Raw genomic sequence first — 42,310 nt, forward strand, 5'->3', positions numbered from 1 at the left:
GAAGTGACAGGGGTACCTGGTCGTAACGCGAAATCAGTAGCATCGCGCCTATGCAGTATCGCCAGGAGTACGCGGAGCCCGAGACGGAGTTCATCGCGGCGCAGTCACCATCGGAACCCACGACGGAGGCGCCGCCGAAGCGCCGTCGCCGGTGGCGAAAGGTCGTTCTGATCACCTTCGTGGTCCTGGCGTTGCTCGCCGGCAGCGGCATGGTCGCCGGAGGGCTCTACTTCCGTTCCATCAATTCGGGGATCGAGCGTGTCGACGCGTTCGGCAACGTGCCCGAGGCCGAACGCCCGCAGGTGGCCGAGAAGGCCAAGGGCGCGATGAACATCCTCATCCTCGGCAGTGACACGCGTGACCCGGAGAACACCGGTGGTTCCCGCACCGACACCATCATCCTCGCGCACCTGCCGAAAGACCGGTCCAGCGCGCAACTCATCTCGATTCCCCGGGACACGTGGGTGCCGGTGCCGCGCTCGAAGGAGGGCCGGGGCGGCCGGGACGCGAAGATCAACGCATCGTTCGCGTGGGGTGGCGTTCCGTTGATGGTGCAGACGGTGGAGAAGTTCACAGGCGTCCGCATCGACCACGTGACGATGGTGGACTTCTCCGGTTTCAAGGAGATCGTCGACGCGCTCGGTGGCATCGACATCACCGTGGAGAAGGGGTTCACCTCGACGCACTCGCTGAACCCGGACAGCCGACGGACGTTCAAGGCCGGCACCCAGACGTTCGACGGGGCCGCCGCGCTCGACTACGCCCGCGAGCGGTACGCCTTCGCGGACGGCGACTTCAGCCGGATCAAGCACCAGCAGCAGGTCATCAAGGCGATCCTCGACAAGGCCGCCTCCGGTGGCACCCTTGCCAACCCCGGCAAGTTGAACTCGTTCGTCCGGGCCACCGCCAACGCCGTCGCGGTGGACGAGTCGATGTCACTGGTGGATCTGGCGATGGAATTGCGGCACCTGCGCAGCGGCCAGCTCGGCTTCTACACCTGCCCCACAAAGGGCACCGGCATGATGGGCACCGAGAGCGTGGTGCTCGCCGATGTCGCGAAGGCCCGCACGCTCTTCGACGCGGTACGACGCGACTCGGTCGACGAGATCACCGCAAACCAGCCCAGTTCCTGACCGACAGGGCGCAGTTGGATTCATCCAAACGGCCCTGTTGACTGATGCGATGTGGTCATATTCTGCCTTCGCCCCGGCAGACATTCGTGTCGCCGTGGCACCACGGGGAGGGACACACATTGATGTCGAGCGAATCGACATCGACAAAGCTCGCTGAGAACGCGCCTGAACGCGCGCTCTCGGCGGACCACGTCGACAAACATCAGGGCCCGACGGCCGTCGACCAGCAACCAGATCTCGACACCACGACGGTCCTGCCGTACGCCAGTTCGCGTACGTCGAAACGCACGAACCCGCTGCGCGCGTGGATGCTGGCAGTGCCGGTCGACCTGGCCGCTCTCCTGGCGCCACTGCTGGTGAACGACCAGCGCTACTGGCGCGGCACCCTGGCCATGGCCTGCGTGACAGTGGTGATCTTCGCGGTTGGCGGCCTCTACCGGCCACGGCGGCATCTGAGCATCCTCGACGAACTGCCGAGCCTGAGCGGCCGCCTGCTGGCCTCCGCCTCCATCATCGCGATCATCGCCGCGACCCGGCACGACTCCGCCACGTACCTGGCGGGCTTCATGCGTGGCGTCGCACTGTCCGTCGTGCTCGTCATCCTGGGTCGGGCGCTGACCCGGACCCTCGTCATGACAGCGCGGCGACGGCGCTGGGTGGAGCACAACGCGATAGTGATCGGAGGTGGGCCGATCGGCGTCGAACTGGCCCGCCTGCTGCGCCGTTACCCCCAGTACGGGCTCCGCTACGTCGGCTGCGTCGACACAGTGCCGCGCGGTGCCGGGATCCAACTGGCCGGCAGCCTCGACGACCTGGAGTACCTGGTCCGTCTCCAGCGGTGCGACGTACTGATTCTCGCGGACCCGGCCAGCTCCGAGTCGACGGTGATGGAGGTGCTCCGCCGGCCGCTCAGCGCAGCCTGCGATCTGTGGGCCGTTCCCCGGTTGTGGGGTTCCCGCTCAGCAGCCGGTAACCCGGACCACATCGGCGCCATCCCGATCGTGAAGATCGGCGACACCACGCTCTCCGGCCCTCGGTGGGCGCTCAAGCGCGCGTTCGACGTGGCCTTCGCGTCGCTGTTCCTTGTGGTGCTCAGCCCGGTGATGCTGCTCTGCGCCATCGCCGTGCTGCTGGAGAGCGGTGGCCGCGGTGGCATCTTCTTCCACCAGGAGCGGATCGGCAGGCACGGCAAGCCCTTCCAGGTCATCAAGTTCCGGTCGATGCGCCCGGTCAACGAGCACGAGTCGCAGACGAACTGGTCGATCGCACACGACAAGCGGGTCGGCCCGGTCGGGCGACTGCTGCGACGTACCTCCCTGGACGAGCTTCCCCAGTTGTGGAACATCGTGCGCGGTGACATGAGCGTGGTGGGTCCGCGACCCGAACGTCCGTACTTTGTGGAGAAGTTCTCGGCGGAATACCCGACGTACGCGATGCGGCACCGGGTGCCCGTGGGACTCACCGGGCTCGCGCAGGTCAGCGGCCTGCGCGGCGACACGCCGATCTCCGACCGCGCCCGGTTCGACAACTACTACATCGAAAACTGGTCGCCCTGGCTGGACGTCAAGGTGCTGCTACGGACCGTGGCGGAGGTGTTCCGGGCCGGCGGTCGCTGACGAGCGGAACCCCGCCCGGCCGCGCACCGGCTTCGGACGCGACAGCGCGGCGTGGGATCATCGTCCGTCCACGGTGTCACGGGGAGGGAACGGACTCATGGCCCACGAGGACAGCGCGGCCCGACCGGGTGGTCGGGCTGTCAGCCGTCGCTCGGCGTTGTTCCGGGGCGGTGCTGTCGCTGCGGGCGTGGGCACTGCGGCTCTGGGCGGTGCCGCGGCCGCCAACGGGCTCTCGTCCCTGGGTGACGGCCGGGTGGTGAACGTCCGTGACCACGGTGCGACAGGTGACGGCGCGGCCGACGACACCGAGGCGCTCCAGGCTGCGATCGACGCCGCACGCCCCACCGGTGGGATCGTGTTCCTGCCACCCGGCGTCTACCTGACGCGGCGTCTGACACTGCGCTCCCGGGTGCACCTGCGCGGCTCCGGCGGCGATGCGACGGTCCTGCGGCTGCGGGCGGGCGCGAACTCGGCGATCCTCGAGTCGGAGGATTTCGCCCGATTGACGGGCACCCGCTCCGACGCGGGCATCACCCTGTTCAGCATCCGCGACCTCACCCTCGACGGCAACAAGGAGCAGAACCCGGCCGGCGGCTACGGGCTGCGGGTGTACGGGTACGGCTACGAGATCACCGAAGTGATCATCTTCAACTGCCGCAACGACGGCATCTTCAGCGAGTGGGGTCCGACCGCCGCCCTGGCCGCGCCCTCGCACCAGATGGAGGCCCGGCTCACCGCCGTCCGGGCACACGACAACGACGGGCACGGCGTCGCCTTCCAGGGGCCGCACGACTCGATGTTCCTCAACTGCGTGGCTTTCGAGAACGCGGGCGCTGGGTTCCGGGTCGCCGGCGACTCGACGGGTACGCAGATGGTGAACTGCCACGCGTGGGGCATCCGGCAGGACGTGGCGTTCGACCTCGCGGCAACGAGCGTCGGCTGCGTCAACTGCTACGCCGACCTGAACGGCGGTGTGGGCGTACGCATCTCGCGCAGCGACTGCCGCTGGGTGGGCGGGTTCGTGCTGGGCTACAACGAGTCGCACCCGAACCCGGAGATCGGCGTGCAGTTCGCGCCGGGAACGCAGCCGGACGAGCCGTCCGGCTGCGTCGTCGACAGCAGGGTCGTCAACTGTGGGACCGCCGCCGTCGACTTCGGCGCCGACCGTGGCCTGTCCAACGTCCGGGTCAGCATGTTCCAGCCGGGTGCCCTCGCGGACGGCGGCGGGCGCATCGCGGGCACCGGTCGCGGCTGGATCGGCAACCCGGCGGCGTCGACGCAGGTGGAGATCGTGCAGGGGCTCGGCGACGCGGACCGCAACCTCGTCGTACGTCCCGCGTTCGACCTGCGGTCGCAGCCGACCCCCGACCGTCCGTCGGGTGGGAGCGTGCGTGTCTTCGCCCGCGAGGTGAACGGCCGGACCCAACTGTGCGCGATCTTTCCCAGCGGCGCCGTCCAGGTAATGGCCACCGAACCCTGACCGTACGTCAGACCGGCGCCGAGGATGCCGTCGCTCGTGTCGCCCGGTGCGCGCCGACGTGCCCGGGTGGGCGCGCGTCCGCCGATGTCGACTCGGCCGGTGTCTGTCGCATCCGCCCGAGGAACCACACCACCACAAGCGCCTCGCAGAGCAGCAGTTGGAGCACCAGGTCGGACACCTCGGTGGCCCAGACGAGCGCCACCGCGACACCTGCGAACGCGATGACCCGCGATCCGATGGCGGAGGCCAGGTAGCGACGCGGACGGGCCCAGGTCATGTGGCGGACGGACAGCCAGGTGGAGACCGCGAGCAGCAGCTTGTAGAGGCAGTAGCCAGCGATCGCAGCGGCACCCACGGCGGCCAGGTCGGGGGCGAGCAACCGGCGTACCTGTTCGCTGGCGAGGACCACCACCGACACGCCGAGCCACGCCACGAGGGTCAACCCCCGGGTCACAGTGCGCCAGCGTGCCGTCCGGCCAGCCACGATGTCCTCGCGGGTGCTGGCCGAGAGCACCACGTGGAACGGGCCGAAGACGAGATCCAGCGCCCGCAGCACCACCACTGCCGTCTGCCCCGCGGCGGCACCCGCCACCGACGGCAACGCGATCGTGTACGCGAGATCCGCAAGAGCCGCCACGCAGTAGACCGAGCCGACCGACAGGCTCTGCCGGGCACCCGGCCGGACCGTACCGGCCGACGCGGCCCGGGATCGCAGCGTCACCCAGGCCAGCACGGCGAGCTGAGCGGGCACGGCGGCGATGTCCACGCGCACGTCGGCAGAGAGGAGGAGCACACCGCTCACCAGTGTCCCGAGGGCGGTGAGCTGGGGAATCAGGTTGGCGCTGCCCGGTGAGCGGGTACGCGCGCAGGCCCAGAACATCGCCTCCACCGGCAGTTGGAGGAGCACCGGGGCGACCACGCACAACCGGTCGGTGAGGCTGCTGTCCGGCAGCGCCACCGAGACCGACAGGAAGGCCACTGCGGCGACCGGCAGCGCCACCAGGGCGGACACGCGTCGTGCCCAGCTCTCCAGGCGCCAGTCGTCGGGCACGACTCCCGCCGACAGCGGCCGGCCGACAAGCGCCTCCATCAGCGTGTACGGGATGGAGAGCAGGGTGCCGAGCAGTGCGACGAGTGCCAGCCGGTCGTTGTCGGCCCAGGACGCGTAGAGGAACAGCGCCACGCTGGACAGCCGGGTGAGCGCCTGCACGGAGATCTGCGACCGTTGCAGACGCAGCACGGTGGTGGAGAGGAAACGCACTGTCACCACCTCCGGTTGTCGTCGGGGTGCCGACGGTCCGGGCGGGTCACCGGCAGGACAGCGGTGCTGTCGTCGTCCCTGGGGCCGTACGGCGGGGGCGGTTGCTGTTGTCGCGGTGGCGCGGAGCGCTGCGGGTCGCCTCCCCTGCGTGCCGGGCGTTGTGGGCCGTCTCCCCTGCGTGCCGGGCGCTGCGGCGGGAGGACCACGGTGTCGGCGTCGACGGGCTGCCGCACGGTCCTCTCCGGTTCCACCCGGGGCAGCACGGCGGTCTCCGCCTCCACCCGGGGTAGCACCACCGTCTCCGCGTCGACGGGCCGCCGCCGCTCGGGCGGTCGGACCGGCGGGTACGCGACGGGCGGGACCGCCTGTCGCACCTCGACGGCGGGCGCAACGGGCGCCGGCGGCAGCGGGTCCAGGTGGTTTCCGTACGCGACGAAGAGCGCCAGACACATGGTCGCGCCCGTGTACTCCCAGGCTTCGATGACGAGGAACGCAGCCGAGAGGCCGGTCAGGACGGCGAGGTGCGAAACGGCGGACGGGCGCGTGGAGGCGTACCGCCAGAGCCGGGCGAGCAGGTATCCGATCCCGGCGATCAGCGCCACCATCATCGGCAGCCCGTACTGGAGGGCGACGCTGACGAAGTAGTTGTCGACGAAGACCTGCCCGCCGGAGGCGGCCCGCGACACTGTCGCCGCTCCGGCGGCGCCGATGCCGCGACCCCAGAGGGGAAGGTCACCGTCGAGCAGCCCCGACCACACCTCGAAACGCTGGAAGAGGCTGCGGGCACCGGTCGCGCCGACGGCCACGAAACCGACGGTCACGCACGCCACGACACCGAGACCGACAAGGCGGGCGCGGCGACGAGCGGCGGCGCCACCGGACCGGTTGCCCACGGCGGCGGCGATGACCCCGCCGACGACAAGCAGCGCACCGGAACGGGACGTGCTGAGCGCGAGGCAGACAACTGCCGAGACCGCGCCGACGTGCCACGACAAGCGGGTGGGTCGGGCGCCGGAGGTCAGCCAGAGCGCCACGTACCCGAGCAGGAACGCGCCGGCGAGGATGCCCAGCTCGGCGTTGACCTCGGTGAGGCCGGGAGCGCGGAACGTGTCGCCGATGTAGCGGATCGCCTGGCCTTCTTCGAAACCCCACTGGACGAGCTGCTGCGGCCCAATGATCAACTCTGCGACCGTGGCGACGCCGTTTGCCATCAACAGCCAGGCGGCGACCGTCACCATCCGGGTCGTCCCGGACGCGCCCAGGCCCAGCAGAGCCAGCAGGAGGAGGAACGGCAGCACTGTGAGCCGGAGCCCGGACAGGGTCTGCCCCGGCCCGTGGTGCGCGACGCCGATCAGGCTCCATACGCCCAGCACCAGCAGGCCCACACTGACGCCGATGACCTGCCGGCGGCTCCAGCCACCACGTAGCACGCAGCGCAGGGCGTGCACGCCGGCTATCGCCGCGGCGGACAAGCCGAGGGCGTGCTCGCGACCACCGAAGGCGTCACCGACAAGCCCTTCCACGCCGGCGAGGCGCAGCCCCAGCGGCGCGTTGAGCACGACGAGGACGTACGCGAGGCCCGGCAGTGGAAACACCGCGAGCGCGGCGAACACGACGACGAGGGCCGGCAGGAGCGGCGGGACACCGGCGAGCAGGCACACCACTGCGGCAACCGGCACGGCGGCAACCGCGCCGAGCAGGGCTCGCACCGTACGCCAGCGGATCGGGCCCGGCGACCGCACCGCGCGCCGACCGGCCGTCATCGTCTTGTTGCCGGGACTCGTCGCCGTCCCGCGTCGTCAGCGCGCAGCGCGGTGTAGGCGTCGACGACAGCGTCGACGTGCCGGTCCCAGTTCAGCTCGCGCCCGTCCCGGGCCGCGGCAGCCGCGATCGTGTCGTAGTCGGCAGGTGGCGTGCTGGCGGCCCGACGCAGCGTCTCGGTCAACTCCGCGCGCGTCCGGAAGATCCGCAGGGATTCGTCCGAGGCCATCGGCGGCCGGGCCACCTCGCTGGAGATGATCGGGCGGCCGGCCCGCAGCGCCTCGACGCACGAGATCGGGAAGTTCTCGGCCCACTGGCTGGGGAAGACGAGCCAGCCGGCCCGCGCCATCGCTGCCTGCTTGCCCTCCGCGTCGAGGAAGCCCAGGTATTCGAGGCCGGGCAGTTCCCGCGCCGCCGCCTCGACGTCGGCCCGGCGTGGGCCGTCCCCGCCGATGAGCAGAGTGGCGCCGTCGTGGCCGGCCACCTCCCGCCACGCGGCCAGCAGCAGGTCGATGCCCTTGTGCTCACTGAGCGCGCCGAGGAACAGGAACACCGCGGGGTTGCCGGCCGGCCAGGACACCGGGCCGCCGGTCTCCGGCACGGCGAGCGGTACGACGGTCCCGCCCAGCGTGGACCCCTGCGGAAGGTGCCGCTGCGCGATGTCCCGGGTACGCGCGGCCGGCCACAGCAGCGAGACCCCACGCAGTTGCCGGACCAGCCACGCCGACCGGGCTCGCAGCAGCCGGTCGGTCAGGTCTGACCTGCCCTGGTTGGCGAGGCTGTTGTTCGGGTCGGCTACGGCGTAGTCGTGGACCGTGTGGCAGGTCGGCCACGTTCTGGCGATCCGGGCCAGCGGCAGGACGCCCAGGCCCTGCCAGTTGTGCACGTGCACCACGTCGGGTGCGAAGTCGCGAAGGGCGTTCAGGCGCAGGCCGGTCGGGTCGGCCAGGTCACCGAGATGGGTGAGGACCTTGCCGAGCCTCGGGTCGGCGCCGCCCAGTCGGGCCGAGATCCTCGTGTCGACGGGCGCGTCGGTGGGCAGGCTGTGCGGCGACGGGCGGCTGAACACCTGCACCTCGTGACCGCGGTCGACGAGCGCGGCGGAGAGGTCCCGCACGTACTGCTCCGCGCCGCCGCGGATCGCGAACGACGAGTGGACCATGGCGATCCGCACTGCTCAGGCCTGCTTTCCGGTCGTCTGGGACAGGGCACGGCCGTCCTGGTCGGCGTCGAGCAGGTGCGCCAGGTGAGCGGTCGCGTCCCGCCAGGAACGACCGGCGGCACCCGCCCTCGGTCGAGGGCCTCCGACGGCCTCGCCCACCGCCCGGACCAGCGCCGCCGCCGTCCAGGTCGTCATCCGTTCGGCCCGACCGTCGGTCGCCTCCAGCAGTGCGGGGTCCGGTGAGATGACTGTGGGGGTGCCCAACCGGAGCGCCTCGGCGGCCGGCAGCCCGTACCCCTCGAAGTGGCTCGGCATCAGGAACGCTGCGGCGTTGGCGACGGCCGCCGCGTAGTCGGCGTCGGAGAGCCGGTCGAGCAGCACCACCCGGTCGGCCGCCGGGGACGCCGCCACGGCGTCGGTGAACCTGTCGATGCGCTGACCGCCGGTCAGCACCGCGAGCACCAGGTCGGGCAGGTCGGCCAGCGCCTCGACGGCCAACTCGACCCCCTTGTGGGCCGCGTGGCCGGCGACCAGGAGGTACGGGCGCACCCCGCCGGTGCGGGCCGCGAGTTCCGGCGGAAGCGCACCGGGTACGACGTCGACGTCGCTGCCCGGATACCAGACGGTGGCCCGGTTCTCCGGCACGCCGTAGAGCCCGAGGAGGTCGTGGCGGGTACGGGCGCTGACGCAGAGCAGCTGACGGGACCTGTTGATCGCCGTCGCGTAGCTGGCCCGCCGGTACTGCCGCACCGACGTCGACAGGTCGTGCGGCCAGAGCCGGAAGGCGAGATCGTGGACGACTGTGGTGACCGGCAGTTGGCTGCCGACCATGGCGACCGATGGGCTCAGGGAGAGCACCCGTGCACCCGCCGGCTCCTGCCGGGCCTCACCGGTGACCCGACGCAGCGTCGTGGTGGCGGCTGCGACGGCCCGGGCCCGGTCACCGGCCTGCCGGCTGACCACCGCCACCTCGGCGGCGGCCCCGGCGGGCACCTCCCACGTCGGAGGTACGGCGACCAGCCGCAGCCGCTGCCCGGCCGGCCAGTGCCGCACGACCTCGGTCAGGACGCGGGTGATGCCGCCCGGACCGACACCGCTGCAGTCGACGATGGTGTCAGCGGGTCTCATGCGCGATCCACTCGCCCATCTCGTGCTGGAACCGCTGCGGTGAGAAGGTCATCGCGTGTTTGCGGATGCGCGCCCCGTCGAGTTCGCCGACACGGCGTACGGCGGCGGCGTGGTCGGCCGGTCGCATCGAGCCGATCAGGAAGCCCGTCTCGCCGTTGACGACAGTCTCCAGCAGGCCCCCGGTGTTCAGACCGATCACCGGCGTCCCGCACGCCTGCGCCTCCACCGGGATGATGCCGAAGTCCTCGTGTGCCGGGAACAGCAACGCCCGGGCGCCCGCGTAGAGCTCCCGCAGCCGTTCCCGGGAGGGCCGCACCTCGAAGGTCACCGGCACGCCGACGGTGGCGGCGAGCCTGCGCAGCCTCGCCTCCTCCGGCCCGGAACCGGCAACGACAAGGGGCAGCCCTGACTCGCCGGCGATCTCGATCATCAGGTCGAAGTTCTTGTACGGGATCCAGCGCCCCACACCCAGCAGGTAGTCGCGGGCGGGTTGGGCCGGGGCCTCGGCGAAGTACTCGACGTCGACGGGCGGGTGGATCACCACGGCGTCACGCTTCCAGAACCGCTGGATGCGCGCCTGCACCTCGCGGGAGTTCGCGGCGTACGCGTGCACGTGCCGGCTGAGCCTGACGTCGACAGACTGGAGCGCCTTGCGGGGACCGCTGAGCAGCGCGCCCGAGCCCCGACCGTCGAAGTCCGGGCTCCAGACATAGCGTGCCGGTGAGTGCACGTAACTGAGGTGCCGGGTCCGTTCCGGCGGGCCGAGCCGCACGGTGTGGGCGAACGCGTGGCTGGACGAGATGACCACGTCGTAGCGTTCGTCGCCGACTGTCCGCCAGGCCAGGGGCATGAGGGGCAGCGCGAGGGCCTTGCTGCGGCGCAACGGCGTCTTGGCCAGCCAGGTCTCGTGCAGACCGAGGCGGTCCACCTCGACGTCCCGGTCCGCCCAGAGCACGATGCGCCGCGCATGCGGCACGAGATCCGCGATGGCGAGGAACACGTTCTCCGATCCGCCCGTGGCGCCGAACCACTCGTGGACGACCGCCACGGAGCGGTCGGCGAGCAGCGGCGTCGACGCCGGGGACGGCACGGTCGGCTGGACGTTGTCCAACGAGGTCATCGTTCCTCACTCATGTCAACGGTCGGCTCGCCGGGCGTACCGGTCCGGTGCCGGTGTCAGCTGTTGCGGCGCCACAGGTCCCGCAGCGCGTCCCAGTTGCCGGCGATGCCGGCTTCGCACAGGGTTTCGACGTAGAAGGCGCCGTTGACGTCGTCGCGGTCCCACCACACGCCGCACACGGTCCGGCCGTCTCCGCCCTTGAAGGCGTACTCGACGTAGCTGCCGGGTGCGCCGGTCACGCCGCCAGTCGTCCGGGTGGCCTCGCGCAGCCCCGGCGCCAGCGCGCCGCCGGCCAGGTTGAGCTGCTGACGGTACGCACGCGCCGCGTCCTTCTCCGCCTTGGCGGGGTACAGCGCGAAGTGCACCGAGGCTCCGCCGTACCGGCAGAAGACGTGGCGTCGCTCGTCGGCCGGCAGCGGCGGGCCGCCGACCTCGGTGTCGACGGCGCACCCGCCCGCGGCGGCCAGCCAGGGCTCTGCCAGCGGCGCGAGGTCGCCGTCGAACTTGGTCTTGTTGATGGAGAACTGCGTCGCCTCGAAGGGAGCGAGCGAGGCGTTCGGCGCCGGCGCTTCGGGCTCGTCGTCGGAACGGTTGACGCCGCCGACGAAGAACCCGGCGGTGCCGGCGGCCAGGACGAGCACCACTGCCGCGACAGCGAGGAGCCACTTGGGCCGCTGCGGGGGCCGCTGCACGGGCGCGATCCGCCGACCCGTGCCGCCGAACGGATCCTGCGGGAGCGACTGCGGCGGGAGGCCGGCGGACGCGGAGCTGTAGGTCGCGGGTGCCGGGCTGTGGGTCGCGGAGCTGTAGGTCGTCGGTGTGAGGCTCTGGGTCGCCGGTTCCGGGCTGTGGGTGGCGGGTGCGGGGCTTTGCGACGGTACGGGTGAGCCGGGCGCACCTGAGACGGGCTGCGACGGGCTGGACACCGGCTGCCCGGAGACCGGGTTGGTGTGCACCGCCCAGGGAAGTTGCGGCATGTGCGACACCAGCTCGGGCGCACCGGAGACCGGCGCTCCGCTGGCCTGCTGCGGCACACCGGAAACCGGCGGACCCGAGGCCGGTGCCGCCGACGCGGGTGCCGCTGAGGTGGGTGCTGCCGACGCGGGTGGCGCGGAGACCGGCAGGTCGGGCACCGGCTGGTAGGCCATGCCGAGGCTCTGGAAGAGGCGCTGCGGCGCGTTCCCCTCCTCGGCCCGGTAGGCCACCCACGGGTGGGCGGCGGTGAGGTTGGCGTGCGCGTAGCGGTGGCCGCCAGCGGCCTGCGCCAGCGCGTTCGCCGCGTTGCCGAAGGCCACCCGCCAGCGCTCGTCGGACGCGGCGACGCCGTCGAGCACTGCCACCGTGGCGAACTGGCCCTGCCCGTCGACTGCGGCCCACGCCTTGCCAACCTGGCAGGCGCCCAACATGTGGGTGTACCTGTACGGGTTCTCCGGCTGCATGCCACTCCTCCGCTCGACCGCCGTGCGGATCCTACAGAGGTGGTGCCATCGCAGCGTCCCGCCGGTCGGCGGTGCGACAGGTGGGGGCCCGGCGTGCGGCCCGGCCACCTCTTGCCCTCTGAAAGTTTTCATGCATAGAGTCCCGGTGTGAATGAGACGGGGGTCGAGGCGTCGGTGGAGCAGGTACTCGACCTGTTCGACGGGGTGCGGCTCACCCCGACCCAGCGCCGTATCGCGCACTGCCTGGTGCAGCACGGCCCGGCGGTGGCGTACCTGTCCGCTGCGGAGGTCGCCGAGCTGGCCGGGGTCAGCCAACCGTCGGTCACCCGGTTCGCCGTCGCGCTCGGCCACGACGGCTACCCGGCGCTGCGCCGCCGGCTGCGGGGCCTCACCGCCGCCAGACCCGGTGGTCCGGCGGACGCCGGAAACGAACTCCAGCAGGCCGTACGCGCCGAGATGGGCAACCTGGACCGGCTGGCCGGTCAACTCGCCGACCGGGACCGGATCGCCGAGACCGGCAGGCTGCTCGCGGCCAGCCGCCCACTGCCGGTGCTCGGCCTGCGCGCCGCCGCACCGCTTGCCGCGTACTTCGCCTACTTCGCCGCGAAGGTGCACCCGGACGTGCGGGTGCTCGACGACGGCGGCAGCCTGCTGACCGACCGCCTCGAACAGGCCGCCGAGGCCGGCGCTTCGGCGGTGCTGGCCTTCGTGCTGCCTCGCTACCCGCGCGAGACCCTTGACGCGCTGCGGGACGCGCGGGCCACCGGCCTGACCGTCGTGGCGATCACCGACTCGCCGGTCAGCCCCGCAACCGAGCACGCCGACGTGGTGCTGCCCGCCGCCGTCGGCGCCCAGCTCGTCTTCGACCTGCACACCGCCCCGATGACTCTGGCCATGGTGCTGTTGCAGGCGATCTGCGACGCCGCGCCGGCCGACACGCAGCGCCGGCTGGAAGCGTTCGAAGCCTCGGCGGCCCGCCGTCAGTTGTTCCTCGGATGACCGGAGGAGACCAGAGATGACAGAGCCGATCCGTGCCGCACGGGGCAGTCAGCTGACCGCCCGTGGGTGGCAGCAGGAGGCCGCACTGCGGATGCTCATGAACAACCTCGACCCCGAGGTGGCCGAACGCCCCGACGACCTCGTGGTGTACGGCGGCACCGGCAAGGCCGCGCGGGACTGGCCCTCCTACCACGCGCTGGTACGCACACTCACCGACCTGCGCGAGGACGAGACGATGCTCGTGCAGTCGGGCCGGCCGGTGGGCGTGCTGCGCACCCACGAGTGGGCGCCCCGGGTGCTGCTTGCCAACTCGAACCTGGTCGGCGACTGGGCGACCTGGCCCGAGTTCCGCCGGCTCGAACATCTCGGCCTCACCATGTACGGGCAGATGACCGCCGGCTCGTGGATCTACATCGGCACCCAGGGCATCCTCCAGGGCACCTACGAGACGTTCGCCGCCGTGGCCGCCAAGAGGTTCGGCAGCACGCTCGCGGGCACGCTGACGCTCACCGCCGGCTGCGGCGGGATGGGTGGCGCGCAGCCCCTCGCTGTCACAATGAACGGCGGCGTATGCCTGATCGTGGACGTGGACCGGACCCGCCTCGACCGGCGGGTGCACGACCGCTACCTGGACGAGGTCGCCGACTCGCTTGACGACGCGGTGCAGCGGGTGCTGGCCGCCAAGCGGGACCGGCGCGCGCTCTCGGTGGGCGTTGTCGGCAACGCCGCCGAGGTCTTCCCCGAGCTGCTCAGCCGGGGCGTCGAGGTCGACATCGTGACCGACCAGACGAGCGCCCACGACCCGCTGTCGTACCTGCCGGTGGGGGTGGAGCTGGCCGATGCCCGCGACTACGCGACGGCGAAGCCTGCCGAGTTCACCGACCGGGCGCGGGCATCGATGGCCCGGCACGTCGAGGCTATGGTCGGCTTCCTCGACGCCGGCGCCGAGGTCTTCGACTACGGCAACTCGATCCGAGGTGAGGCGCAGCTCGCCGGCTACCAGCGCGCCTTCGACTTTCCGGGCTTCGTGCCCGCGTACATCAGGCCGTTGTTCTGCGAGGGCAGGGGCCCGTTCCGGTGGGCGGCGCTCTCCGGCGACCCGGCCGACATCGCCGCCACCGACCGGGCGATCCTGGAGCTGTTCCCGGAGAACGAGTCGCTGGCGCGGTGGATCCGGATGGCCGGCGAGCGCGTCGCGTTCCAGGGCCTGCCGGCACGGATCTGCTGGCTCGGCTACGGCGAACGCGACCGGGCCGGCGTGCGGTTCAACGAGATGGTCGCCTCCGGTGAGCTCTCCGCCCCGGTGGTCATCGGCCGGGACCACCTGGACGCTGGCAGTGTGGCCAGCCCGTACCGGGAGACCGAGGCGATGGCCGACGGCTCCGACGCGATCGCCGACTGGCCGCTGCTCAACGCGCTCGTCAACACGGCAAGCGGTGCATCCTGGGTGTCCATCCACCACGGCGGTGGGGTGGGCATCGGGCGGTCCATCCACGCGGGGCAGGTCTGTGTGGCCGACGGCACCGCGCTCGCGGGGCAGAAGATCGAGCGGGTGCTCACCAACGACCCGGCGATGGGTGTCATCCGGCACGTGGACGCCGGCTACGAAGGCGCCCGCGAGGTAGCCAACCGCACCGACATCCGCGTCCCGATGACCGAGCAGTAAGGAAGGGCACCTTGTTATCGGATTTTGTTGTAGAAGGGGCCCTTCCTAACAGGTTCCGCGCCCTGTGGGACGAGATCGCGCCGATCGGGCGGGACGCCGACAGCGGCGGCTACCTGCGCTACGCCCTCACCGAACCCGAAGTCGAGCTGCGTGCCTGGTTCCGTGCACAGGCGCGGCAGCGAGGGATGCCCGTCACCGAGGACGGCAACGGCAACCTCTTCGCGCACTGGGGTGACCCGGAGGCCGCCGACGCGGTGCTGACCGGCAGCCACTTCGACTCGGTGCCGCACGGTGGGGCGTACGACGGGCCGCTCGGCATCGTCAGCGCGTTCCTCGCCGTGGACGAGCTGCGCGCCGCCGGCGTCACTCCCGTCCGGCCACTGGTGCTGGCGGCATTCGTGGAGGAGGAGGGGGCGCGCTTCGGCGTACCCTGCCTGGGGTCGCGTCTGCTCACCGGTGCGCTGCCTGTCGATCGCGCGGCCGGGCTGCGCGACGCGGCCGGGGTGAGCTTCGCCGAGGCGCTCGGCGAGCGGCCGGCAGGTGCCCGCCCGGAGCTGCTGGGCCGGTTCGGCGCGTTCGTCGAGCTGCACGTCGAGCAGGGCCGCGCGCTCGTCGAGGCGGACGCGCCTGTCGCGGTGGCCAGCACGATCTGGCCGCACGGCCGCTGGCGCTTCGACGTGACAGGCGAGGGCAACCACGCGGGTACGACACGGATGGCCGACCGCCGCGACCCGATGCTCACCTACGCGTTCACGGTGCTGGCCGCCAACAAGGAGGCCCGGCTGCGCGGCGCGCACGCCACTGTCGGCCGGGTCGCCGTCGAACCGAACGCCACGAATGCCATCCCGTCGAAGGTGACCGGCTGGCTGGACGCCCGCGCCGCCGACCCGCAGACCCTCGCCGACCTGGTCGAGGCCGTGCGGGGCAAGCTCGCCGAGCGGGCCCGCCGCGACGGTACGCAGGCTACCGTCACCGAGGAGTCGGCCACCCCGCTTGTCGCCTTCGACGGTGGACTGGCCAAACGGCTGGCCACGTTGCTCGACGCGCCGGTGCTGCCCACCGGCGCGGGGCACGACGCGGGGGTGCTGGCCGCGTACGTGCCCACCGCCATGCTGTTCGTGCGCAACCCGAGCGGGGTGTCGCACTCTCCCGCAGAGGCGGCCACCGACGCCGACTGCGCCGCCGGTGTACGGGCGCTGGCCGCCGTGTTGGAGGAGCTGACATGCCGCTGACAACGCAGACGACTCAGCTCCACAGGAGGCGAGGAGCATGACCACCTCCCGTTGGCTCGCCGAGTACGCCTGGCTGCCCGAGGGCTCCGAACCCACACCCGAGGTGCTCATCGAGGTCGAGGACGGCCGGATCACCGCCGTCACGCCGTTGCAGGGGTCCGCCGGGCCGGAGGCCGGGGTGGAGGTGCTGCGGGACGCCGCCCGGCTGCCCGGGTTGACAGTGCCGGGTCTGTCCAATGTGCACTCGCACGCGTTCCACCGTGCGCTGCGTGGGCGTACCCACGGCGGCCAGGGAGACTTCTGGAGCTGGCGCGACCGGATGTACGCCATCGCCGACCGGCTCGACCCGGACACCTACCTGGCGCTGGCCCGCGCGGTCTACGCCGAGATGGCCCTGGCCGGGATCACCTGCGTCGGGGAGTTCCACTACCTGCACCACCGGCCCGACGGCGGCGCGTACGACGACCCGAACGAGATGGGCGCGGCACTTGTCGAGGCCGCCGCGCACGCCGGCATCCGGCTGACCCTGCTGGACACCTGCTATCTGACCTCCACAGTCAGTGGTCAGCCGCTCGCCGGGCCGCAGCGCCGCTTCGGTGACGGCGACGCCGTCCGGTGGGCCGAGCGGGCCTCGGCGTTCCAGCCGACTGACTCCCACGCCCGCGTCGGCGCGGCAGTGCACTCGGTGCGGGCGGTCCCCGCCGACCAGCTGCGCACTGTCGCCGACTGGGCGCGGAGCCGGCGCGCGCCGCTGCACGTACACCTGTCGGAGCAGTACGCCGAGAACGACGAGTGCCGGGTCGTGCACGGTCGCACACCCACCGCGCTGCTCGCCGAGCACGGCGTGCTCGGGCCGGACACCACAGCCGTACACGTCACCCACCCGACCGGCGCTGACCTGACGCTGCTCGGCGACAACCGGACCGGCGTGTGCCTCTGCCCCACCACGGAACGGGACCTCGCCGACGGGATCGGCCCGGCCCGGCGGATGGCCGACGCGGGGCTCCGGCTGAGCCTGGGCAGCGACAGCCACGCGGTGGTCGACCTGTTCGAGGAGGCGCGCGCCGTGGAGCTCGACGAACGGCTGCGCACCCGCCGCCGCGGCCACTTCACCTCCGCCGAGCTGCTGACAGCGGCCACCGCCACCGGCCATGCCGCGCTGGGCTGGGCCGACGCCGGGCGGATCGCCGTCGGCGCCCGCGCCGACCTGGTGACGGTACGACTCGACAGCGCCCGCACGGCAGGGGTGCCGCCGGTGGGCGTGTTCTTCGCGGCGTCCGCGGCGGACGTCGACCAGGTGCTTGTGGACGGCCGGGTGGTGGTTGCCGAGGGCCGGCACCTCACCGTCGACGTTCCGGCCGAGCTGTCGGCGTCGATCGAGGCGGTGATCCCCGCGTGAGCGCGAGCATGAGCAGCCTGCTTGTCGACAACATCGGGGAGCTGGTCACCAACGGCGTCGGCGAGGGGCCGCTGGGCATCCGCCGCAGGGCGGCGGTGCTGATCGAGGCGGGCCGGGTGGCCTGGGTCGGGCCTGCCGCGTACGCGCCGGCAGCCGACCGGCGGATCGACGTCGATGGGGCGGCAGTGCTGCCCGGCTTCGTGGACAGCCACGCGCATCTGGTGTTCGCCGGTGACCGGGCCGCCGAGTTCGCCGCGCGGATGGCCGGCGAACGCTACACCGGCGGCGGCATCCGGACCACCGTCGGCGCGACACGCGCCGCCAGTGACGACGACCTGCGGGCCACAGTGCGCCGGCTACGCGGGGAGGCGCTGCGCCAGGGCACCACCACCATGGAGATCAAGAGTGGGTACGGGCTGACAGTCGCCGACGAGGCCCGCTCGCTGCGAATCGCCGCCGAGACCAGCGCCGAAACCACGTTCCTCGGCGCCCACGTGGTGCCCGCCGAGTACGCCGACCGTCCCGACGACTATGTCGGGCTGGTCTGCGGGCCGATGCTTGCCGCCGCCGCGCCGCACGCGAAGTGGATCGACGTGTTCTGCGAGCGGGGCGCCTTCGACGTCGACCACGCCCGCGCCATCCTCGCCTGCGGGCAGGCTGTCGGGCTGGGCGTACGGGTGCACGCCAACCAGCTCGGCCCCGGACCGGGCGTGCAGCTCGGGGTGGAGCTGGGCGCGGCCAGCGTCGACCACTGCACCTACCTCAGCGACGCGGACGTCGACGCGCTCGCGAACTCGACGACTATCGAGTGGCTCTCCGGTCCTCCGACCTGCACCGTGGCCACCCTGCTCCCCGGTGCCGAGTTCTCCACCCGCTCGCCCTACCCGGACGCGCGCCGGCTGCTCGACGCCGGTGTGACCGTGGCGCTCGCGACCGACTGCAACCCCGGCACGTCGTACACCTCGTCGATGCCCTTCTGCATCGCCCTCGCGGTCCGCGAGATGCGGATGACCCCGGCGGAGGCGGTCTGGGCCGCCACCGCCGGTGGCGCGCTGGCGCTGCGCCGCGACGACATCGGTGTCCTCACCCCCGGCGCGCGGGCCGACCTGATCATCCTGGACGCGCCGTCGTACCTGCACCTTGCCTACCGGCCCGGTGTCCCACTGATCCGCCAGGTCCTGCTCAACGGAGTGCCGCAATGACGACCGTGACCATCCAGCCCACCGGAATCTCCACCGACGACGTGCTCGCCGTCGCCCGCGGCACCGTCACTGTCGTCCTCGACCCGGCCACCCGGGACGCGATGGCCACCAGCCGCGCGATCGTGGACGGCATCGAGGCCGCCGGACGGCCCGTGTACGGCGTCTCCACCGGCTTCGGCGCGCTGGCGAACACGTTCGTCGCGCCGGAGCGGCGGGCCGAGCTTCAACACGCGCTGATCCGCTCCCACGCCGCCGGGGTGGGCGCCCCGATGCCGCGCGAAGTGGTCCGGGCCATGATGCTGCTGCGCGTACGCTCGCTGGCCCTTGGTCGTTCCGGGGTCCGCCCGCTTGTCGCCGAGGCACTCGTCGACCTGCTCAACCACGACATCACCCCGTGGGTGCCCGAGCACGGCTCGCTCGGCGCTTCCGGTGACCTGGCACCGCTGGCGCACTGCGCGCTCGTGCTGCTCGGTGAGGGCTGGGTGCTCGGCCCGGCCGGTGAGCGGCAGGACGCGGCCGACGCGCTGACCGCCGCCGGGCTCAAGCCGATCGAGCTTGCCGCCAAGGAGGGGTTGGCGCTGATCAACGGCACCGACGGCATGCTCGGCATGCTGCTGCTGGCCATCCACGACGCGGCGCACCTGTTCGCCATGGCTGACGTGACGGCCGCGCTTGCCATCGAGGCGATGCTCGGTTCGGAGCGGCCGTTCCTGCCGGAGCTGCACGCCATCCGGCCGCACCCCGGTCAGGCCGCGTCGGCCGCGAACATCCACCGCCTGCTCCAGGACTCCCGGGTGATGGACTCGCACCGCGACGACCTCGCACACGCCGTGCAGGACGCGTACTCGATGCGCTGCGCCCCGCAGGTGGCCGGCGCGGCCCGCGACACCCTGGACTTCGTCCGCACTGTCGCCGCCCGGGAGCTGGTGTCCGTCGTGGACAACCCGGTGGTGCTGCCGGACGGTCGTGTCGAGTCGACAGGCAACTTCCACGGAGCGCCCCTCGGCTTCGCCGCGGACTTCCTCGCCATCGCCGCCGCAGAGGTTGGCGCGATCGCCGAGCGGCGGGTGGACAGGCTGCTGGACGTCACCCGCTCGCGGGAACTGCCGGCGTTCCTCTCCCCCGACGCCGGCGTGAACTCCGGGCTGATGATCGCCCAGTACACGGCTGCCGGCATCGTCGCCGAGAACCGGCGGCTGGCCGCCCCCGCGTCGGTGGACTCGCTGCCCACAAGCGGCATGCAGGAGGACCACGTCTCGATGGGCTGGGCGGCGACCAAGAAGCTGCGGACCGTGCTTGACAACCTCACCAGCCTGCTCGCCGTCGAGTTGCTGGCCGGCGTACGCGGGCTGCAACTGCGGGCGCCACTGGTGCCGTCGCCGGCCGGCCGGGCCGCCGTGGCCGCGCTCGGCGGCGCGGCCGGCGAGCCCGGCCCGGACGTGTTCCTCGCCCCGGTACTGGAGGCCGCCCGCGCGGTGCTCGCCGGCCCGGAGCTGCGTGCCGCCATCGAACGGGAGGTCGGCCCACTGGGCTGACCTTCGCGGGTCGCTGTCCTCCGCTGCCGGTCACGCGGCGGACGACAGCACCTTCGCGGTTCGCTGTCCTCCGCTGCCGGTCACGCGGCGGGCGGCAGCACCTTCGCGGTTCGCTGTCGTCCGCTGCCGGTCAGGCGGCGGGCGGCAGCACCTTCGCCACCAGCTTCGCCAACTCGCGCAGAGCCTTGCCGCGGTGGCTGACCGCGTCCTTCTCCTGCGGGGTCAGCTCGGCGTTGGTCCGGTCCTGCCCGTCGCCCAGGAAGATCGGGTCGTAGCCGAACCCACCGTCGCCGCGCGGCGCCCGCAGGACCCGCCCGGACTGCCGGCCGTCGACAAGGTGCTCCTTGCCGCCGGGCAGCACCAACGCCACAGTGCACACGAAGGACGCCGCCCGCTGCTCGTCCGGGACGTCGGCGATCTGGTCCAGCACCAACTGGAGGTTCGCCCGGTCGTCGCCGTGCTTGCCCGACCAGCGGGCGCTGAACACGCCAGGCATCCCGTTCAACGCGTCCACCGCGAGCCCCGAATCGTCGGCGATCGTCGGCAGCTCGGTGCGCCGACAACCCTCCCGCGCCTTGATCAGCGCGTTCTCACCGAACGTCAGGCCGGTCTCCGGCAGCTCCGGATATTCCGGTACGTCGTCGAGCCCGAGCAGGGCGATCCGGTGCGCGCCCAGCGCGCCGTCCAGGATCCGCTGAAGCTCCACAAGCTTCTTCTGGTTACGCGTGGCAAGCAGGACCTTGTTCATGCTGGGCTACCTTCTTTCGCGACTGCGGGGCTCGCAAGCTCACTCCTCGCGCTCACGCGAGCACCTTCGTTCGCGACTGCGGGGCTCGCAAGCTCACTCCTCGCGCTCACCAAATCACCTTCGTTCGCGACTGCGGGGCTCGCAAGCTCACTCCTCACGCTCATGCAAGCGCCTTCCGCTGGGCCTCGGCCAGGTCCGCGCAGCCCGCGACGGCCAGGTCGAGCAGACTGTCGAGCTGGTCGCGGGCGAACACGCCCGCCTCACCGGTGCCCTGCACCTCGACGAAGTCACCGGTGCCGGTGCAGACCACGTTCATGTCCACCTCGGCGGCCACGTCCTCCTCGTAGCAGAGGTCCAGCCGCGCCTCACCGGCGATGATCCCCACGCTGACCGCGGCCACCGAGCGGTGCATCACCTTCTCCGGCTTGCCGGCCAGCGCCTTGCGTGCGGCGAGCCACCCCACCGCGTCGTGCAGCGCCACGTACGCGCCGGTGATGGCGGCCGTCCGGGTGCCACCGTCGGCCTGGAGCACGTCACAGTCGAGGACCACCGAGTTCTCGCCGAGCGCCTTCAGATCGATGCAGGCGCGCAGGCTCCGCCCGATCAGCCGGGAGATCTCGTGCGTCCGGCCGCCGACGCGGCCCTTGACGCTCTCCCGGTCGGAGCGGGTGTTCGTGGCCCGGGGCAGCATCGCGTACTCGGCGGTGACCCAACCGAGCCCGGAACCCTTGCGCCAGCGTGGCACCCCCTCGGTGACACTCGCAGTGCAGAGCACCCGGGTGCCGCCGAACTCGACGAGCACCGAACCCTCCGGATGGGTGCTCCAGCCCCGGGTCAGCGTCACCGGTCGAAGTTGATCGGGCCCTCGCCCGTCAGGTCGCGCCATGCCTGCACCCTATGCGGTGCGGCGATCCATCTCCCCCGGGGTGCCCCGGCCGACCCGTGCGTCGCGCCCCGGCGGGAGTCAGATGTCGTAGCTGGCGCCGGCCCGGACCACCTCGACCGGCCCGGCGTACGCGGAGATGGCCGACTCCAGCGTGTGCGCCTCGCTGCCCCACGCCGCCACCAGATGCGTGAGCAACAGCCGACCCACAGCGGCCTTCGTGGCCGTCTCGCCGGCCTCCCGACCGGTCAGGTGCAGATCCGGCGGATTGTCGACGCCGTCGAGGAAGCTCGCCTCGCAGAGGAACACGTCGGCGTTCTGTGCCAGCCGCAGCAACTCGTCGCAGGGCGCGGTGTCGGACGAGTAGCACAGCGAGCGACCGCCGTGCTCCAGCCGCACCCCGTACGTCTCCACCGGATGGTTGACCCGGTCGACTGTGACGGTGAACGGGCCGATCGGGAAGGTGCCCGGCTCCAGCGCGTAGAACTGGTAGACGTCCTCCACCGTGCCGTCGTCGTGGTACGCGGCGCTGAGCCGGTCGGGAGCGCCGGCGGGCGCGTACACCGGCAGGGCCGGATAGGGCCCCTCCGGGGCGTAGCGGCGGACCACCACGTACGTCACGGCGTCCAGGATGTGGTCGCAGTGCAGGTGGGTCAGCAGGATCGCGTCGGGGGCGTGCAGCCCCGCGTACCGCTGGAGGCTGGACAGCGACCCGGAGCCGAAGTCGACAAGGAGTCGGAAGCCGTCGGCCTCGACGAGGTATGCCGAGCACGGGGACTCGGGGCCGGGGAAGCTGCCGGCGCACCCCAGGACAGTCAGTCGCATCGGGTCTTCTCGCTGTCACTGTCAGTAGTAACTGTGCCGGCGGCGCTCCCGCCCATGATCCCTACTGACACGTGCGCCACGCTGCGCAGCCTACGCCGGGGTGCCCGACCACCAGAATCATCCGCTCGAACTTGTCACGAACGTGACACCTACTCACAGTGCGGCGAGGTAGCGTACGGGCGGACCATCGCGGTCATGCCCAGAGCTGACCCTCCAGGGCATCCTCGGCATCGGCGAGCGTGCCGCCGTACGCGCCGGTGGACAGGTATTTCCAGCCGCCGTCGCACACCACGAAGGCCACGTCGGCGCGGCGGCCGTCACGGACCGCCTCGTGCGCCACAGCGAGCGCGGCGTGCAGGATGGCACCCGTGGAGAAGCCGGCGAAGATGCCCTCCACGTCGACGAGCTGACGGGTGCGCAACACCGCGTCCCGGGTGCCCACCGAGAACCGCCGCGACAGCACCGAGGCGTCGTACAGCTCCGGGACGTACCCTTCGTCGATGTTGCGCAGCCCGTAGACCAGCTCGCCGTAGCGCGGTTCGGCGGCGACGATCTGGATGCCGTCGACCTTCTCCCGCAGATAACGGCCGGTGCCCATCAGCGTGCCCGTGGTGCCCAGCCCGGCCACGAAGTGCGTGATGGTGGGCAGGTCGTGCAGCAGCTCCGGCCCGGTCGTCTCGTAGTGCGCCCGCGCGTTCGCCTCGTTGCCGTACTGGTAGAGCATCACCCAGTCGGGATGCTCGGCGGAGATCTGCTTGGCGGTCGCGACAGCCTGGTTGGAGCCGCCCGCCGCCGGCGAGAAGATGATCTCGGCGCCGTACATGCGGAGCAGCTGGACCCGTTCGGTGGAGACGTTCTCCGGCATCACGCAGACCAGCCGGTAGCCCCGCAGCTTGGCAACCATGGCCAGCGAGATGCCGGTGTTGCCGCTTGTCGGCTCCAGGATCGTGTCACCCGTGCGCAGCCGACCGGCCTCCTCGGCCGCGCGGACCATGAACAGGGCCGCGCGGTCCTTGATACTGCCGGTCGGGTTCCGGTCCTCCAGCTTGGCCCAGAGCCGCACCGGAGGCGCGCCGTCGGGAACCGTCGGAGAGAGCCGGGGCAGACCGACGAGCGGCGTGCCCCCACAGGCATCGAGCAGGCTGTCGTACCGCGCCATGACGGCAGACCTCAGCGAGCAGCGACGGCGTGCTGGCTGATCGCGGCAGCCGCCGCGAAGCCGAACGCGCCGCCGGCCACGGCCGGCAGGATGGTCACGCTGTCGCCGTCGGCAAGCTTGGCCTCCAGCGCACCGAGGAAGCGGACGTCCTCGTCGTTGACGTAGACGTTCACGAAGCGGTGCAGCGCACCGGCGTCGGTGATCAGCCGGGTGCGCAGCCCGGCGTGCCGGGAGTCCAGGTCGACGAGCAGGTCGCCAAGCGTGTCGCCGGAACCCTCGACGACCTTCGCGCCGCCGGTGTAGCTGCGCAGGATGGTGGGGATGCGAACCTCGATAGCCATGATGTCGTGCTCCTCATTTCAGGTGTGCCAACGGTGACAGGACGGACAACGGGTGCGGACGCTGACGGATCAGCGGCCGGAACACTCGTAGTCGACAGTCGCCGGGCTCTGCCCGAACATGTAGGACTGCACGGCGTGCGGGTCGACCCCCGCCTCCACGATGCGGACCGGCTCCTCGGTCACCACGCCGTCGACGATCCGGAACGACCGGATCTCCTCCGAGTCGGGCTCACGGGTCGAAACGAGCAGGTAGTGGGCCCCCGGCTCACCGGCGAAGGAGACATCCGTGCGGGACGGGTACGCCTCGGTGGCGGTGTGCGAGTGGTAGATGACCACGGGCTCCTCGTCCCGGTCGTCCATCTCCCGCCATACCCGCAGCTGCTCCATCGAGTCGAACTCGTAGAAGGTCATCGACCGCGCGGCGTTTTCCATCGGGATGTGCCGGGACGGGGTGTCGCTGCCGACGGCACCAGCGACGACGCCGCACGCCTCGTCGGGGTGGTCCCGGCGCGCGTGGGCGACGATCGCGTCGATGATCGACCGCTCGATGCTCAGCACGTCCACCAGCCTAGCCCGTGCTGGGCCGCGGTCTGAAGTGGTGCCGCTCACGCCTAGTCGATCAAGGCGTTGAGCAGCGACTCCTGTAGATATCCGAGGTACGCGTAGACCGACAGTTGGAACACCCGGCTGGACGCCGGGTCCTCGGCCACCGCGTCGTCCAACTCCTCGCCCAGGTCCGTGCCGTCCTTGATCTCCAGCCGTACGCCCATCGCCAGTCGCGCGTCGTTCAACGCCCGCAGCCACGCCTCCGCCGCCTCGGCGTCCAGCCGCACCTCGCCGCCCGCCTCGTCGGGCAACGCGGCCAGGATGGCCCCCGCCTGGTCGATCTTGGCGGTCTTCAGGTCGCCCTCGGTGTAGCGGCGAAACTCGGCGGTGCCCGGCGCGTCCTTCGGATAGACCGCCGGGAAGAGCCGACCCACGACCGGGTCGGTGTGGTCGAAACCGTCGGTGAGCAGACCGACCACCTCGGAGGCCACCTTGCGCAGCACCCGCACCTCGTCGACCGCGAAGGTGGCGACATAGCGGCCAGCCTGCCGCCGAAACATGCTCACGACACTGGCCCCGTTCGCGACTGCGGGGCTCGCAACCCCGGCTCACTCCTCGCGCTCACGACGCTGGCCCCGTTCGCGACTGCGGGGCTCGCAACCCCGGCTCACTCCTCGCGCTCACGAGCGGTCCACCGTTGCCCACAGCCCGTACGCGTGCAACTGCGACGCGTCGTGCTCCATCCGCTCCCGGGCGCCCGTGGAGACCACGGCACGACCCTTGTGGTGCACATCCAGCATGAGCTGCTCCGCCCTCTCCCGGCTGTAGCCGAACAGCTTTTGGAACACCCAGGTCACATACGTCATCAGGTTGACCGGGTCGTCCCACACGATCGTCACCCATTGCCCGTCGGCCGCCGGCACCTCGACGGTGGCCGGCGTCTCGACCGGTGCAACCTGCGGAGCCGCCATGCCCCCCATCGTGCCACCGGTTTCCCGGAACCGAGGAACCGGAACGCCGGCTCGTCGCGGATCGCCCATCTCGACGGCCCCCGGGCCACCCCGGTCGCCGTCGGAAACGAGGCACGGTGGACGTCCGCGACAGCGGGCTGCCCGGCCGTCAGGCGAGCAGGATGCCGTGTTCGATGGCATCGGAGAGCACCCCACCCAGCGAGAGGCGGATCACCTTGAACCGCCGGGAGACCTCCCGGGAAAGTTCCAGCTCGACCTCCCGCAACGCCCGCTGGGACCACCGTCGCGCCGCGCTGTGGTCGTCGTTGCCAGGGGTACGCCACTGCTGCCAGCAACCACCGGAGAGCGCCACGGCGACAGGTGGAAGCACCTCGTCGCGGTACGCCGTCGGATAGCCTGCCAGCGCGTCGATCGCCTCGACGCCGGTCAGCTTGGCCACCCCGGCCGTACTGGTGATCAGCAGGACCGGGTCCAGGTCTTGGCCGTTCCTGTGGTCTGCCAGGCCGTACTGCACGGCCGTGGCGATCCGGCGACGTACGCCCTCGGCCGGCGGCGCGCCGAGCACCTGGGTCGCGGCGTCGGCCAGGATGCGCCGCACCGCGTGATCGCACTGCGCGGTGGCAAGCAGCGACAGGGCTGCCATCTCCCGGTCCAGCAGGTCCGGCAGGCCGGCGCAGCCGACCCCGAAGACGATCTCCTGGACCGCCCGCAGGTGGATGTTGGCCAACTCCAGGGCGAGATGCTGGCGGATCCGCTGAGCGCAGGAACGGGTCTGCCGGTCGAGCCGCTCGGACCAGTCCCCCGGGTCGGCGACCGCCGTCACCCGGTCGTGCTGGCCGGGCAACATCGGCGGGTCGTTGCTGGCCCGGTGCAGCCCTTCGCCCGCCGACCAGCCCACCAACGCCCGGCGCAGGTCGGCGGGATCCGCGCCGCCGACCGGGAACCACCGCGCCCCCGCCAGGGAGGGCACGGCGGCCAGCAGCGCCGCCCGGTGCGCCTCCACCGTCACCGCCGTCGAGTCGACCTCCCCGTGGCGGCCTCCCGCCGGGGATGTCGACCCCGCCTCGCGGGTCGTCGCGGTCCTGTCGGCCTGCGGTGTCCAATCCGCCGCTCCGGGGGTCACCGCGAAGACGACCTCCACGGGAGCTGCGGCCACCTCGGCGAGCAGGTTCAACTCCGGGGCCGTGAACGCCTGGTCGGCGGAGATCACGAACAGCAACGCGCCGGCTCGTCCGACGGCATCGAGCAACACCCGCGCGCCGGCGACGCCGAGGGTCCCCGTGTCGGGTGTGTCGATCAGAGTGAAGTGCCGCAGCAACGGCTCGGGCACGCTCAGCTCGACCCGCCGTGGCGGGCGGGCCAGCGCCGGACCTGCGGCGTCACGGTCCGCGCCGTACGAGTGCGGCTGGCGGTAGCCCGGCACGAACGCCGCCCGGGTAGGCACCTTCGCGTGGCGCACCACCAACCAACTGCCCGCCGGCACCGTGAGCATCACCGGGTCGAGCCCGACCAGGGCGGCGAGAACCGCACGCCGGTCAGCGCCGGCCGGACCGACGGCGACGACGCCGAGCGGCTCCTGGGCCGCGGGGCCTGTCACACCGACCCGGGCGGGCAACGGGTCGCAGGTCGGCTGGCCGGTCGGACTGGCCATCGCCATCGGCGAGTCGACCGGGGGGAGAGGGCCCTGCTGCATCAGGTGCCTCCCGAGGCAGGCGACCGGTCGTGCCGGTCGCGTGGAAATTCCGGTGGCAGTACCCGGATGCTCGGAAGACTACGGGCGGCCCCCCGACCAGGCAGAACACTTCGGATACTCATGGGTAATTGTGCCACTACTCCACTTCGCTGCGTGACGGTGCGAGCGCGGACGGAATTCGATGGATATGCTGCGCGGATGAGTCGATGGAAGTTCGTCGGGCGGACCGACGAACTCAACCGCCTGCTGGCGGCGGTGACCGGCGAGGCCGGTCGTGGGCTCTTCTTCAGCGGCAGCGCCGGCATCGGCAAGAGCCGGCTGCTGCGCGAAGGTGTCAATGCCCTGCCCACCGACCGGTACGCGATCTGGTCCATCGCGGCCAGCGCCACGACTGCCGCGCTGCCCTTCGGCGGGCTGGTGCAGGTCCTCCCCGCCGAGCAGCCCCAGGGCCTCTCCCCCGCGGGCATCCTGCGCTGGGCGCTCGGCGTCCTGCAACAACAGGCCGCCGGCCGGCGGATCGTGCTCGCCATCGACGACGCGCACCTGCTCGACCCGCCGTCGGCGGCCCTGGTGCACCTGGTCGCCCGGTCGGACAACGCGACAGTGGTCGGCACCCTGCGCGACGGCGAGCAGATCCCCCTGCCGATCCGCGCACTCTGGACCGACGATCTGGTCGAGCACGTCGAGTTGACCCCGATGCCACCGTCGGAGACCGCAGGCCTGCTGGCGGCGATCCTGGGCGGTCCGGTCGACGCCGGCTCCGCGGACCGGCTCGGCCGGCTGTCGGCCGGCAACCCGCTGCTGCTGCGCGAGCTGGTGCACGCCGCCAACGGCAGCGAGGAGTTGAAGCGCACGTACGGGATCTGGAAGTGGACGGGCCGGCTGGAGTTGGCGCCCAGCCTCACCGACCTGATCGACACCCGCGTCGGGCAGCTCACCGACGGCGTCCGCACCGTCGTCGAGCTTGTCGCCTTCGGTGAACCACTCGGCCTGCACCTGCTCAACCAGGCTGCCGACCCGTCCGATGTGGAGATCGCCGAGGAGCGCGGTCTGATCACCGTCGTGCAGCACGACCGGCGGACCAACGTACGGCTGGCCCATCCGCTCTACGGCGAGGTGATGCGCCGCCGCTGCCCGGTCAGCCGCACCCGCAGGCTCCAGGCACACCTCGCCGAACTGCTGGAGCGCGTGGGCAAGCGCCGCCGCGACGACCTGCTCCGGGTGGCGGTGTGGCGACTCGACTCGGGCACCGCGCAGGACCCGACACTGCTCGTGGACGCCGCGGTGCAGGCGTTCACCCGCTACGACGTGCCGTTGGCGACCCGGCTGGCCCGCGCCGCGCTGAACGCCGACGGCGGCTCGGACGCGGCGGAGCTGCTGGCCACCATCCTGATGTTCGCCGACCGGCCGGAGGAGGCCCTCAGCGTCCTCGACGCGGTGACCCTCGAACCGGACGACGAGCGGCGGCTCTGCCGCTGGCTGACCGTACGCGGGATGGTCAGCTACTGGGGGTTGAGCCGTGAATCCACAGTGGAGGAGATCGCGGACCGGGTCGAGCAGCTCAGCGATTCCGCCGACCGCGCCCGTGTGCACGCCTTCGAGGCGATCATGCGCCTGCACCGGCTGGACACGACGACCGCCGTGCGGCTGAGCCAGCGCGTGCTGGACCGGCCGGCGGCCAGCGTCGCCGCCCGTGAGCTGGCCCGCAGCACCATCGCGCACGTCCAGGCCGCGCAGGGCGAGCTGGCCCGCAGCGGTGCGGCGATCGCCCAGGTGCATTCGGCGGCGGCCAGTTGGCGCACCGACATGCCGTACCTGCAACTGGCCCTTGAGCTGGCCCGGGGCACCCGGCTGATGCTCACCGGCGACCTGGTGGGGATCGACGCGATCGTGGCCGACGAGTTCGCCGACCTGGCGGGCGCCGGCGATTTCCGGCTCGGCACCGGCTACCTGGCGATCCTTCAGGCGTACGCGGCACGACTGCGCGGGCAGAGCGACGCGGCGATGCGTACCTCGTTGGGTGCCTGCGCGGTACTGGCCACCAGCCGGGTCTACGCCGGTCTGGCCCAGGCCGAACGCGCGCAGGCGGCGGCGCTGCGCGGTGACGCGGCGCAGGCCGCCGAGGCGATGGCCGAGGCCGACCGCACCCACGCGCCGGGCATGGCGGTGCTCTATCCGTGGCTGGAGCAGGCCCGGGGCGCGGTGCTCGCCGCGTCGGGCGACCTGCCGGGCGCGGTCAAGCAGCTCAGCGACCTGGCCGACCGGCTACGGGCGGACGGATTCGCCGGGCACGAGGTGCACGTCCTGCACGACCTGGTTCGACTGGACCAGGCGGGCGCGCCGACCGGTCCTACCTGCCGCGACGGTGGCCGGCGCACTGTGGCGCAGCGTCTCGCGGAACTCTCCGAGCAGGTGGACGGAGGGCTTCCGCCACTGCTGGCCCGGCACGCTCGGGCCGCGGTGACCAACTGCCCCACGGATCTGCTCGCGGTCGCCGACGACTACGCCGCGCTGGAGCTGACCGTGTACGCCGCCGAGGCCACCGCCCAGGCCCTGCACCTGTTACGCCAACAGCAGTCGGTGGCGGCGGGCGAGGCCCGGGAGCGCCTGGCCGGCCTGCTCGGCCGGTGCCACCTGATCCGCACGCCCGCGCTACGCGCCGGAGCGCCGGTGCTCACCGACCGCGAGTGGCAGGTGGCCCGCCTCGCCGCGCACGGCGCGACAAGTAAGGCAATCGCCGAGCGCCTCTTCCTCTCGGCCCGCACGGTCGAGAACCACCTCCAGCGGATCTACACCAAGCTCGGCGTGACCGGTCGGGCCGAGTTGTGGGCGGCTCTGCGGGCGATCCCGGGCCACGAGGGCGACGACGCGGGCTGAACCTTAGGCTGGGGCGGTGAGCAACCTCCGCCCCGCGCTGTTGACCGACCACTACGAGCTGACGATGGTCAGCGCCGCCCTGAAGGACGGCACCGCCGACCGTCGCTGCGTCTTCGAGGTGTTCAGCCGCCGGCTGCCGAGCGGCCGCCGTTATGGCGTCGTCGCCGGCACCGCCCGGCTGATCGAGTTGATCCGCGACTTCCGGTTCGACCCGGCCGAGGTCGACTTCCTCCGCCGAACCGGCGTGGTCGACGACGCGGCGGCGGCCTGGCTCACCGACTACCGCTTCACCGGCGACATCGACGGGTACGCCGAAGGTGAGCTGTTCTTTCCCGGCTCGCCGATCCTCACCGTCTCCGGCGGCTTCGCCGAGTGCGTGGTGCTGGAGACGCTGGCGCTGTCCGTGCTCAACCACGACTGCGCGGTGGCGGCAGCGGCGGCCCGGATGGTGACCGCTGCCCGGGGCCGGGCTCTGATCGAGATGGGGTCACGCCGCGCCCACGAGGAGGCGGCGGTGGCTGCGGCGCGGTCGGCGTACCTGGCCGGTTTCCGGTTCACCTCCAACCTCGCCGCGGGCGCCCGCTACGGCATCCCCACGGCGGGCACCGCTGCGCACGCGTTCACGCTGCTGCACGACGACGAGCGCGCCGCGTTCGCCTCGCAGGTCGCCACGCTGGGCAAGGACACCACGCTGCTTGTCGACACGTACGACATCAGCCAGGGGATCCGCAACGCCATCGCGGTGGCCGGGCCGGAGCTGCGGGCGGTACGGATCGACTCGGGTGACCTGGCAGTGATCGCCCAGCAGTCCCGCGAGCTGCTCGACTCGCTGGGCGCCACCGAGACCAAGATCATCGTGTCGGGTGACCTGGACGAGTACGCCATCGCCGCGCTGGCCGCCGAACCTGTCGACATGTACGGCGCGGGCACCGCAGTGGTCACCGGCTCGGGTGCGCCCACCGCCGGGCTGGTCTACAAGCTCGTCGAGGTCGAGGGCCGGCCAGTGGTGAAGCGTTCCGAGCACAAGGCGACGATCGGCGGCCGGAAGGTCGCGGTCCGCCGCCACAAGCCCACCGGCACCGCGACCGAAGAGATCATCGTCTCGCAGGGCGTGCCGGACCGGCAGGCCAACGACCGGATGCTCCAGCGCTCGTACGTGGCCGACGGCGAGCCGCTGGCCCTGCCCACCCTCGACGAGTCGCGGGCGCACCTGCGGGAGTGCCTCATCTCCATCCCGTGGGAGGGGCTGAAGCTGTCCGCCGGTGACCCGGCCATCCCGGTCACCGTCGTACCCGCCGCCTGAGTTCGTTCCGGACCGCCGCCACAGACCCGAGCACGAGAAGAGAGGTGCCCCGATGGCCAACGCGCTGATCATCGTGGACGTACAGAACGACTTCTGCGAGGGCGGCTCACTTGCCGTCGCGGGTGGCGCCGGGGTGGCCGCCGGCATCTCCCGTCTGCTCGCCAACGAGCCGGAGCGGTGGGACCACGTGGTCGCCACGAAGGACTACCACGTCGACCCGGGCGCGCACTTCGGCGATCCGCCGGATTTCGTGGAGTCCTGGCCGCGGCACTGCGTGGTCGGCACCAGCGGTTCGGAGTTCCACCCCGACCTGGCCACCGGGCGGGTCGAGGCGATCTTCCACAAGGGCGAGTACGCCGCGGCGTACTCCGGGTTCGAGGGGCACGCCGACGACGGCGAGTGCCTGGCCGACTGGCTGCGCCGGCACGACGTGGACCGGGTCGACGTGGTCGGGATCGCCACCGACCACTGCGTCCGGGCCACCGCGCTGGACGCCGCCCGCGAGGGCTTCGCCACGACCGTGTTGCTGGAGTTGACCGCCGCTGTCGCTCCGGCCACCACCGACGTGGCGTTGCGTGCCATGGACGGCGCTGGCGTGACACTGCACGGCGAGCCTGTGATCAGGGCCGCATGATGCGGTAATTGGGTGGCCATCGGTCCGCCGCCGGTCGAGGATGTCGCCGGAGGTAGGGACCAACGTGAACATGAAGCCTTACCGGGCGGCGCTCGCGCTGCCCGGCCTGCGGTCGCTGTTGCTGATCGCCGTCCTGGCCCGAATCCCGCTCACTGCGACCGGGATCACGCTGACCTTTCACGTGGTTCTCGACCTCGACCGGGGCTACGGGGCGGCGGGCCTGGTGGGCGCTGCCATCACCGTGGGCGCGGCGATCGGCGGCCCGCTGCTCGGCCGGCTCGTGGACCGTCGCGGCCTGCGACCGGTGCTGGTGCTGACGGCGGTCGCCGAAGCGGTGTTCTGGAGCACGGCGCCGTCGCTGCCGTACGCGCTGCTGCTGCCGACCGCCTTCGTGGCCGGCTCGCTGGCCCTGCCCATCTTCTCGGTCGTCCGCCAGTCGATCGCCGCGTTGGTTCCGGAAGATCAACGGCGGCCGGCGTACGCGTTGGACTCCATGTCGGTCGAGCTGTCCTTCATGATCGGCCCAGCGCTGGCGGTCGCCCTGGTCACCGCGATCTCGGCGCAGACCACCATGTACCTCGTCGGCGGTGGCATCGTTGCCGCAGGTGTCGCCCTGTGGCTCGTCAACCCACCGATCCGCAGCGCTGCCGAGCCCGTCGGCCCTCGCCGCCGGGTGCCGCACCGGGAGTGGCTGACGCCCCAACTGCTCGCCGTCCTGGCGCTCAGCGCCGCCGCCACCCTGGTGCTCGGTGGCACAGACGTGGCGGTCGTCGCCGTCCTGCGGGCCAGCGGCGAGGTCGGCTGGACCGGCGTCGTGCTGACCATCTGGGCGGTCGCCTCGCTGGCCGGCGGATTCGCCTACGGGGCCGTGCACCGTTCGTTCTCACCGCTGGCGCTGACCGGGGCGCTGGCCCTGTGCACAATCCCGGTCGGTCTGGGCGGCGCACACTGGTGGCTGCTCTGCCTGGCGCTGATCCCGGCCGGGGCACTCTGCGCGCCGACCATCGCGGCCGGCTCGGACGCGGTCAGCCGACTGGTCCCCGCCGAGGTACGCGGCGAGGCCATGGGCCTGCACGGCTCGGCCGTCACCGTCGGCGTGGCCATCGGCGCCCCGCTCGCTGGCGCGGTGATCGACGCCACTGCTCCGCTCTGGGGCTTCGTGGTGACCGGCGCGCTCGGTGCGCTTGTCACGTTGGTCGTCCTCCCGATCGAGCTACGCCGCCGCAACACCGCTGCCAGCTCCGCATCGCTACCGCTACCGCTACCCGACGCGGAGCTCGCTCCCGCCACCCGCTAATCCACCGCGCCACCAAGCAGCCGCCGCACCCATTCCCACTCCGGCGCGCTGCCGCACACCGATCGCCACTCCGGCAAGCTGCCGCCCCGGTGGGCATGTCATCTCATCGCACTGATACCTGTGAGTCATCAATATGACTCACAGGTATCAGCTTCTCAGGGACCGACGACCCGACCGCCGAGGCGAACGACAACAACAAAGCCACGCCGGGATCGGAGCCGCAGTCCAGCAACACAACCCAACAACGCAGGCCAGGCCACGACCGCACCGCGTCCACCCGCACGGCCCGCGTCCACCCGCACCGCACGGCACCGCATGGCCCCCGTCCACCCGCACGGCCCGCAACGACACCGGCAGAGGCAGCCGCAGCCGCACTGTTTGGTCGCGGGGCGAGACGCGGGTCTTGCTGGCCGGACATGGCGACGGGCGCCGCTCCCGGTGTCCCGGGGGCGGCGCCCGTCGTACTGCTCAGCTGCGCGTCAGTTGCGGTCGACGTCGCTGGCGGTGTCCTCGCGGTAGCTGGCACCGCCGTCCGACTCGCTGGTGAGCGGCTTGGAGCCACCCTCCGGCGGGCCGGCCAGGCTCTGGCCACCGGCGGCCAACTCCGGGAACTTCTCGTCGAACGCGGGCCGCTCGGAGCGGATCCGGGGCATCCGGTCGAAGTTGCGCAGCGGCGGCGGGCTGCTGGTCGCCCACTCCAGCGAGTTGCCGTGACCCCAGGGGTCGTTCACCTCGACAACCGGGCCGGTCTTGTACGCCTTCCAGCAGTTGTAGATGAACGGCAGCGTCGAGATACCGGTGATGAACGCGCCGACCGTCGAGATCATGTTCAGCGTGGTGAAGCCGTCGCTGGGCAGGTAGTCGGCGTACCGGCGGGGCATGCCCTCGTTGCCCAGCCAGTGCTGCACCAGGAACGTGGTGTGGAAGCCGATCATGGTGAGCCAGAAGTGCACCTTGCCCAGGCGCTCGTCGAGCATCCGGCCGAACATCTTCGGGAACCAGAAGTAGATGCCGGCGAAGACCGCGAACACGATGGTGCCGAAGAGCACGTAGTGGAAGTGGGCCACCACGAAGTACGAGTCCGACACGTGGAAGTCCAGCGGCGGGCTCGCCAGCAGCACACCGGTCAGACCACCGAAGAGGAACGTGACAAGGAAACCGACCGCCCAGAGCATTGGCGTCTCGAAGCTGATCTGGCCCCGCCACATGGTGCCGATCCAGTTGAAGAACTTCATACCGGTCGGCACGGCGATCAGATAGCTCAGGAAGCTGAAGAACGGCAGCAGCACCTGGCCGGTGGCGAACATGTGGTGCGCCCAGACGCTCATGGAGAGCGCGGCGATCGCGATCGTCGCGGCGACCAGGCCCTTGTAGCCGAAGATCGGCTTGCGGGAGAAGACCGGGATGACCTCGCTGATGATGCCGAAGAACGGCAGCGCGACGATGTACACCTCGGGGTGGCCGAAGAACCAGAACAGGTGCTGCCAGAGCATCGGCCCACCGGTTGCCGGGTCGTACACGTGGGCACCGAGGATGCGGTCCGCGGCGAGCGCGAACAGCGCGGCGGCCAGCAGCGGGAAGACCAGGATCACCAGGAGGCTGGTGACCAGGATGTTCCACGTGAAGATCGGCATCCGGAACATGGTCATGCCGGGCGCGCGCAGGGTGAGGATCGTGGTGATCATGTTTACCGCGCCGAGGATGGTGCCCAGGCCGGAGATGGCCAGACCCATCACCCACATGTTGGCGCCGACGCCGGGCGAGTGCTCGACGCTGCTCAGCGGCGCGTACGCGAACCAGCCGAAGTCGGCGGCGCCGCCCGGGGTGATGAAGCCGGCGGTCGCCATCGTGCCGCCGAACAGGTACAGCCAGTAGGCGAAGCTGTTCAGGCGGGGGAAGGAAACGTCGGGCGCGCCGATCTGGATCGGCACGATGTAGTTCGCGAAGGCGAACACGATCGGCGTCGCGAAGAACAGCAGCATGATCGTGCCGTGCATCGTGAAGAGCTGGTTGTACTGCTCGGGCGAGAGGAACTGCAGCCCGGGTCGAGCCAGCTCAGCCCGCATGACCAGGGCCATCAGGCCACCGATCATGAAGAACACGAACGCGGTGATCATGTACATGATCCCGATCTGCTTCGCGTCCGTGGTTCGCAGCAGCCGCGCGATGGCCGACCCCTTGACCGGCTCCCGGACCGGCCAGGGCCGGGTCACGACCGGCTTGGGTGCGACGGTGGTCACGAGTGGCCTCCGGTTCTCGGTTGTCGCTCGGCACACGCTGGTTATCTGCGGGCCGTCATCCGCAAGGAGGATAGTCCCCGGCAGGTCGCAGCGCCGCGTGGGGTGGCGTGACACGATCTACTACGGGACTACAGCGGGCCGACCAGTAGCCGGTAGTGCTCCCCGAAGATCCGTCCGCCGCGTCCGCGCAGCAGCGGGTCGCGCAGCGCCGGCGGCACGTCCCTGGTGCGGTTGCGGTCCCGGGTCCGGTCGGCCACCCATCGGGTACGCGGGCGACGACGACTCTCGTACGCCACGAGCGCCGCATCGACGCTGCTGGCTGCGCACAGTGATTCGGCAAGCACCACGGCGTCCTCCAGCGCCATGGCGGCACCCTGCGACAGCGTCGGCGCGGTGGCGTGGGCGGCGTCGCCGACCAGCAGCACCCGGCCCCGGTACCAGCGGCCCAGCTCCACTTCGTCGGTGAGCCCGACGTGGACCTGGTCCTGCGTCAGCATCTCCAGCACCTCGGGCACGGGCCCCCGGTAGTCGCCGAAGAGTTCGCGGAGCCGGGCCAACGGGTCGGCGGGTGTCTTGGTGCCGGCCTCGTCGGCGTAGAAGTGCAGCCGACCCCCACCGATCGGCACCAACAGCAGGCCGGAGCGCTGCCCGAGCAGACCGGTCCACTCGCTGACGGGTGGGCCGTCGCGCAGCACCGCCCGGTAGACCACCTGCCCGACGGGGCGGGGCGGCCCGCCGAGCGCGGCCAGCGCCCGGACCGAGGAACGCGGCCCGTCGGCGCCGATGACCAGGTCGTACTCGGTGGTGGTGTTGTCGGTGAAGGTGACGCCGACGCCGCCCGGAAGCAGGTCCAGGGCGCGGACCTCGGCGCCGTGGCGGACGGCGCCGCCAGCGCCGCTGAGCAGCACCCGGTGCAGGTCGGCCCGGGGCAGCGCCCGGCATTCGCCGACGCCGGCCCAGAGGGTGTCGAGATCCACCTCACACAGCGGCGCGCCTGTCGCGTCGAAGAAGCACTGCCGGTGGATGACCTGTCCGAGTGGGCGGACCGGGTCGTGCAGGTCGAGTCGACGCAACGCGCGGGCGGCGTTGCCGGGCAGGTAGAGGCCGGTCGCTGTCGACTCCCCCGGCGGCAGTTTGTCGGTGACGTCGGGCCGGAAGCCCGCCAGGCGTAACGCCCGGGCCACGGCGAGACCTGCGATGCCCGCGCCGACGACGAGGATGCGCAGGGGAGAGCCACCCATTGTGGTGTACGCCTCCGGAGGGGTTACGGCACGCGTTGGAGGCAACACGCTACTCGGCGCAATCGGCGCACACCAGAGCCCGACCGGCCGCCCGGAACCACCTCTCGGGGACGCGTGCCGCTCAGCTGGACGTGCGGCGACGGCCGTCCGGCGGGCGGATGGCAATCCTCACATTTCACCAGTTTGACGCGAACGGTTGCGCGAGAGTTTCAGACATGTAAATGTGTCAGCGAGCGTGGGAGCGCTCCCGCACCTGCCCCGACCCGTTCGGCGCGCCGCACGCGCCGCAGTCAAGGAGCGTCATGAAACGTCCACTTCGGGCCCTGCTGGCGGCCGGCCTGCTGCTCAGCGGCTCGCTCTTCGCCGTAGCCCTCGGGGGCACCGCCTCCGCCGACACCCAGATCTGCGAGCAGTACGGCTCCACCACCATCCAGGGCCGGTACGTAGTGCAGAACAACAAGTGGGGAACCACCGCCCAGCAGTGCATCAACGTCACAAGCACCGGCTTCGAGATCACCACGCAGAACGGCAGCAACCCCACCAACGGCGCGCCCACGGCGTACCCCTCGGTGTTCTTCGGCTGTCACTACACCAACTGCTCCCCCGGCACGAACCTGCCGATCCAGGTGAGCCAGATCAGCAGCGCCACCAGCAGCATCAACTACCGGTACGTCAGCGGCGCCACCTACAACGCGTCGTACGACATCTGGCTGGACCCGTCGCCCAAGCGCGACGGCGTGAACCAGATGGAGATCATGATCTGGCTCAACCGGCAGGGATCGATCCAGCCCATCGGCTCGCGGGTCGGCAACACCACCCTCGCCGGCCGGACCTGGGAGGTATGGCAGGGCAACAACGGTGGGAACAACGTCATCTCGTACGTCGCGCCGTCGGCGATCTCCAGCCTGAACTTCAGCGTGCTGGAGTTCATCAACGACGTCCGCAACCGGGGCGCCATCACCAACAGCTGGTACCTGACCAGCATCCAAGCCGGCTTCGAGCCTTGGCAGGGCGGCGCCGGCCTCGCGGTGACCTCGTTCTCGGCGAACGTCAACGGCGGTGGCAGCAACAACCCCACCACCCCGCCCCCGGGGACCACACCGCCGCCGGGCGGCAACTCGGGGTGCGCGGTGAAGTACACGCCGAACTCGTGGAACAACGGCTTCACCGCCGACGTGCAGATCACCAACACCGGGTCCAGCACGATCAACGGCTGGACGCTGAACTACACGCTGCCCAGCGGGCAGACCGTCACCAACGCCTGGAACGCCACGGTCAGCCAGAGCGGCTCCGCGGTGACCGCCCGCAACGTCGGCCACAACGGGTCGATCGCGCCCGGCGGCACGGCAAGCTTCGGCTACCAGGGGACGCTGAACGGGTCGTACTCGTCACCGACCAGCTTCTCGCTCAACGGGACGTCCTGCTCCCGCTCCTGATAAGGCCACTGTGCGGGGTCGCGGCTGACGTCGCGACCCCGCATCCACATCCGTCAGCTCGGCCCTGCGAGTGTCCAAGAGTCTCCCGGACCTGCCCGCCACCCGCTCTCCGCGACACGCCTATCCAAGTACCGTCGGTCGTATGATCTCAGCCTCCTCGACCAAGTCCCTGTACGTCACACGGTCAACCGCTTGGAGGGAAAGTCGAGCTGTGGCTGAGTGCAGGAAAGCGATAACTCGGTCGAGCTGAACCTGCAATTCGTTTCCCCCCACTGGTCCGGGAGAGAATTCGACATCATAACCCTGCACATCGAGCGAAACCACCATCGGGTTGATCACGTACTGAATCCAGATCGGTTCAAAATCGAGGTCACCTAGTGTTGATGCCGCAACCAACGCCGCATCAGCGCAGGTGAGTGCGTCCTGCGCGTAACTGCTCCAGGGGGAATCGAGTTCATGCCCATTCGGCCCGGCCGCAAGGATGCGCTTCCTGAGCTCAAGGTGATCGCCCTGGGCGGGCCCACCCTCGATGAACGGTGGCACTAGATCGAGGGCTATACGAGCCGCAGAAAAGGTCCATTTACCCGACGTCCGCCGCTCGACATCGTCCAGCAGGGGGACCAACACCTCGGCACATGCACCGAATAAGGCTGCCTTCGAGCGTATCGGAAGCTCCTCGACAGAACGAGCAAGTTCTTCGACTGTTGAATCAAGGTCGAAGTTCGCCATCAGTTGTGCCCAACTCCTAGGTCGTCCATCTGACCCGCGAAATTATGCCTATTCGGTGAGCAGGTGTTTGGCGTGGTGAGTTGACCGAGTTCGATAGGACAGCGGGCGGCCATGACGTCGATCTCGGTCCGGTTGCCCATCCTGACGCCATATTTCTCATGCAACTCCTCAACCTAACGGCGCCCCGCGTAACGGGGTGGCGGCTGAAGTCGCGACCCCGCCTCAAGATCCGTCAGCTCGGCCCTGAGAGTGTCCAAGAATGCCCCGGACCTGCGAAAAGCGTCTGTCTCGTGTCGAACTGAATTGACCAGTGCTGGAACTCCCCGTCCGCTCCGGTGCAGACGAAGAGCAGCAGGAGTAGCCCTTCGAAGGTCAAGACCAGGTCGAGGTGGCGAGAAACCTGGATGGACCCCAACGTTCGGCCATCCAGTTCCGTGATCAAACCTCTAATTCCGTCTCGATCATCCTCGCAGGCTACGAGGAATTCCGTGCTTCCCTCAAGCCTCCACGCCGCCATCTCGACGAAGAGAAGAGAGCGTCCCAGCTCGATAGTTATCCAACTTCCACCGAGCGGGCTCAGGCGGGCATTACCCACAGTGGATCCTTCGAGCTGCGCAAGCAGTCCCTGCATCCGGTGCTGGTCAACGTCGGTCAGCGCCACCGGTGCCACTCCGTCGGAACCTCCAAGACGCTCCCGGACCGATATCCAGTATTCGACCGGCGGGCGAGCGAAGTGACAATTGCTGCCAACCTCGAAGGTCGACACTGGCGGTTACAGGAAAGACGCGAAGACGGTAACCAGCAAAAACGAACGTAGTGTCGAGGCTCGGGGCGCGGACCTCAACGCCCTGAAGAATCTTGCCGTTTATCACCGCGACAGCCCGCCGGAGGCGATCCCTGTCGTCGTCGGCACCAACCACCACGTCGTCATCGGATTCGATTCGCCAGGCCGTGGAGAAGACACGCACGTCCCATCGGCCAGAGCGCGCCTCGTCAACGAGGCTGAACAGCAGGCTGTCTTCATCACGCAGCCGTGCACCTCGCGCTTGCAGCCCACGAAGGGTGTCCAACTCGGCGGACAAAGCCCAAACTTCACTCACTGGCCACGGACCTCGATCAAGGCATAGCCTTCAGTCGGGCGCCTGCGTTCTCGGCCGCACGTTCTGCGGCACTGATTATTGAATCAATCTCCCGCGAATACAATCCGAGGTCCTCCGCTGCCTGCACAAACGTCATAATCTTTGCGTGCAGCATGAGGTCGTCCGGCAATTCGATAGCTGATTGGGGAAGGAGCGCATCTCGGACGACTGCCTCCGCAAGAATTTCGTCCAGCCGGACGTCGCTGGACGACTTCGCTACCCGGGCCGCAAACTTTGGCACAAGCTCCACCGATGAAGGAGATGGAAATCGCTCCCGAAGCACGGCAGCGGTTGCCCGGTCAATGAGTTCGGCCGCGGCCTCGCTGGACTCCTCATCAGGCAGCGCTGACAGGAGCTCTCGGTCATAGGAGGCTTGCGCCTTGAGGATCTGCCCGACCACCGACCTGGGACCACTCGTAGGCAGGGCACTTCCTAGCCCTGCAACAGTCGGCCGCTTGCGTGCTTTGCGGCGTAGCCGGTCGGCCCGCGATTCTGCTGCGCGCACCAACTCGGCACACTGCTCTCCACTTGGGAACTGACTCTGCACCAAGTTGGCGAGAATCGGCAGGATGTCCCCCTTCACGTTCCGGCTCGCAGCAGAGGAGCTATTGAAAGCCAGGTCAATCAGCTCAGCAACTTGGAGGTCGGCCGCCGACCGGCCCGTTCGGTTGATCACGCCTTCCAGGTACACGGATACACGCTGGTCGGACGCCTCTCGGGAGAACGTGCGGCGCATCGCTAGCACCCATGATTGAAATATCAGTTCCGGCGCGGATCGGGGATGCGCCAGCAACCAAGCGGCATGCCTACGGTGCCCGCTTCGAAGAAACCTCCAGGCTGCAAACCCAGCAGGGCTGAGCATGTCCTGAGGACCATCGGTGACGCCGTGGTTCATCGACTCCGCTCCCTGACTAGGCGTTGCTACGGCCGCGACCGCCGCGGGACCGGCTCATCGACAGCGCAGAACCATCCGGGTGCCGGCTCACGGAGCACACCCTCCCTCACAAGTTCGCGACACACTTGCTCGACACAGCGGCTGACCTCCGAGCCCGCTACTTCAGATTGGTTCGAGAAGCGCAACAAACGCCATGGATCAAATATCGCGGAATCATCGGGAAGAAGATCGACGTCCACCTCACGGCCGACTGCGTCGACCATCAACACACCACGGCCGTGGACCTGGTACTCCACACCTCCCAGGATCCCACTTCGCTGAACTCCACCTTTCCTGGCCTCCGTAACCAACTGCCCGAGGGTCTCCAGGTCCGCGCCACTCTGAAGAAGAGCGGCGCGAAGCGCGCCAAGACCATCAAGGAACTCTACGACCTGCGTACGCCAACAGAGGGATCCGCTCATCTCCGCTACTCCAGTTCGATCCGGACCCCGAACGACCCTTCCTCGAACCAACCGCAGTAGTCGTCGAAGTCCAGATGGGACCCGGCCGGGGCACTGGGCTGCGCGAGGGTGAGCAGGTGACGCGCGAGCGAGGTGAGCCCAGCCGCGTTGCCCGAGATCAGGATCGTCTTCGCCGTCGTCTCGAGCACCTTTATTCGCAGGACGGTGTCGTCGTCCCAGTCGCTGATCAGGCCACGGCCGGGATCATACGGGATGACTCCGACGACGACGGGCGCCACCCTCTCCCCCGGTAAGCGCAATTACCAACGGCTCGGAATTCGGCGACAGGTACTCGTGGCCGGGGACGTATTCCACATGAAGGTGGGCAGAATCGTCACCATCTTCGGCGAAGCCGATAAGGGTCGACGCAAGAGACTCCAACTCTTCCGATCCACCGGAGAATGTCAAGGCGTGAGAATCTGTCGAAAGCGATATCACAAGATCACCGGACGTGCGTGTTGACTCTATCGTCGACAGTGCCCTGCTGTATGGAAAAGGGTCCGCCGCGGCGTTGAGCGGCAGTGTCTCGCGGCCGGAGCGGAGCGCCCGGGCCAGACTGAGCAGATCCAGCCGAGTTCCTGACAATTCCGTGTCAGCTGTCGCGTCCGAACGCAGGACTTGCATATCCATCCTCCTTGGCAAGCCAGGGCCCCGGCAAAGTCGTGACGGTGTCTGACTTGTGGGGCTTGGAGTAGAAGCGCCGCTGTTGGTGGCAGCAAG

Annotated in this window: 38 protein-coding genes; 15 read left to right on the top strand and 23 right to left on the bottom strand. The window is 70.5% G+C overall.

Going from position 1 to position 42,310, the window contains the following annotated elements:
* Positions 1-50 precede the first annotated feature (50 nt).
* From ACPXB1_RS27430 to ACPXB1_RS27440, 3 genes are all read left to right on the top strand, one after another.
* Positions 51-1,133 carry an LCP family protein gene (locus tag ACPXB1_RS27430; RefSeq protein ID WP_355629697.1) on the top strand — a complete coding sequence of 361 codons (1,083 nt, stop codon included), beginning with the start codon at positions 51-53 and terminating at the stop codon, positions 1,131-1,133.
* 122 nt (positions 1,134-1,255) lie between these two features.
* The gene (locus ACPXB1_RS27435; RefSeq protein ID WP_355629700.1) at positions 1,256-2,749 is read left to right on the top strand and encodes a sugar transferase; all 1,494 of its coding nucleotides are present in this window, start codon (positions 1,256-1,258) and stop codon (positions 2,747-2,749) included.
* Between the two features lie 97 nt (positions 2,750-2,846).
* Positions 2,847-4,229, top strand: a complete 1,383-nt coding sequence (locus ACPXB1_RS27440) for a glycosyl hydrolase family 28-related protein (protein WP_355629703.1) — start codon at positions 2,847-2,849, stop codon at positions 4,227-4,229.
* A gap of 7 nt (positions 4,230-4,236) precedes the next feature.
* Here the strand turns inward: ACPXB1_RS27440 and ACPXB1_RS27445 are convergent, their stop codons facing one another.
* The 6 genes from ACPXB1_RS27445 to ACPXB1_RS27470 are packed head-to-tail and all read right to left on the bottom strand — an operon-like array spanning position 4,237 to position 12,100.
* Positions 4,237-5,490, bottom strand: a complete 1,254-nt coding sequence (locus ACPXB1_RS27445) for a hypothetical protein (protein WP_355592201.1) — start codon at positions 5,488-5,490, stop codon at positions 4,237-4,239.
* Positions 5,491-5,492: 2 nt separating this feature from the next.
* Positions 5,493-7,253, bottom strand: a complete 1,761-nt coding sequence (locus ACPXB1_RS27450) for an O-antigen ligase family protein (protein WP_355629706.1) — start codon at positions 7,251-7,253, stop codon at positions 5,493-5,495.
* Positions 7,250-8,425, bottom strand: coding sequence for a glycosyltransferase (locus tag ACPXB1_RS27455; RefSeq protein ID WP_355629709.1), 1,176 nt, complete (start codon positions 8,423-8,425; stop codon positions 7,250-7,252). Before ACPXB1_RS27455 ends, ACPXB1_RS27450 begins: the two co-directional genes overlap by 4 nt.
* A gap of 3 nt (positions 8,426-8,428) precedes the next feature.
* Complete coding sequence (locus ACPXB1_RS27460; protein WP_355629712.1) at positions 8,429-9,541, bottom strand: glycosyltransferase; 1,113 nt, start codon at positions 9,539-9,541, stop codon at positions 8,429-8,431.
* Positions 9,528-10,661 (bottom strand): glycosyltransferase, encoded by a 1,134-nt coding sequence (locus tag ACPXB1_RS27465; RefSeq protein ID WP_355629714.1) that lies wholly within the window; start codon positions 10,659-10,661, stop codon positions 9,528-9,530. Before ACPXB1_RS27465 ends, ACPXB1_RS27460 begins: the two co-directional genes overlap by 14 nt.
* A gap of 56 nt (positions 10,662-10,717) precedes the next feature.
* Complete coding sequence (locus ACPXB1_RS27470) at positions 10,718-12,100, bottom strand: hypothetical protein (protein WP_355629717.1); 1,383 nt, start codon at positions 12,098-12,100, stop codon at positions 10,718-10,720.
* A gap of 147 nt (positions 12,101-12,247) precedes the next feature.
* Here ACPXB1_RS27470 and ACPXB1_RS27475 point away from each other — a divergent pair, with 147 nt between their 5' ends.
* Genes ACPXB1_RS27475 through hutH form a run of 6 tightly spaced genes read left to right on the top strand, consistent with a single transcriptional unit; the run spans position 12,248 to position 20,133 of the window.
* Entirely contained in the window at positions 12,248-13,099 is an 852-nt protein-coding gene (locus ACPXB1_RS27475) for a MurR/RpiR family transcriptional regulator (RefSeq protein ID WP_355592211.1), read from the top strand.
* A gap of 16 nt (positions 13,100-13,115) precedes the next feature.
* Positions 13,116-14,765 carry a urocanate hydratase gene (hutU, locus tag ACPXB1_RS27480; RefSeq protein WP_355629720.1) on the top strand — a complete coding sequence of 550 codons (1,650 nt, stop codon included), beginning with the start codon at positions 13,116-13,118 and terminating at the stop codon, positions 14,763-14,765.
* Between the two features lie 11 nt (positions 14,766-14,776).
* The gene (locus ACPXB1_RS27485; protein ID WP_355629723.1) at positions 14,777-15,997 is read left to right on the top strand and encodes an allantoate amidohydrolase; all 1,221 of its coding nucleotides are present in this window, start codon (positions 14,777-14,779) and stop codon (positions 15,995-15,997) included.
* A gap of 37 nt (positions 15,998-16,034) precedes the next feature.
* Entirely contained in the window at positions 16,035-17,396 is a 1,362-nt protein-coding gene (locus ACPXB1_RS27490; protein WP_355629726.1) for a formimidoylglutamate deiminase, read from the top strand.
* Positions 17,397-17,404: 8 nt separating this feature from the next.
* The gene (hutI, locus tag ACPXB1_RS27495; protein WP_355629734.1) at positions 17,405-18,598 is read left to right on the top strand and encodes an imidazolonepropionase; all 1,194 of its coding nucleotides are present in this window, start codon (positions 17,405-17,407) and stop codon (positions 18,596-18,598) included.
* Positions 18,595-20,133, top strand: a complete 1,539-nt coding sequence (gene hutH, locus ACPXB1_RS27500) for a histidine ammonia-lyase (RefSeq protein ID WP_355592219.1) — start codon at positions 18,595-18,597, stop codon at positions 20,131-20,133. Before hutI ends, hutH begins: the two co-directional genes overlap by 4 nt.
* A 130-nt stretch (positions 20,134-20,263) precedes the next feature.
* Here the strand turns inward: hutH and rdgB are convergent, their stop codons facing one another.
* The 9 genes from rdgB to ACPXB1_RS27545 all read right to left on the bottom strand — a co-directional run bounded on the left by rdgB (position 20,264) and on the right by ACPXB1_RS27545 (position 27,299).
* The gene (rdgB, locus tag ACPXB1_RS27505; RefSeq protein WP_355592221.1) at positions 20,264-20,881 is read right to left on the bottom strand and encodes an RdgB/HAM1 family non-canonical purine NTP pyrophosphatase; all 618 of its coding nucleotides are present in this window, start codon (positions 20,879-20,881) and stop codon (positions 20,264-20,266) included.
* A gap of 160 nt (positions 20,882-21,041) precedes the next feature.
* Positions 21,042-21,767 carry a ribonuclease PH gene (gene rph / locus ACPXB1_RS27510; protein WP_355592223.1) on the bottom strand — a complete coding sequence of 242 codons (726 nt, stop codon included), beginning with the start codon at positions 21,765-21,767 and terminating at the stop codon, positions 21,042-21,044.
* A 78-nt stretch (positions 21,768-21,845) separates the two neighbouring features.
* Positions 21,846-22,589 carry an MBL fold metallo-hydrolase gene (locus ACPXB1_RS27515; RefSeq protein ID WP_355592225.1) on the bottom strand — a complete coding sequence of 248 codons (744 nt, stop codon included), beginning with the start codon at positions 22,587-22,589 and terminating at the stop codon, positions 21,846-21,848.
* Between the two features lie 193 nt (positions 22,590-22,782).
* Positions 22,783-23,748 (bottom strand): PLP-dependent cysteine synthase family protein, encoded by a 966-nt coding sequence (locus tag ACPXB1_RS27520; protein ID WP_053655581.1) that lies wholly within the window; start codon positions 23,746-23,748, stop codon positions 22,783-22,785.
* A gap of 11 nt (positions 23,749-23,759) precedes the next feature.
* A complete protein-coding gene (locus ACPXB1_RS27525) occupies positions 23,760-24,089 on the bottom strand; it encodes a MoaD/ThiS family protein (protein ID WP_425735985.1) in 330 nt (109 codons plus the stop codon).
* 69 nt (positions 24,090-24,158) lie between these two features.
* Complete coding sequence (locus tag ACPXB1_RS27530; protein WP_053655583.1) at positions 24,159-24,647, bottom strand: Mov34/MPN/PAD-1 family protein; 489 nt, start codon at positions 24,645-24,647, stop codon at positions 24,159-24,161.
* A 53-nt stretch (positions 24,648-24,700) separates the two neighbouring features.
* Positions 24,701-25,195 (bottom strand): DUF2017 domain-containing protein, encoded by a 495-nt coding sequence (locus ACPXB1_RS27535; RefSeq protein ID WP_355592229.1) that lies wholly within the window; start codon positions 25,193-25,195, stop codon positions 24,701-24,703.
* 120 nt (positions 25,196-25,315) lie between these two features.
* Complete coding sequence (gene clpS, locus ACPXB1_RS27540; RefSeq protein WP_053655585.1) at positions 25,316-25,606, bottom strand: ATP-dependent Clp protease adapter ClpS; 291 nt, start codon at positions 25,604-25,606, stop codon at positions 25,316-25,318.
* Positions 25,607-25,754: 148 nt separating this feature from the next.
* A complete protein-coding gene (locus ACPXB1_RS27545; RefSeq protein ID WP_425735986.1) occupies positions 25,755-27,299 on the bottom strand; it encodes a hypothetical protein in 1,545 nt (514 codons plus the stop codon).
* A 198-nt stretch (positions 27,300-27,497) separates the two neighbouring features.
* Between ACPXB1_RS27545 and ACPXB1_RS27550 the strand changes: the two genes are divergently transcribed.
* The 4 genes from ACPXB1_RS27550 to ACPXB1_RS27565 are packed head-to-tail and all read left to right on the top strand — an operon-like array spanning position 27,498 to position 33,410.
* Positions 27,498-30,176 (top strand): LuxR C-terminal-related transcriptional regulator, encoded by a 2,679-nt coding sequence (locus ACPXB1_RS27550; RefSeq protein ID WP_355592233.1) that lies wholly within the window; start codon positions 27,498-27,500, stop codon positions 30,174-30,176.
* Between the two features lie 16 nt (positions 30,177-30,192).
* Positions 30,193-31,479: a nicotinate phosphoribosyltransferase gene (locus ACPXB1_RS27555; protein WP_425735987.1), complete on the top strand. Its 1,287-nt coding sequence runs from the start codon at positions 30,193-30,195 to the stop codon at positions 31,477-31,479.
* Between the two features lie 52 nt (positions 31,480-31,531).
* A complete protein-coding gene (locus ACPXB1_RS27560) occupies positions 31,532-32,113 on the top strand; it encodes an isochorismatase family protein (protein ID WP_425735988.1) in 582 nt (193 codons plus the stop codon).
* 40 nt (positions 32,114-32,153) lie between these two features.
* Positions 32,154-33,410: an MFS transporter gene (locus tag ACPXB1_RS27565; protein WP_425735989.1), complete on the top strand. Its 1,257-nt coding sequence runs from the start codon at positions 32,154-32,156 to the stop codon at positions 33,408-33,410.
* A 479-nt stretch (positions 33,411-33,889) separates the two neighbouring features.
* Here the strand turns inward: ACPXB1_RS27565 and ctaD are convergent, their stop codons facing one another.
* Together ctaD and ACPXB1_RS27575 are read right to left on the bottom strand one after the other, a co-directional pair.
* Positions 33,890-35,650: an aa3-type cytochrome oxidase subunit I gene (ctaD, locus tag ACPXB1_RS27570; RefSeq protein ID WP_377663418.1), complete on the bottom strand. Its 1,761-nt coding sequence runs from the start codon at positions 35,648-35,650 to the stop codon at positions 33,890-33,892.
* 128 nt (positions 35,651-35,778) lie between these two features.
* Positions 35,779-36,891, bottom strand: coding sequence for an FAD-dependent monooxygenase (locus tag ACPXB1_RS27575; protein ID WP_425735990.1), 1,113 nt, complete (start codon positions 36,889-36,891; stop codon positions 35,779-35,781).
* Between the two features lie 302 nt (positions 36,892-37,193).
* Here ACPXB1_RS27575 and ACPXB1_RS27580 point away from each other — a divergent pair, with 302 nt between their 5' ends.
* The gene (locus ACPXB1_RS27580; RefSeq protein ID WP_425735991.1) at positions 37,194-38,327 is read left to right on the top strand and encodes a GH12 family glycosyl hydrolase domain-containing protein; all 1,134 of its coding nucleotides are present in this window, start codon (positions 37,194-37,196) and stop codon (positions 38,325-38,327) included.
* 120 nt (positions 38,328-38,447) lie between these two features.
* Here ACPXB1_RS27580 and ACPXB1_RS27585 read toward each other — a convergent pair whose 3' ends face one another.
* Together ACPXB1_RS27585 and ACPXB1_RS27590 are read right to left on the bottom strand one after the other, a co-directional pair.
* Complete coding sequence (locus ACPXB1_RS27585) at positions 38,448-39,056, bottom strand: hypothetical protein (RefSeq protein ID WP_425735992.1); 609 nt, start codon at positions 39,054-39,056, stop codon at positions 38,448-38,450.
* A gap of 232 nt (positions 39,057-39,288) precedes the next feature.
* The gene (locus tag ACPXB1_RS27590; RefSeq protein WP_425735993.1) at positions 39,289-39,717 is read right to left on the bottom strand and encodes a hypothetical protein; all 429 of its coding nucleotides are present in this window, start codon (positions 39,715-39,717) and stop codon (positions 39,289-39,291) included.
* Positions 39,718-39,796: 79 nt separating this feature from the next.
* Between ACPXB1_RS27590 and ACPXB1_RS27595 the strand changes: the two genes are divergently transcribed.
* On the top strand, positions 39,797-40,183 hold the full coding sequence (locus ACPXB1_RS27595) for a hypothetical protein (protein WP_425735994.1): 387 nt from the start codon (positions 39,797-39,799) through the stop codon (positions 40,181-40,183).
* On the opposite strand, the gene ACPXB1_RS27600 is transcribed toward ACPXB1_RS27595, so the two are convergent.
* From ACPXB1_RS27600 to ACPXB1_RS27615, 4 genes are all read right to left on the bottom strand, one after another.
* Positions 40,173-40,931, bottom strand: a complete 759-nt coding sequence (locus tag ACPXB1_RS27600) for a hypothetical protein (RefSeq protein WP_425735995.1) — start codon at positions 40,929-40,931, stop codon at positions 40,173-40,175. The genes ACPXB1_RS27595 and ACPXB1_RS27600 overlap by 11 nt on opposite strands.
* Positions 40,932-41,116: 185 nt before the next feature.
* Entirely contained in the window at positions 41,117-41,551 is a 435-nt protein-coding gene (locus ACPXB1_RS27605; protein WP_425735996.1) for a DUF6896 domain-containing protein, read from the bottom strand.
* Positions 41,552-41,556: 5 nt separating this feature from the next.
* Positions 41,557-41,829, bottom strand: a complete 273-nt coding sequence (locus ACPXB1_RS27610) for an Imm32 family immunity protein (protein ID WP_425735997.1) — start codon at positions 41,827-41,829, stop codon at positions 41,557-41,559.
* Positions 41,795-42,220, bottom strand: coding sequence for an Imm32 family immunity protein (locus ACPXB1_RS27615; RefSeq protein WP_425735998.1), 426 nt, complete (start codon positions 42,218-42,220; stop codon positions 41,795-41,797). Before ACPXB1_RS27615 ends, ACPXB1_RS27610 begins: the two co-directional genes overlap by 35 nt.
* Positions 42,221-42,310: the final 90 nt, after the last annotated feature.

Origin of the sequence: Micromonospora sp. DT68, from assembly GCF_049847245.1 — a bacterium.
In the GTDB taxonomy this organism is placed as follows: Bacteria; Actinomycetota; Actinomycetes; order Mycobacteriales; family Micromonosporaceae; genus Micromonospora; species Micromonospora profundi.

Bases quoted from the DNA above. Each gene is read 5' to 3' on its own strand.
- ACPXB1_RS27430 (WP_355629697.1), top strand. From the start codon at position 51: ATGCAGTATCGCCAGGAGTACGCGGAGCCCGAGACGGAGTTCATCGCG.
- ACPXB1_RS27435 (WP_355629700.1), top strand. From the start codon at position 1,256: ATGTCGAGCGAATCGACATCGACAAAGCTCGCTGAGAACGCGCCTGAA.
- ACPXB1_RS27440 (WP_355629703.1), top strand. From the start codon at position 2,847: ATGGCCCACGAGGACAGCGCGGCCCGACCGGGTGGTCGGGCTGTCAGC.
- ACPXB1_RS27450 (WP_355629706.1), bottom strand. From the start codon at position 7,253: ATGACGGCCGGTCGGCGCGCGGTGCGGTCGCCGGGCCCGATCCGCTGG.
- ACPXB1_RS27460 (WP_355629712.1), bottom strand. From the start codon at position 9,541: ATGAGACCCGCTGACACCATCGTCGACTGCAGCGGTGTCGGTCCGGGC.
- ACPXB1_RS27465 (WP_355629714.1), bottom strand. From the start codon at position 10,661: ATGACCTCGTTGGACAACGTCCAGCCGACCGTGCCGTCCCCGGCGTCG.
- ACPXB1_RS27470 (WP_355629717.1), bottom strand. From the start codon at position 12,100: ATGCAGCCGGAGAACCCGTACAGGTACACCCACATGTTGGGCGCCTGC.
- hutU (WP_355629720.1), top strand. From the start codon at position 13,116: ATGACAGAGCCGATCCGTGCCGCACGGGGCAGTCAGCTGACCGCCCGT.
- ACPXB1_RS27490 (WP_355629726.1), top strand. From the start codon at position 16,035: ATGACCACCTCCCGTTGGCTCGCCGAGTACGCCTGGCTGCCCGAGGGC.
- hutI (WP_355629734.1), top strand. From the start codon at position 17,405: ATGAGCAGCCTGCTTGTCGACAACATCGGGGAGCTGGTCACCAACGGC.
- hutH (WP_355592219.1), top strand. From the start codon at position 18,595: ATGACGACCGTGACCATCCAGCCCACCGGAATCTCCACCGACGACGTG.
- rdgB (WP_355592221.1), bottom strand. From the start codon at position 20,881: ATGAACAAGGTCCTGCTTGCCACGCGTAACCAGAAGAAGCTTGTGGAG.
- rph (WP_355592223.1), bottom strand. From the start codon at position 21,767: ATGGCGCGACCTGACGGGCGAGGGCCCGATCAACTTCGACCGGTGACG.
- ACPXB1_RS27515 (WP_355592225.1), bottom strand. From the start codon at position 22,589: ATGCGACTGACTGTCCTGGGGTGCGCCGGCAGCTTCCCCGGCCCCGAG.
- ACPXB1_RS27520 (WP_053655581.1), bottom strand. From the start codon at position 23,748: ATGGCGCGGTACGACAGCCTGCTCGATGCCTGTGGGGGCACGCCGCTC.
- ACPXB1_RS27525 (WP_425735985.1), bottom strand. From the start codon at position 24,089: ATGGCTATCGAGGTTCGCATCCCCACCATCCTGCGCAGCTACACCGGC.
- ACPXB1_RS27535 (WP_355592229.1), bottom strand. From the start codon at position 25,195: ATGTTTCGGCGGCAGGCTGGCCGCTATGTCGCCACCTTCGCGGTCGAC.
- clpS (WP_053655585.1), bottom strand. From the start codon at position 25,606: ATGGCGGCTCCGCAGGTTGCACCGGTCGAGACGCCGGCCACCGTCGAG.
- ACPXB1_RS27545 (WP_425735986.1), bottom strand. From the start codon at position 27,299: ATGCAGCAGGGCCCTCTCCCCCCGGTCGACTCGCCGATGGCGATGGCC.
- ACPXB1_RS27550 (WP_355592233.1), top strand. From the start codon at position 27,498: ATGAGTCGATGGAAGTTCGTCGGGCGGACCGACGAACTCAACCGCCTG.
- ACPXB1_RS27560 (WP_425735988.1), top strand. From the start codon at position 31,532: ATGGCCAACGCGCTGATCATCGTGGACGTACAGAACGACTTCTGCGAG.
- ACPXB1_RS27565 (WP_425735989.1), top strand. From the start codon at position 32,154: ATGTCGCCGGAGGTAGGGACCAACGTGAACATGAAGCCTTACCGGGCG.
- ACPXB1_RS27575 (WP_425735990.1), bottom strand. From the start codon at position 36,891: ATGGGTGGCTCTCCCCTGCGCATCCTCGTCGTCGGCGCGGGCATCGCA.
- ACPXB1_RS27580 (WP_425735991.1), top strand. From the start codon at position 37,194: ATGAAACGTCCACTTCGGGCCCTGCTGGCGGCCGGCCTGCTGCTCAGC.
- ACPXB1_RS27585 (WP_425735992.1), bottom strand. From the start codon at position 39,056: ATGGCGAACTTCGACCTTGATTCAACAGTCGAAGAACTTGCTCGTTCT.
- ACPXB1_RS27600 (WP_425735995.1), bottom strand. From the start codon at position 40,931: ATGCGCCGCACGTTCTCCCGAGAGGCGTCCGACCAGCGTGTATCCGTG.
- ACPXB1_RS27605 (WP_425735996.1), bottom strand. From the start codon at position 41,551: ATGAGCGGATCCCTCTGTTGGCGTACGCAGGTCGTAGAGTTCCTTGAT.
- ACPXB1_RS27615 (WP_425735998.1), bottom strand. From the start codon at position 42,220: ATGGATATGCAAGTCCTGCGTTCGGACGCGACAGCTGACACGGAATTG.